This window comes from Methylococcus mesophilus (assembly GCF_026247885.1).
Lineage (GTDB): Bacteria > Pseudomonadota > Gammaproteobacteria > Methylococcales > Methylococcaceae > Methylococcus > Methylococcus mesophilus.
The window spans coordinates 3,107,501-3,165,171 of sequence record NZ_CP110921.1; the positions used below are offsets into that span (position 1 = coordinate 3,107,501).

At 62.6% G+C, this 57,671-nt stretch carries 47 protein-coding genes, 1 tRNA gene, 2 rRNA genes and 1 riboswitch (2 of these 51 running past the window's edge); of the genes, 28 read left to right on the forward strand and 22 right to left on the reverse strand.

What is annotated here, in order from left to right; translation table 11 throughout:
• The 3 genes from OOT43_RS14785 to rrf all read left to right on the forward strand — a co-directional run.
• A tRNA-Ala gene (locus OOT43_RS14785) sits at positions 1-11 on the forward strand (it extends 65 nt beyond the left edge of the window).
• 228 nt (positions 12-239) lie between these two features.
• A 23S ribosomal RNA gene (locus OOT43_RS14790) occupies positions 240-3,132 on the forward strand.
• A gap of 103 nt (positions 3,133-3,235) precedes the next feature.
• Positions 3,236-3,348, forward strand: a 5S ribosomal RNA gene (rrf, locus tag OOT43_RS14795).
• Between the two features lie 99 nt (positions 3,349-3,447).
• On the opposite strand, the gene OOT43_RS14800 is transcribed toward rrf, so the two are convergent.
• The 5 genes from OOT43_RS14800 to OOT43_RS14820 form a co-directional block, all read right to left on the reverse strand.
• Positions 3,448-3,750, reverse strand: coding sequence for a DUF3240 family protein (locus OOT43_RS14800; protein WP_266021331.1), 303 nt, complete (start codon positions 3,748-3,750; stop codon positions 3,448-3,450).
• Positions 3,751-3,753: 3 nt separating this feature from the next.
• Positions 3,754-6,804, reverse strand: a complete 3,051-nt coding sequence (locus tag OOT43_RS14805; RefSeq protein ID WP_266021332.1) for an efflux RND transporter permease subunit — start codon at positions 6,802-6,804, stop codon at positions 3,754-3,756.
• On the reverse strand, positions 6,801-7,898 hold the full coding sequence (locus OOT43_RS14810; protein WP_266021333.1) for an efflux RND transporter periplasmic adaptor subunit: 1,098 nt from the start codon (positions 7,896-7,898) through the stop codon (positions 6,801-6,803). Before OOT43_RS14810 ends, OOT43_RS14805 begins: the two co-directional genes overlap by 4 nt.
• Positions 7,895-9,157: a TolC family protein gene (locus OOT43_RS14815; protein ID WP_266021334.1), complete on the reverse strand. Its 1,263-nt coding sequence runs from the start codon at positions 9,155-9,157 to the stop codon at positions 7,895-7,897. Before OOT43_RS14815 ends, OOT43_RS14810 begins: the two co-directional genes overlap by 4 nt.
• Positions 9,158-9,246: 89 nt before the next feature.
• Entirely contained in the window at positions 9,247-9,648 is a 402-nt protein-coding gene (locus OOT43_RS14820; protein ID WP_266021335.1) for a hypothetical protein, read from the reverse strand.
• A gap of 199 nt (positions 9,649-9,847) precedes the next feature.
• On the opposite strand from OOT43_RS14820, the gene OOT43_RS14825 reads away from it, so the two are divergent.
• From OOT43_RS14825 to OOT43_RS14835, 3 genes are read left to right on the forward strand one after another with little or no spacing between them, the layout of a single operon-like run.
• A complete protein-coding gene (locus OOT43_RS14825) occupies positions 9,848-12,622 on the forward strand; it encodes a UPF0182 family protein (RefSeq protein ID WP_266021336.1) in 2,775 nt (924 codons plus the stop codon).
• A gap of 46 nt (positions 12,623-12,668) precedes the next feature.
• Positions 12,669-13,757, forward strand: coding sequence for a glycine oxidase ThiO (gene thiO, locus OOT43_RS14830; RefSeq protein WP_266021337.1), 1,089 nt, complete (start codon positions 12,669-12,671; stop codon positions 13,755-13,757).
• A gap of 40 nt (positions 13,758-13,797) precedes the next feature.
• Positions 13,798-14,673, forward strand: coding sequence for a Kdo hydroxylase family protein (locus tag OOT43_RS14835; protein WP_266021338.1), 876 nt, complete (start codon positions 13,798-13,800; stop codon positions 14,671-14,673).
• Here OOT43_RS14835 and OOT43_RS14840 read toward each other — a convergent pair.
• The 8 genes from OOT43_RS14840 to OOT43_RS14875 all read right to left on the reverse strand — a co-directional run bounded on the left by OOT43_RS14840 (position 14,633) and on the right by OOT43_RS14875 (position 24,773).
• Positions 14,633-15,727 (reverse strand): glycosyltransferase family 9 protein, encoded by a 1,095-nt coding sequence (locus OOT43_RS14840; RefSeq protein WP_266021339.1) that lies wholly within the window; start codon positions 15,725-15,727, stop codon positions 14,633-14,635. The two genes, OOT43_RS14835 and OOT43_RS14840, sit on opposite strands and share 41 nt — an antisense overlap.
• Complete coding sequence (locus tag OOT43_RS14845) at positions 15,724-16,392, reverse strand: sulfotransferase family 2 domain-containing protein (protein WP_266021340.1); 669 nt, start codon at positions 16,390-16,392, stop codon at positions 15,724-15,726. Before OOT43_RS14845 ends, OOT43_RS14840 begins: the two co-directional genes overlap by 4 nt.
• A 1-nt stretch (position 16,393) precedes the next feature.
• The gene (locus tag OOT43_RS14850; protein WP_266021341.1) at positions 16,394-18,007 is read right to left on the reverse strand and encodes a cytochrome P450; all 1,614 of its coding nucleotides are present in this window, start codon (positions 18,005-18,007) and stop codon (positions 16,394-16,396) included.
• An 8-nt stretch (positions 18,008-18,015) separates the two neighbouring features.
• Positions 18,016-19,890 (reverse strand): phosphomethylpyrimidine synthase ThiC, encoded by a 1,875-nt coding sequence (gene thiC / locus OOT43_RS14855; protein WP_317134001.1) that lies wholly within the window; start codon positions 19,888-19,890, stop codon positions 18,016-18,018.
• A 64-nt stretch (positions 19,891-19,954) separates the two neighbouring features.
• Positions 19,955-20,052, reverse strand: a riboswitch (TPP riboswitch).
• 64 nt (positions 20,053-20,116) lie between these two features.
• Positions 20,117-21,205, reverse strand: a complete 1,089-nt coding sequence (locus OOT43_RS14860) for an AI-2E family transporter (protein ID WP_266021342.1) — start codon at positions 21,203-21,205, stop codon at positions 20,117-20,119.
• 175 nt (positions 21,206-21,380) lie between these two features.
• A complete protein-coding gene (locus tag OOT43_RS14865; protein ID WP_266021343.1) occupies positions 21,381-22,208 on the reverse strand; it encodes a F0F1 ATP synthase subunit gamma in 828 nt (275 codons plus the stop codon).
• On the reverse strand, positions 22,205-23,716 hold the full coding sequence (locus OOT43_RS14870) for a F0F1 ATP synthase subunit alpha (protein WP_266021344.1): 1,512 nt from the start codon (positions 23,714-23,716) through the stop codon (positions 22,205-22,207). Before OOT43_RS14870 ends, OOT43_RS14865 begins: the two co-directional genes overlap by 4 nt.
• Positions 23,676-24,773, reverse strand: coding sequence for a helix-turn-helix domain-containing protein (locus OOT43_RS14875; protein ID WP_317134002.1), 1,098 nt, complete (start codon positions 24,771-24,773; stop codon positions 23,676-23,678). The genes OOT43_RS14870 and OOT43_RS14875 overlap by 41 nt, the downstream gene beginning before the upstream one ends.
• A 525-nt stretch (positions 24,774-25,298) precedes the next feature.
• On the opposite strand from OOT43_RS14875, the gene OOT43_RS20470 reads away from it, so the two are divergent.
• The 5 genes from OOT43_RS20470 (at position 25,299) to OOT43_RS14900 (ending at position 33,768) form a co-directional block, all read left to right on the forward strand.
• Positions 25,299-26,120 carry a pentapeptide repeat-containing protein gene (locus tag OOT43_RS20470; protein ID WP_317134003.1) on the forward strand — a complete coding sequence of 274 codons (822 nt, stop codon included), beginning with the start codon at positions 25,299-25,301 and terminating at the stop codon, positions 26,118-26,120.
• 38 nt (positions 26,121-26,158) lie between these two features.
• Positions 26,159-27,481: a TolB family protein gene (locus OOT43_RS14885; protein WP_266021345.1), complete on the forward strand. Its 1,323-nt coding sequence runs from the start codon at positions 26,159-26,161 to the stop codon at positions 27,479-27,481.
• A gap of 102 nt (positions 27,482-27,583) precedes the next feature.
• A complete protein-coding gene (locus OOT43_RS14890; RefSeq protein ID WP_266024940.1) occupies positions 27,584-29,440 on the forward strand; it encodes an InlB B-repeat-containing protein in 1,857 nt (618 codons plus the stop codon).
• Positions 29,441-29,548: 108 nt separating this feature from the next.
• Positions 29,549-31,813 carry an alpha/beta hydrolase family protein gene (locus tag OOT43_RS14895; RefSeq protein ID WP_266021346.1) on the forward strand — a complete coding sequence of 755 codons (2,265 nt, stop codon included), beginning with the start codon at positions 29,549-29,551 and terminating at the stop codon, positions 31,811-31,813.
• 200 nt (positions 31,814-32,013) lie between these two features.
• A complete protein-coding gene (locus OOT43_RS14900) occupies positions 32,014-33,768 on the forward strand; it encodes a S8 family peptidase (protein ID WP_266021347.1) in 1,755 nt (584 codons plus the stop codon).
• A gap of 18 nt (positions 33,769-33,786) precedes the next feature.
• Here OOT43_RS14900 and OOT43_RS14905 read toward each other — a convergent pair whose 3' ends face one another.
• The 7 genes from OOT43_RS14905 to OOT43_RS20640 form a co-directional block, all read right to left on the reverse strand.
• Positions 33,787-34,548: a F0F1 ATP synthase subunit delta gene (locus OOT43_RS14905; protein WP_266021348.1), complete on the reverse strand. Its 762-nt coding sequence runs from the start codon at positions 34,546-34,548 to the stop codon at positions 33,787-33,789.
• Between the two features lie 2 nt (positions 34,549-34,550).
• Positions 34,551-34,817 (reverse strand): ATP synthase F0 subunit C, encoded by a 267-nt coding sequence (gene atpE / locus OOT43_RS14910; protein ID WP_266021349.1) that lies wholly within the window; start codon positions 34,815-34,817, stop codon positions 34,551-34,553.
• On the reverse strand, positions 34,814-35,500 hold the full coding sequence (locus tag OOT43_RS14915) for a F0F1 ATP synthase subunit A (protein ID WP_266021350.1): 687 nt from the start codon (positions 35,498-35,500) through the stop codon (positions 34,814-34,816). The genes atpE and OOT43_RS14915 overlap by 4 nt, the downstream gene beginning before the upstream one ends.
• Before the next feature lie 6 nt (positions 35,501-35,506).
• Complete coding sequence (locus OOT43_RS14920) at positions 35,507-35,800, reverse strand: AtpZ/AtpI family protein (RefSeq protein WP_266021351.1); 294 nt, start codon at positions 35,798-35,800, stop codon at positions 35,507-35,509.
• Between the two features lie 156 nt (positions 35,801-35,956).
• Positions 35,957-36,352 carry a nucleotidyltransferase family protein gene (locus OOT43_RS14925; protein ID WP_266021352.1) on the reverse strand — a complete coding sequence of 132 codons (396 nt, stop codon included), beginning with the start codon at positions 36,350-36,352 and terminating at the stop codon, positions 35,957-35,959.
• 146 nt (positions 36,353-36,498) lie between these two features.
• The gene (locus OOT43_RS14930) at positions 36,499-36,846 is read right to left on the reverse strand and encodes a tyrosine-type recombinase/integrase (RefSeq protein ID WP_266021353.1); all 348 of its coding nucleotides are present in this window, start codon (positions 36,844-36,846) and stop codon (positions 36,499-36,501) included.
• 133 nt (positions 36,847-36,979) lie between these two features.
• Positions 36,980-37,051, reverse strand: coding sequence for a hypothetical protein (locus tag OOT43_RS20640; RefSeq protein ID WP_394358063.1), 72 nt, complete (start codon positions 37,049-37,051; stop codon positions 36,980-36,982).
• Between the two features lie 300 nt (positions 37,052-37,351).
• Between OOT43_RS20640 and OOT43_RS14935 the strand changes: the two genes are divergently transcribed.
• From OOT43_RS14935 to OOT43_RS14955, 5 genes are all read left to right on the forward strand, one after another.
• Entirely contained in the window at positions 37,352-37,786 is a 435-nt protein-coding gene (locus OOT43_RS14935; RefSeq protein ID WP_266021354.1) for a GNAT family N-acetyltransferase, read from the forward strand.
• Between the two features lie 111 nt (positions 37,787-37,897).
• Complete coding sequence (locus OOT43_RS14940; RefSeq protein WP_266021355.1) at positions 37,898-38,362, forward strand: VOC family protein; 465 nt, start codon at positions 37,898-37,900, stop codon at positions 38,360-38,362.
• A gap of 98 nt (positions 38,363-38,460) precedes the next feature.
• A complete protein-coding gene (locus OOT43_RS14945) occupies positions 38,461-38,889 on the forward strand; it encodes a DUF1801 domain-containing protein (RefSeq protein WP_266021356.1) in 429 nt (142 codons plus the stop codon).
• Between the two features lie 108 nt (positions 38,890-38,997).
• Complete coding sequence (locus OOT43_RS14950) at positions 38,998-39,534, forward strand: AAA family ATPase (RefSeq protein WP_266021357.1); 537 nt, start codon at positions 38,998-39,000, stop codon at positions 39,532-39,534.
• Positions 39,535-39,703: 169 nt separating this feature from the next.
• Entirely contained in the window at positions 39,704-40,705 is a 1,002-nt protein-coding gene (locus OOT43_RS14955) for an alpha/beta fold hydrolase (RefSeq protein ID WP_266021358.1), read from the forward strand.
• Positions 40,706-41,068: 363 nt separating this feature from the next.
• Here OOT43_RS14955 and OOT43_RS14960 read toward each other — a convergent pair whose 3' ends face one another.
• Positions 41,069-42,652, reverse strand: coding sequence for a TolC family protein (locus OOT43_RS14960; protein ID WP_266021359.1), 1,584 nt, complete (start codon positions 42,650-42,652; stop codon positions 41,069-41,071).
• Between the two features lie 359 nt (positions 42,653-43,011).
• The gene (locus tag OOT43_RS14965; protein ID WP_266021360.1) at positions 43,012-43,572 is read right to left on the reverse strand and encodes a CDP-alcohol phosphatidyltransferase family protein; all 561 of its coding nucleotides are present in this window, start codon (positions 43,570-43,572) and stop codon (positions 43,012-43,014) included.
• A gap of 183 nt (positions 43,573-43,755) precedes the next feature.
• On the opposite strand from OOT43_RS14965, the gene purM reads away from it, so the two are divergent.
• From purM to OOT43_RS15025, 12 genes are all read left to right on the forward strand, one after another.
• Positions 43,756-44,793, forward strand: a complete 1,038-nt coding sequence (purM, locus tag OOT43_RS14970; RefSeq protein ID WP_266021361.1) for a phosphoribosylformylglycinamidine cyclo-ligase — start codon at positions 43,756-43,758, stop codon at positions 44,791-44,793.
• 28 nt (positions 44,794-44,821) lie between these two features.
• The gene (locus tag OOT43_RS14975) at positions 44,822-45,553 is read left to right on the forward strand and encodes a glycosyltransferase family 2 protein (RefSeq protein WP_449406840.1); all 732 of its coding nucleotides are present in this window, start codon (positions 44,822-44,824) and stop codon (positions 45,551-45,553) included.
• Between the two features lie 14 nt (positions 45,554-45,567).
• Positions 45,568-45,939, forward strand: coding sequence for a cupin domain-containing protein (locus OOT43_RS14980; protein ID WP_266021363.1), 372 nt, complete (start codon positions 45,568-45,570; stop codon positions 45,937-45,939).
• 75 nt (positions 45,940-46,014) lie between these two features.
• Positions 46,015-47,112, forward strand: coding sequence for a quinolinate synthase NadA (gene nadA, locus OOT43_RS14985; RefSeq protein ID WP_266021364.1), 1,098 nt, complete (start codon positions 46,015-46,017; stop codon positions 47,110-47,112).
• A gap of 9 nt (positions 47,113-47,121) precedes the next feature.
• Positions 47,122-47,589 carry a 23S rRNA (pseudouridine(1915)-N(3))-methyltransferase RlmH gene (gene rlmH, locus OOT43_RS14990; protein ID WP_266021365.1) on the forward strand — a complete coding sequence of 156 codons (468 nt, stop codon included), beginning with the start codon at positions 47,122-47,124 and terminating at the stop codon, positions 47,587-47,589.
• A 4-nt stretch (positions 47,590-47,593) separates the two neighbouring features.
• A complete protein-coding gene (locus OOT43_RS14995; RefSeq protein WP_266021366.1) occupies positions 47,594-48,202 on the forward strand; it encodes a Maf family protein in 609 nt (202 codons plus the stop codon).
• The gene (rng, locus tag OOT43_RS15000; RefSeq protein ID WP_266021367.1) at positions 48,199-49,653 is read left to right on the forward strand and encodes a ribonuclease G; all 1,455 of its coding nucleotides are present in this window, start codon (positions 48,199-48,201) and stop codon (positions 49,651-49,653) included. The genes OOT43_RS14995 and rng overlap by 4 nt, the downstream gene beginning before the upstream one ends.
• Before the next feature lie 115 nt (positions 49,654-49,768).
• A complete protein-coding gene (locus OOT43_RS15005; protein WP_266021368.1) occupies positions 49,769-53,569 on the forward strand; it encodes a YhdP family protein in 3,801 nt (1,266 codons plus the stop codon).
• Between the two features lie 322 nt (positions 53,570-53,891).
• A complete protein-coding gene (locus OOT43_RS15010) occupies positions 53,892-54,713 on the forward strand; it encodes a carbon-nitrogen hydrolase family protein (RefSeq protein ID WP_266021369.1) in 822 nt (273 codons plus the stop codon).
• A 27-nt stretch (positions 54,714-54,740) separates the two neighbouring features.
• Entirely contained in the window at positions 54,741-56,186 is a 1,446-nt protein-coding gene (gene tldD, locus OOT43_RS15015) for a metalloprotease TldD (protein ID WP_266021370.1), read from the forward strand.
• Complete coding sequence (gene pmbA / locus OOT43_RS15020; protein WP_266021371.1) at positions 56,179-57,531, forward strand: metalloprotease PmbA; 1,353 nt, start codon at positions 56,179-56,181, stop codon at positions 57,529-57,531. The genes tldD and pmbA overlap by 8 nt, the downstream gene beginning before the upstream one ends.
• Before the next feature lie 116 nt (positions 57,532-57,647).
• Positions 57,648-57,671, forward strand: partial view of a macrolide family glycosyltransferase gene (locus OOT43_RS15025; protein WP_266021372.1) — the 5' portion only. The gene runs 1,197 nt beyond the window's last position; 24 of the gene's 1,221 nt are visible here — the first part of the coding sequence; it begins with the start codon at positions 57,648-57,650; its stop codon lies off the right edge, out of view.

Below are 57,671 nucleotides of genomic sequence, written 5' to 3' on the forward strand. Positions count from 1 at the left end.
TGGCTCCACCATTTTCTGGCGAGAAGGAATGATTCGCGAATCCACGGTAAGCCGTGGATTGACGAATCATGGCCTTAGGCGATGATTAGCGGCTCTTTAACAATTTGGAAAACGTACACTGTAAATAAGCAGTGCGAGGAAACGAAGCTAACGCGAGTTAGCATACGATTCTCGCAAGCGCTGTTCAAGGTGTGTCAGCATAGATCATGAGATCCAAGCCAGACGGTTTGGGGTTATATGGTCAAGTGAATAAGCGCATACGGTGGATGCCTAGGCGGTAAGAGGCGAAGAAGGACGTGGCAGCCTGCGAAAAGCTTCGGGGAGGTGGCAAACAACCTGTGATCCGGAGATGTCCGAATGGGGCAACCCAGCCGGTTTTAACCGGCTATCGCCGACTGAATACATAGGTCGGCGAGGCGAACCCAGGGAACTGAAACATCTAAGTACCTGGAGGAAAAGAAATCAACCGAGATTCCCTTAGTAGTGGCGAGCGAACGGGGAGCAGCCCTTAAGCATCATTGTTTTTAGTAGAAGCGTCTGGAAAGTCGCACCATAGAGGGTGATAGTCCCGTATACGAAAGGAACGTTGGTGTGAAGACGAGTAGGGCGAGGCACGTGAAACCTTGTCTGAACATGGGGGGACCATCCTCCAAGGCTAAATACTCCTTACCGACCGATAGTGAACCAGTACCGTGAGGGAAAGGCGAAAAGAACCGCGGTGAGCGGAGTGAAATAGAACCTGAAACCGTATGCGTACAAGCAGTGGGAGCCTCGAAAGGGGTGACTGCGTACCTTTTGTATAATGGGTCAGCGAGTTATTCTCAGTGGCAAGCTTAACCGAATAGGGGAGGCGTAGCGAAAGCGAGTCTGAATAGGGCGATTGAGTCGCTGGGAATAGACCCGAAACCGGGCGAGCTATCCATGGCCAGGCTGAAGGTGAGGTAAAACTTACTGGAGGGCCGAACCGGGATCTGTTGAAAAAGATTCGGATGAGCTGTGGATAGGAGTGAAAGGCTAAACAAGCTCGGAGATAGCTGGTTCTCCTCGAAAGCTATTTAGGTAGCGCCTCGTGTCTCACTCTCGGGGGTAGAGCACTGTTTCGGCTAGGGGGTCGTCTAGATTTACCAAACCGATGCAAACTCCGAATACCGAGAAGTGCAATCACGGGAGACACACGGCGGGTGATAAGGTCCGTCGTGAAAAGGGAAAGAGCCCAGACCGCCAGCTAAGGTCCCCAAATCATGGCTCAGTGGAAAACGATGTGGGAAGGCAGAGACAGCCAGGAGGTTGGCTTAGAAGCAGCCATCCTTTAAAGAAAGCGTAATAGCTCACTGGTCGAGTCGGCCTGCGCGGAAGATTCAACGGGGCTAAGCCATGTACCGAAGCTGCGGATTCACCTTTTAGGTGAGTGGTAGAGGAGCGTTCCGTAGGCCTGTGAAGGTCAATTGAGAAGTTGGCTGGAGGTATCGGAAGTGCGAATGCTGACATAAGTAACGACAAAACGGGTGAAAAACCCGTTCGCCGAAAGCCCAAGGTTTCCTGCGCAACGCTAATCGGCGCAGGGTTAGTCGGCACCTAAGGCGAGGCCGAAAGGCGTAGTCGATGGAAAACAGGTTAATATTCCTGTACCGGTTGCAACTGCGATGGGGTGACGGAGAAGGCTAGGTCAGCCGGGTGTTGGACGTCCCGGTTTAAGCGTGTAGGAAGGTCTCTTAGGCAAATCCGGGGGATCAATTCTGAGGCGTGATGACGGTGCTGAAGGCGACTTCAGCCGAAGTGATTGATGCCAAGCTTCCAAGAAAAACCTCTAAGCTTCAGGTTGCAAGCGGCCGTACCAAAACCGACACAGGTGGGCAGGATGAAAATTCTCAGGCGCTTGAGAGAACTCGGGTGAAGGAACTAGGCAAAATGGTACCGTAACTTCGGGAGAAGGTACGCCCCTGGTAGGTGAAGTGACTTGCTCATGGAGCCGAAGGGGTTGCAGTGAAACGGTGGCTGCGACTGTTTATTAAAAACACAGCACTCTGCAAAGACGAAAGTCGACGTATAGGGTGTGACGCCTGCCCGGTGCCGGAAGGTTAATTGATGGGGTCAGCGCAAGCGAAGCTCTTGATCGAAGCCCCGGTAAACGGCGGCCGTAACTATAACGGTCCTAAGGTAGCGAAATTCCTTGTCGGGTAAGTTCCGACCTGCACGAATGGCGTAACGATGGCCACACTGTCTCCACCCGAGACTCAGTGAAATTGAACTTGCTGTGAAGATGCAGTGTACCCGCGGCTAGACGGAAAGACCCCGTGAACCTTTACTATAGCTTTGCACTGGACTTTGAATTGACTTGTGTAGGATAGGTGGGAGGCTGAGAAACTCGGACGCCAGTTCGGGTGGAGCCAACCTTGAAATACCACCCTGGTGAATTTGGAGTTCTAACCCAGGTCCGTAATCCGGATCGGGGACCGTGCATGGTGGGTAGTTTGACTGGGGCGGTCTCCTCCCAAAGAGTAACGGAGGAGCACGAAGGTGCGCTCAGCGTGGTCGGAAATCACGCATAGAGTGTAAGGGCAAAAGCGCGCTTGACTGCGAGACGAACAAGTCGAGCAGGTACGAAAGTAGGTCCTAGTGATCCGGTGGTTCTGTATGGAAGGGCCATCGCTCAACGGATAAAAGGTACTCCGGGGATAACAGGCTGATACCGCCCAAGAGTTCATATCGACGGCGGTGTTTGGCACCTCGATGTCGGCTCATCACATCCTGGGGCTGTAGCCGGTCCCAAGGGTATGGCTGTTCGCCATTTAAAGTGGTACGCGAGCTGGGTTTAGAACGTCGTGAGACAGTTCGGTCCCTATCTGCCGTGGGCGTTGGAGATTTGAGGGAAGTTGCTCCTAGTACGAGAGGACCGGAGTGAACGAACCGCTGGTGTTCCGGTTGTCATGCCAATGGCATTGCCGGGTAGCTATGTTCGGACAGGATAACCGCTGAAAGCATCTAAGCGGGAAGCCCCTCCCAAGATGAGATCTCCCTGGGACCTCGAGTCCCCTGAAGGGCCCTGGAAGACCACCAGGTTGATAGGTTGGGTGTGGAAGTGCAGTAATGCATGAAGCTAACCAATACTAATTGCCCGTGAGGCTTGACCATATAACACCCAAGACGTTTGGCGGGTGTAGATCGTGCGACAGACCGCGAACACAGTGTACGTTGACCAAATTCCTCAAGAGCTCAAGCTCGACAACCAGTTTTGCCTGGCGGCCAGAGCGAGCGGGAACCACCCGATCCCATCCCGACCTCGGAAGTGAAACCGCTTAGCGCCGATGATAGTGCAGATACCTGTGCGAAAGTAGGGAACTGCCAGGCTCCTAATCACGCAACATCAATCAACCCCGATCCCTCCGCTGAGGAATCGGGGTTTTTTGTGTTCTGAGATAATTCTGTCCTGTCGAGGCCGGATAATCTTTACAGGCTGCCGGCATCCAGCACTGGCATCACCCAGTAATGGACGCCGCTGCCCTGAAAATCCGCGCGTAAGGCGTTCAGGGTCTCTTCCAGCCCGTCTCCTGCAAGTTGAGCGTCGAAACGGACGCGCCGGGTACGCCCGGCGACCTGCTCGTTAAGGCTCATTTCTTCCGTCCGGCTCGAATGGCCGGATGCAGCCTGGCTGCTGAATCCCCGTATGGCCGGTGCGCTAAGCAGCCAGTCAACCAGAGTGTCCTCAAGCTGCGGGGGTACCAGGAGAGTCAGCAGCACCAGATCGGACATGCATCATTTTCCCTCGCCGTAACGGCGGTAGAGGATGGGTAGGAGTATGAGCGTAAGAAGGGTCGACGTGACCAGCCCGCCCACCCCCACGATGGCCAGCGGTCGCTGGATTTCCGATCCAGGACCGGTGGCGAACAAGAGAGGAATGAGTCCGAATGCGGCGATGCTTGCGGTCATGAGAACCGGCCGCAGCCGCCGCGAAGCCCCCAAACGGACGACTTCATCCAAGGGCAGGCCGATAGCCCGCAGCTGATTGAAATATGTCACCATCACGACGCCGTTCAGCACGGCGATACCCAGCAGGGAAATGAAACCTACGGAGGCGGAGACGGACAGGTATTCGCCGGAAAGCCAGAGGCTGGTGACTCCGCCGACCAGTGAAAATGGGACGTTCGTAAGCACCAGTATCGCCTGCCGCACCGATCCAAAGGTGGTGAACAGCAACAGAAAGATCAAGCCGATCGATATCGGGATGACAATGGACAGGCGTTGCGCCGCGCGCTGCTGGTTTTCGAACTGTCCTCCCCATGTCAGGTAATAGCCGCTGGGGAGCGTGACGCGGTCGCCGACCGCCTTGCGCGCTTCCTCCACGAAACCGACCAGATCTCGACCCTGGACGTTGGTTCGGACGACCGAAAACCGCTGGCCGCGCTCCCGGCTGATGGCGACCAGGCCTTCGGTGCGTTCGACGTGGGCGACGGCGGAGAGTGGTACGCGGCGTCCGTCGGGCAAGGTCACCTGCAGCAGAGCGAGCTGTTCGGGGTCGGAGGCCGCCCGGAGCAGCAGAGGTGTCCGCTTGACGCCCTCCTGCACGATGCCCAGCTTGAGGCCCTCGATCTGTGCGCGCAGCATTCGTTCCAGGGTGTCGCCGTCGAGTCCCAGGCGTCCCGTCGCGAGCCGGTCGATTCGGATCTGGAGGTACTGCATGCCGGCGTTCCTCATCGTGAAAACGTCGGAAGCGCCGCTCACCGAGCGGATCACCTCGGCGATGGCTTCCGCCTTTTCATTGAGTACCGCGATATCTTGACCATAGAGCTTGACGGCTACGTCGCCGCGTACCCCTGTGAGCATCTCCGTGACCCGCATCTGGATTGGCTGGGTGAAGCCGAAGGCGATGCCCGGCATGGTCTCCAGGACTTTACGGATGTCTTCCACCAGTTCTTCGCGGGTCTTGCCATTCCACTGATCGGCTGGTTTCAGGACTACGAAGTTGTCCGTTTCATTCAGTCCCATGGGGTCGAGCCCGATTTCGTCCGAGCCCACACGCGACACCACCCGTTCTACCTCGGGAACGTGGTCGAGCAGCGCTTTCTGTAGCTGCTCGTCCAGCCGAACCGACTGTTCCAGATTGATCGAAGGCAGTTTTTCCACCTGAACAATGATGCTGCCCTCATCCAGCGTGGGCATGAAGGTCTTGCCGATCTGGGTGTAGATCACCGCCGTCAGGGCGAGCAGGATTCCGGCGGCGGCCACTACCCAGCGGCCGTGATCGAGCGCCCACCGCAGCGCCGGTTCATAGTATTCATGGAGTTTCCGGGCGAGCCATGGCTCCTCATGCTTGACCTTGCGCATCAGCCAGGAGGCCAGGACCGGGATCACCAGCAGCGACATGAACAGAGAGCCGGCCATGGCGAATACGTTGGTGAAAGCGACCGGCCTGAACAGCTTCCCTTCGAGCCCCTGTAGAGACAGGAGCGGCACGAACACGATGGCGATGATGAGGGCACCCGACACCACCGGCGCGGTGACCTCGCGCATGGCCCGGTAAATGAGGTGAAGGCGCGGCAGTTTGCCTCGCATTCGGGGATCGGCCAGATGTGTAGTGATGTTTTCCACGACCACGACAGCCGGATCGACCAGCTTGCCGATGGCAATTGCCAGACCGCCGAGGCTCATGAGGTTGGCCGAAAGTCCGAACTGGTGCATCAACAGGAAGGTAAAAAGCGCTGAAAGCGGCAGGATGCAAGCCACCGTCACCGCGGCGCGCAGGTCGCCCAGGAATAGCAGCAGCAGGATGACGACGAGGACGATGGCTTCCACCAGCGCCCGGACGACAGTATGAGTGGCCCGGTTCACCAAATCGCTGCGGTCGTAGAACACATCGAGCGTGACACCTTCGGGGAGGGCGGGCCGGATTTCCTCGATCTTTCGTTTGACACCATCGACCACTGCCCGCGCATTGGCGCCGCGAAGGCCGAGGACAAGTCCCTCTACAGCCTCCTCCCGGCCGTCCCGGCTGACTGCGCCATAGCGCGTCAGGGCGCCGATGCGTACTTCGGCCACGTCCCCGATCGTGATGGCCACGCCGTTCTGGTTGGTGATGACGATGGCGCGGACATCGTCCAGGTCGCGGATCTGGCCTTCGGCCCGGACGAGCAATGCTTCTTCGCCCTCGGGAAGCCGTCCGGCGCCGTCGTTACGGTTGTTGGACTTGAGTGCTTCGATCAAGGCCTCCATGGTGATGCCACGTGAGGACATCCCCGCGTTGTTCGGGATCACCTCGAAGCTTCGCACCGTACCGCCCAAGGTGTTGACGTCGGCCACGCCGGGTACCGTGCGAAGCGCCGGACGAATGACCCAGTCCAGCAGGTTTCGCCGCTCCATGAGGGTGAGGTCGCCGCCTTCTATGGTGAACATGAACATTTCGCCCAGGGGCGTCGTCATCGGCGCCATCCCGCCTTCAATCCCGTCCGGCAGGTTACCCCAAACGCCGTTCAGCCTTTCGGCAATCTGCTGCCGTGCCCAGTAGATGTCGGTGCCTTCCTCGAAATCGATGGTGATGTCGGTCAGCGCGTATTTGGCGATGGAGCGCAGCATGGTCTGCTTCGGGATGCCGAGCAGTTCCAGTTCGATCGGCGCGGTGATGCGGGTTTCGACTTCCTCCGGGGTCATGCCGGGGGCTTTGACGATGACCTTGACCTGGGTGGGGGAAACGTCGGGAAAGGCGTCAATGGGAATCTGCATGGTGGCGACATAACCGGCGCCCGCCAGCAACGCAGTGAGGAGAACAACCAGCAGGCGCTGAGTCAGTGCGAACTGGATCAGCCGGCTCATTCGCTGCGCCCGCCGAGGCCGGTCCAGGCGGACTTCAGGGCGGCGACGCCCTGGACGGCGACCCGATCGTCGGCGGTCAAGCCTTCATGAATGATGGCCTTGCGTCCGTCCGCGGCGGCGATCTTCACCGGTCGTACGGCGAAACCGTCGGGTGTCCGCACGAAGACATAGTGTTGCCCTTCCTCGCTGAAGACTGCGGCGAGCGGCACCCGGCAGATGAAGTCGGTGCTGGCGTGCATGACCTGGACGTTGATGTTCTGGCCGGCGCGGACGCTGTCGTCGTGCTCGTCGATGACAGCGCGCACCAGTGCGGTCTGGCTGTCCGGCCGCACATTCTGGCTGACTTCGATGATCGTCGCCCTAATCCGCGGGGAATCCAGTTCGACCCGGTCTTTCAGCCGGATTTCGCTGAGGCGCTCCTGCGGCATGTCGATTTCCAGCCACAGCTGGTCGACATTGCCGATGCGGAACAGCGGCGCCAGCATGCTGACCCGCTGGCCCACGGTGGCCAAGCGGTCCAGCAGTACACCCCGGATCGGCGTGCGCAAGGAGAGGGTGTTGCTTATGCTGCGGGACCGCTTGAGTTCCCCGATGTCTTTCGCGGACATGCCGCTGGCCTCGAGCACCTGTTCCGCCTGGCGAAGGTTGGCCTGGGCCTTGTCGAAGGTGCTGCGGGTCTCCTGCCAGCGCAGCCTGGAGATGACGCCTTCGTCCAGCAGCTTTTGATCGCGATTCAGCTTGGAGCCGGCGAGTTCGTATTCGGTGGAGGCATTGAGGAGGTCTCTCTGCAGGGTGAGCAGGTCGGGGCTTTGCATTTCCGCGACGACCTGGCCCGGTGTCACCGACGATCCCAGCGCCACGTCGATCCGAATGATTACGCCGGCCTGCGGCGCGCTGACGATGAACTCCCGGTCTGGTGGAATGACGACGCGCGCGGGTGCCCAGGCCAGGGGCAAGGCATCGACAATTTCGGGTTTGGCAACGCGGACGTCGAGATGCTCGATCTGCTGCGCGTCCATCTTCACGAGGGTGTCGGCCGCGAGCGCGGGAGCCGTTAGAAGGCAGACCAGAGCGGGAAAAAGATGGAGCTTCATGGCGTCACCCCTACGACCTGGTTGTAAGCGGCGATGTCCCGTTTCAGCTGGATTTCCTTCTGCATGGCATCCCAGATGGCCGCCTGTGCGGTGGTCTGCACCTTCAGAAAATCGATCAGCTGGATTTCGCCGGTTTCAAGCGCGATCCGGTTCATCCGGATCAGGGTCTCGGCCATTTCGCGCCGGCTCCTGGCGATGTCTAGGGCCTTGCGGTCTGCATCCAGGGTTTGCTGGGCCTGCTTGAGCGCACGCTGGAGCAGGCGGATGAGATTGTCGCGCTCTGTGATCTTCTGGGTCAGTGCCAGATTCGCCTGGGCGACGAAAGGTTCGTTATAGGCGTCGCCACCGATCGGTACCTGGAGGACTACGTTGGTGTCGTTCTGCACATTCTTGTCGTTGAAGGCACGATGCTGGGCGCCGACCAGGACCGTGGGCTGGGTGCCCTGCTTCCACTGCCGGACGAACTCCACGTCGGCCTGAGCCCGCTCGATCATGGCGTTCAGGGCGGCCAACTGGGGGTGTTCCTCGCTGATGGCTGTCAGCTTGGAAAGGTCTTCATCGAACTTTTCCGGTGCCGCCTGCATTCGGCTCAGGTTCGCGAAAGCTTGATGCGCATGCTGCAGGTCGACGGAGGCCTGGGTGAGGGCGGTTTTCTTTTCCAGTGAGTCGCTCTGCGCCAGAAGCAGGTCGGCCTGGGCGAGATCGCCGAGCTCGACGCGCCTGTTGACCGTTTCGACCAGCCTCAGCGACACCTCATACACTGTCCTGGCGAACTCATGACGGTTCTGCGTCATTTTGAGGTTCCACAAGCTCTCCCGGACCAGACCGGCGACCTCGTGTCTGAGGCCCCGGCCGAATTGTTCGGTGCTTTCGGCCGCCCGGTCGGTGACCGCCCGGCTCGCATCCCGCTGCCCCCAGCGCCAGATGGGGAACTGGTAGCCCCACTGTGTCATGCCTTCGCCGTCGCCCGCGACATTCTGGTTGTTCTGGACGTAGACCATGGGGTAGCCGGGAATCCAGCTGTCGCTGCGTTGCTGCAGGGCGCTGGTTTCCTGGCGCATGGCGTCGACCATCGCCGTTTGCGGATAGTTTTCGAACGTGGTCTGCACCACACTATGGAGGCTGACCCGCGCGTCGAACGGCAGCAGGCCGGAAGGTTCGGCCATGGCGTCCTCCTCGCCCCGGGCCGAAGCGGAGGCGATCGCGAAAAGGATTCCGAGGAGCCCATTGAGGAAAATCATCGGCAGTACCGGATTCATGGTGTCAGCATACCAAGCGCCGTCTCGGTCTCGGGCGAGTACGGGGCGCCTTTGTGCGCGCGGAATTGTCGCCGCGCAAGGATGGGAAGTCAGCGGGGTGGCCCGCGTGCCGAGAACGGTTTGGCTGCCAGGGAGGCGTAGGGGGGGAGAGTGAACGGAGTTGGGGGGCGCGCCTTCGCCAGTTCCGTCAACGGCGCTTCGGTCTCGATTCGGCCGGGAACTGCATCTGGCGCGGGTTTGTCCTCTCGGCAAGGCCATGATATGCGCGAGGGCTCCAGGATGCCGCATTGCATGGCGACGACGATGGTCGACTCAGGTCCCGCATCCGGCGCATGCCATCCTTCCTCTGGCAGGCGTTCGAGAAATTCGAGTCCGGGTACATGGAACTCGCCTCGGGGTTCGCCGGTGGCCGTATGCGCATGGACCAGTGGCGCCCACATCTGGGTCAGCACCAAGAGACACAGCGCGAGGAGTTGTGCGTATCGACTCAAAACGGGTGAACCATATTCCGCAGGCGTTTACTAGCCAAAGGGCGCATCCTAAAAGCTTGTGATCGCATTCGTCGGCTAGTGTATCCGAATCATCCGGCCGGTGCATGCCTCCTGGGCGGCCAGCCAGCACTGATCCGGCGTTGCCTACCGGATTGAAGGGCAGTCGGGTATCATCTAGAGGCTTGGCGCGCCAGCGCGAATGAAGCCGATCACGCCGGAGCATGCGCCTGCCGCCCGCGTTCCATCCCCCTGCAAGCCCATCCATACGAGTAATACGACGCCGAACGAGGACGATATGGGAAACTGGAAACGACTGCTGATTTCCGCAGCCGTGGTCATAGCGGTTCTGGCTGGCCTGTTGCTCGCGCTCATACTCGCGGCGACGCATTTCCTGGTCGACTGGTGGTGGTTCAGGTCGCTGGACCTTGGGGCCTATTTCTGGCTGCGCTTCCTTTACCGGTACATTCTGTCCGGCGGTGTGACCCTGTTCTTCTTCCTGATCTTCTTCCTGAATTTCTGGGCCGCCTCTCAGCATCTGGGAGTCGACCAGGCGATTTACGCCGCCGGATCAGAGGAGTCGCGTTACCGGCGCTGGCTGCGGATGTTCCAGACCGGCGCATTGCCGGTCTATCTGCCCTTGTCGGTGTTCCTGGCGGTGCTGGTCGCGTTGCCGTTCTACCATGAGTGGGAAGCCGGCCTCCTGTTCTTTTTCGCGCCCGACGCCGGCGTCACCGAGCCCGTGTTCGGGGAGGACGCCGGCTTCCATATGTTCCGGATTCCGATTCTGGTCCTGATCCAGTCGGAATTGCTGGTGTGTGTCGGCATTCTGGCGGTCATGGTGGCGGCGCTCTACTGGGTGGAGCACGAGTTTTCGCCGGCCCACCGGCGGCCATGGCCCCGGGGCGCCCGCATCCATTTGAACCTGCTGGTGGTGCTGGTCGCCGTCGTCGCAGCCTGGGGATATCTGCTGCAGCGGGACGAACTGCTTTATGTGGACGTCCACGAGCCCGTATTTTTCGGTCCGGGCCTGATCGAACTCCGTTACCATCTGCCGCTGATCTGGGTCGAGATCGTCTCTCTGATCGTCGGCGTCGTTGCCGCGCTGTCGTTCGTGCAGCGTCACCGGGGTCTCAAACTGGCGCTCGCCTGCGCGCTGGTCTGGATTTCCGCCGCGGGGCTGCGCAAGATCGATATGGTCCCGCAACTGATCGACCGCTTCGTGGTCAAGCCGAATCCGGTGAAAACCGAGCGCGAGTACATCAAGTACAACATCGAGGCGACGCTGGCAGCCTTCGATCTCGACGAAATCCGGACCATCGATATCACCGCGGTACCCGAGGGTTCCGAAACCATCGATCCGCACGTGCGCGAGCACTTGCACAACATCCCTGTGTGGGATCCGGAATATCTGGATGACGTGTACCAGCAGCTTCAGGGTATCCGGCCCTACTACAGCTTCACCGAGGTCGACACGGCGCGCTATCTGGTCAACGGCCAGATCGAGCAGGTCAACCTGGCGGCCCGTGAAATCAATCTCGCCAAGCTGCCGGAGGAGGCCCGGAACTGGGAGAACATCCATCTGCGCTATACCCACGGCTACGGTGCAGTGATCACCCCGGCAGCGCAGTCGGGCGACCAGCCGATGCAATGGTGGCTGAGGGATCTGAACATGCATTCGGACGTCGGTTTGACCACAGATAAGCCTGACGTCTATTTCGGCCTGGAAAATCTGGATTACGCGATCGTGCCCAATCGGCTCAACATCGTCGACATTGCCAGCTTTGACCAGGGGTCCAGCCAGAACTATTCGGGCAGCGGCGGCGTTCCGATCTCCTCGCTGCTGCGGCGGCTGCTTCTATCCATCTATTTCCGCGACGAGCGGCTGTTTTTTTCGCTCAACATCACCGAAAGCAGCCAGGCGCTGTTCCGCCGCAACATCATCGAACGGATCAACACGGTCACGCCGTTCCTGGCGTTGGACCGCGATCCGTATATCGTGGTGACTCCGCAGCGGATTTTCTGGGTCGTCGACGCCTACACGACGCTGGATTCCTACCCGGTGTCCAAGCGCACGCGTTACAAGTTCCGCGGCGACACCGAGGAGCGCGAGTTCAATTACATTCGCAACTCGGTCAAGATCGTGGTCGACGCCTTCGACGGCTCGCTGGATTACTACGTGGTGGACCACGATGACCCCGTCCTCAAGGGATACATCAAGGCCTATCCCGGGCTGTTCCAGGATGCCAGCGCCATGTCTCCGCTGATTCGGGAGCAATTGCGTTTTCCGCATGACTTCTTCGAGATTCAGATGCGGATGTACGCGAAATACCACCAGACTCAGCCGGAGCTGTTCTACCAGCAGGCGGAAACCTGGGATTTCGCCAAGGTCGGCGTGAGGCTCCGCGATGGCCGGACGGTGATGCGAACCGTGGCGCCCTATTACTTTACGACCCAGCTCGACGGCTGCGAAAACATGCAGAACTTCGTGCTGATCAACCCGATGACGCCGATCGGGCGCAACAACATGAGCGTGCTGGCGATCGGCGGCGCATTGCGGCCCGAAGCCTGCGGCGTGCCTTACTCCAAGTCGATCGTGCTCTACAAGTACAGCAAGGATGTCCAGGTCGACGGCCCGGCGCAGGTGAGCGCGATGATCGACCAGGACGCGGAAATCGCCAAGGAGTTCGCTCTCTGGGACCAGAAAGGCTCCCATCTCACCCGCGGCCGCATCATCATCGTTCCGATCGGGCGCTCGCTGTTGTACGTGCAGCCGGTCTACATCGAGTCCACCAGCAGCGTCAAGATTCCGGAGCTCGCCCGCGTCATTCTGTCGATGGGCGACATCGTGGTGATGGAGACCTCGCTGGAGGCCGCGCTGAACAAGCTGGAGCAGCGGCTCATTGCCCTGCAGAAGGCGCGTGGAATCGCACCGGTGCCGTCCAGGCGGGAGGAGCCGGGCATGCATCCCATGTGAGCGGGATCGCTTCGTCATTGGTTTCTCGATGGAGAGGGCGGCGAACGTGACCGATGTGATCGTCGTCGGAGGCGGAATCAGCGGCCTGCTGGCGGCGCGCGAACTGGCCGGGGCCGGCTTGTCGGTCACGATTCTGGACAAAGGGCCTGCCGGGCGCGAGTCCTCGTGGGCGGGGGGCGGCATTCTGTCGCCGCTGTACCCCTGGCGCATGCCGGAAGCGGTCACCGCACTGTGTGCCTGGAGCCAGCAGCGTTATCCCGCCCTGGCCGCGGAGTTGCTGGAGGCGACCGGCCTGGATCCCGAATGGCGGCAAAGCGGGCTGTTGATGCTGGATCCGGAAGATGCCGTCCTTGCCGATGCGTGGTGCGAGGCGCACGGCGTGCGTGGCGAGTGGATCGAGCCCGGCGCCTTGCGATCGCTGGAGCCTCGGCTGGCGCCGGTTTCCGCGCCGGCGATTCGCCTGCCCGAGGTCGCCCAAGTGCGCAACCCCCGCCTGTTGCACGCAGTACTGGCGGATGTTCGCCGGATCGGCATTGCCGTGGAGGAGGACGCCGCGGTGACCGCGCTGGAAACGCGGAACGGAAAGGTCGTGCGGGCGCTGACCGGGCGGGGGGCATTCGAGGCGGAAACCTACCTCGTCACCGCCGGCGCCTGGTCCGCTGAAGTGTTGCGGAAACTGATTCCGGATCTGCCGGTCGCTCCGGTCAAGGGACAGATGCTGGCGCTCCGGGCGCCCGCCGGACTGGTCGGTCACATCGTGCTGGCGGAAGATCGTTACCTCATCCCGCGCCAGGATGGCGTCTTGCTCTGCGGCAGCACCGTGGAGCATCGCCAGTTCGACAAGGTTCCGGATGCCGAAGGGCGGCGGATCCTGCTGGAGTTCGCCCGCCGCCAAGTGCCGGCGCTGGTGGATGCGGATGTCATCGGCCATTGGGCCGGTCTGCGGCCGGGATCGCCGGAAGGCATACCCTTTATCGGGGCGGTTCCCTCGGCCGCGAATCTGTATGTGAGCTGCGGCCATTTCCGCAACGGCCTGACCATGGCTCCCGCCTCGGCCCGGCTCGTGGCCGACCTGATTCTCGGGCGTCCGCCGATCGTTCCCGCTGAACCGTACGGCGTCTCGCGCCGCGGGTGAAGTCGCATAACAATAAGGCATCAGGAGAGAGGTACAGCGTATGAGCAGAATATTCGAGTTCGGCACCGCCGACTGGGATGCGTCTTTTTCAGCGGAGAAGCGTGGCGACGCGCTGAACGAAATCGAGCAGGGCAAGGTCCTGTACTTCCCGAAACTCGGGTTCGGAATCGAGGAGAACGAAAAGGCCTTTCTGTCGCCGCAGGCGGTGGCCAAGAGCAAGAACGTCAGCTTCGATGCGGCCAGCGGCGACCTGCACGGGACCGGCCCGGCGGTGGCCGACGTGGAAGCGCTGCGGGGCATGATGGCGAGGTTCGCAGGCCGGGCCGCGGGCCTGGTGGCGAGGCTGCTGCCGGAATACGGTGCCGCACTGGTGCAGGGCCGCACCAGCTTCCGGCCGGTGGAAGCCGCCGGACGCGCGAGTTCCTGGCGCAAGGACGACACCCGGCTGCATGTAGACGCCTTTCCGTCGTCCCCCGTGCAGGGGAGAAGGCTCCTGCGCGTATTCAGCAACGTGAACCCGGAAGGCCGTCCCCGCTGCTGGCGGCTGGGCGAGGCGTTCGAACCCATGGCCAAGCGTTTCCTGCCTTCCATCCCGGCGCCGTTTCCGGGCAGCGGCCCATTGCTGCAGTTCTTCGGCCTAACCAAGAGCCGGCGCAGCGCCTACGATCACTACATGCTGCAGTTGCACGACAAGATGAAGGCCGACATGGCTTATCAGGCCGAAGTGGATCAGGTGCCTTTCGACTTCCCGCCATCCACCACCTGGATGGTATTCACCGATCAGGCCTCGCACGCGGTGATGTCCGGCCAGTACCTGCTGGAACAGACCTTCTACTTGCCGGTCGAGGCCATGCGGGATCCCGACCAATCGCCGCTCAGGATACTCGAGCGGCTGACGGGACGGGTGCTGGTTTGACCAGCCAGTTCCGTTTCAGGAGGGCATCGACGGCAGTCAAGGTCTTCTCGACCGTGAGCTGCGCCATGCAGGTGAAGGCGCCGGCGCAGGTGGGGCGGCGCTCGCAGGGTGAGCAGGGCAGGGCCTCATACAGCACCATTGCGTCCTCCCGTCCGGTTTCCAGATAGGGGGCGGTGGAGCCGAACAGGGCGAGGGTCGGGCGTCCGAGGGCGATGCTCATGTGGGTCAGGCCGGTATCCACGCCGATGCCGAGGGCCGAGCGCCGGATCAATGCGCCGCTGATGGCCAAGCCGGTTTTCCCGGCGAGGTTCTTCAGGCCCGAGCCGCAGCGGCGCTGAATTCCAGCGGCCCGTTCGGTGTCGTCTGGCCCGCCCAGCATGACGACGGGCCAGCCGTAACGGGTGCTGATCTCGTCGGCCATAGCCGACCAGTTCCCATCGATCCAATGCTTCTGCGGGCGGGTGGTGAAGGGGAAGATCGCAACGTAAGGTCCCTCGATGCCGAGCGCTTCCAGGATCGTTCCGGCTTCCGTCTCGGCCTCGGCCCCCGGCACGAAATCCATGGCGAAAGCCTCGGTATCGAGTCCGAGTTCGACGGCCAGCTTGAGGTAGTCGTTGCCGATCGCGTTCGACTCGGTGCGGCGGTCGATGCGCTTCGTCATCAGGAATTGGCTGCCTTCGCGCGAGCCGAGGCCGATGCGGGTTTTGCCTCCGGCCAGCGCCGCCCATATGCCACTCTTCATGAGCCCTTGCAGGTCCAGGACCCAGTCGAAGCGTTCTTCCCGCAGGCTCCGTACCAGTACACGGAACTCCTTCAGCAGGACGCCGTAATGCCCTTCTTTGCGTAACTTGGCCCAGCGTGCGCGCGGCCAGGTCGCAACCCGGTCCAGCCGCGGGTTGTGGATCAGCAGGTCCTTGTAGGCCTCATCGGCCAGCCAGACCAGCCGTGCGTCGGGAAAGGCCTGCCGCAACACCGGGATCAGCGCGGAGGCGAACACGATGTCGCCTATCGCGCCCAGCCGGACGATCAGGATGGATGCAGGGCGCTCCGTCACAGAAACGGCTCGTCGAAGCAGTAGCCGAAGCGTTCGACGTCCGGACGGTAGTGCGCTTCGATCAGTTCGGCGGTGGCGTCGCTGTAATAGCGCCGGTAGTCCTTGCTGCGGTCCTGGGCCTTGCGGCTGTGCAGCAGCTTGGGGCAGGCGATGCCGATGCGCCGGCAGGCTTCTTCGAAATCCTCGGCGAGGCGCTCGTAGCGGCCGACGAAGTCGACGATGAGGTTGCCGCGCAGGTCGATCAGGTAGTCGCTCTGCAGCTCGATCGACATGTCCGCGTGGTACTGCGGCAGACGCTCGGGGTCGAGCTTCCAGCGCAGGAATTCCTCGAAGCCGTCGATGCCTTCGAGCAGGTCGGGGCGCTCGCGCCGGATGTGGTGAAAGGAGCTGACCTGCAAATCCCAGGGGTTGCGCACGAAGGCGAACTTGAACAGCTTCTGGTACAGCTCGCGCGGCAGCATCTCCATGGCGGCGATGGCTTTGGCGTGGCGCGGAAACTTGGCGCCGATCTCGTGGCCGGTGAGCCCGCTGAGCTTGCTGCACAGGAATTGCGGAATCCGCGCCGGATCGGTCCATTTGTAGCGCCACAGCGAGTCGCGCACGCTGGTGCCGCCGGTTTTGGCGATATGGACGAAGAGGAAGTTGTAGCGGAGCGAGAGCAACATCTTAACTGTCTAGGGGCAGGATCTTGATCGCCCGGGTCGGGCAGAATTTTTCCGCGGCCTGGGCTTTCTCGGCCAGGGCGGGATCGGGCGTTTCGCTGAGCAGGGTCAGCCGTCCGTCTTCGTCGACCCGGAAAATTTCCGGCGCCTCGGCCATGCAATTGCCGTGGCCCTTGCACAGATCCCAGTCGACGGCCACCTGGAAAGCGCCGCGGATGATTTCGGCAGGCGCCTCGCCGGCACTCGCCTTCGTATCCACGGCAGCCGGCGCATTGCGCCTGCGGTAGCGGATCATGCAGGGCGAGGCCGGCTCGACCACCATCTTCTTGTAGTCGTCCTGGTAGGTTTCGGGCGCCGCCGCCAGCTCGAATTCGTAGTTGCGCAGCAGGACGCAGACGATGGCTTTGATCTGGAACATCGCGAAGGCGTTGCCCGAACACTTGTGGCGGCCGCCGCCGAAGGCCTGCCAGCCGTACAGGTCCTTGTCCTCGGCCCGTTCCGGGGTGTAGCGGTCGGGATCGAACAGTTCGGGATTGGGGAACAGCTCGGGAATCCGGTGGGTGACCGAAGGCGCGGCGCAGACGAACTTGCCGGCCTCGATGAGCTTGCCCTGGACCTCGAAATCCTTCATCACCTTGCGCATCAGCAGGATGAGCGGCGGATGCAGCCGCAGCACTTCCTTGATGACGTTCTCCAGCTGCGGCATCTGCCGGAGCGATTCGAAAGTCACCCGGCCGTAGGTCTCGAACAGGGCGTCGATCTCCGCCCGCACCCGCCGCAGGTATTCCGGACGCCGCAGCAGCTCTATCAGCACCCAGGCGGTGGTGCCCGAACTGGTATGGTGGCCGGCGAAGATGGTGGCGATCAGCATCCCGGTGATTTCGTGGGGCGTCAGCTTGCTGCCGTCGTCGTAGCTGGCGTCGATCAGCATCTGGAACACATTGGTGCTGCGTTCCTGCGACCGGGCGCGCCGCTCCATGATCTGGGTCACCAGTTCCTGCAACCTTATCCGCGCCTGGTCGCGCCGCTTGAAGACAGGCAGCGGCAGGTTGGGAAAGACGTAGGCGATCGGCTGGATGCCCATTTCCAGATCGCGGTAGATCTCGGCGAATTCGGCGTTCAGCTCGTGGCGGAATTCCGAGCCCAGCAGGCAATGGCTGGAGGTGTAGATCGTGAGCTCCTTGGTGAGCTCCAGCAGGTCGATGGTGCCGGCCTCCTGCCAGTCCCGGATCATGGCCTCGACTTCGGCGACGATGATCTCGGAGTAGGTGCGCATCGGCTTGTCGCGCAGCGCCGGCATCAGCATCTGCAACTGCTGGTTCTTACGCTCGATGCGGGCGTCGAACACCACGCCGCGGCCGAAGATCGGCGTCATGATCTTGTAGGCCGGACCCTGGTCGAGGACCTCGTCCGGGGCACGATAAAAGGCTTCGCTGGCCCGGCTGCCGGTCAGCAGCACCATGTGCTGATGGAACATCCGGAACTCGGCGACGTCGCCGAACTCCCGCCGCAAGGCCATCATGAAGGCATGCGGGTTCTTGCCGAATTCCAGGATATGGCCCAGCAGGGGCAGGCCGCCCGGTTTGACCGGCGGTTTGTTCGACTGAGGGGAGTTCATGTTGGCCATCAGGTGCGGTGGTAGACCTCGGCCCCGGTCTTGACGAACTCGTCCGATTTTTCTTCCATTCCCTTGGCCAGAGCTTCGGCGTCTTCGAGTCCGTGCTCGCGGGCATAGTCGCGCACGTCCTGGGTGATCTTCATCGAGCAGAAATGCGGCCCGCACATGGAACAGAAATGCGCCTGCTTGGCGCCCTCCTGCGGCAGTGTCTCGTCGTGGAATTCCAGGGCTTTCTCCGGGTCCAGCGACAGGTTGAACTGGTCCTGCCAGCGGAATTCGAACCGCGCCTTGGACAGGGCGTTGTCGCGCGCCTGGGCGCCGGGGTGGCCTTTGCCCAAGTCGGCGGCGTGGGCGGCGATCTTGTAGGCGATGATGCCGTCGCGCACGTCCTGCTTGTTGGGCAGCCCCAAGTGTTCCTTGGGCGTCACGTAGCACAGCATGGCCGTGCCGTACCAGCCGATCATGGCGGCGCCGATGGCCGAGGTGATGTGGTCGTAGCCGGGGGCGATGTCGGTGGTCAGCGGTCCCAGGGTATAGAAAGGCGCCTCGTGGCAGTGTTTGAGCTGCTCGTCCATGTTGGCCTTGATCATGTGCATGGGCACGTGGCCGGGGCCTTCGATCATCACCTGCACGTCGTGCTTCCAGGCGATCTGCGTCAGCTCGCCCAGGGTGCGCAGCTCCGCGAACTGGGCCTCGTCGTTGGCGTCGGCGATGGAGCCGGGGCGCAGTCCGTCGCCCAGCGAGAAGGCCACGTCATAGGCCTTCATGATTTCGCAGATGTCCTCGAAATGGGTGTACAGGAAACTTTCCCTGTGGTGGGCCAGGCACCATTTCGCCATGATCGAGCCGCCGCGCGAGACGATGCCGGTGGTGCGCTTGGCGGTCAGTGGGATGAAGGGCAGGCGGATGCCGGCGTGGATGGTGAAGTAATCCACCCCCTGCTCGGCCTGCTCGATCAGCGTGTCGCGGAAGATTTCCCAGGTCAGTTCCTCGGCCCTGCCGTCGACTTTTTCCAGCGCCTGGTAGATCGGCACGGTGCCGATGGGCACCGGCGAGTTGCGGATGATCCACTCGCGGGTCTCGTGGATGTTCTTGCCGGTGGACAGGTCCATCACCGTGTCGCCGCCCCAGCGGATCGCCCACAGCATCTTTTCCACTTCCTCTTCTATCGAAGAGCTAACGGCGGAATTGCCGAGGTTGCAGTTGATCTTCACCAGGAAATTGCGGCCGATGATCATCGGCTCCGATTCCGGGTGGTTGATGTTGTTGGGGATGATGGCCCGGCCGCGGGCGATTTCGTCGCGGACGAATTCGGGGGTGATGACCTGGGGGATGGCCGCGCCGAAGGCTTCGCCCGGATGCTGGAACTTGTACATCTCCGCCAGCGCTTCCAGTTTCTGGTTCTCGCGGATGGCGACGAACTCCATCTCCGGCGTGATGATGCCCTGCCTGGCGTAGTGCATCTGGGTGACGTTGGCGCCGCCCTTCGCTCGGCGGGGCGCGCGGATATGCTCGAAGCGTAGGGACGCCAGAGCCGGATCGCGCTGGCGCTGAAGGCCGTAGGACGACGAGGGGCCCTTCAGCAGTTCGGTGTCCCCGCGTTCCTCGATCCAGGGCTCGCGCAGGGGCGGCAGGCCCAGTCTCAGGTCGACCGATACGGCGGGGTCGGTGTAGGGTCCCGAAGTGTCGTAGACGTAGACCGGCGGGTTCCTTTCCCGGCCCGAACTGGTGGGCGTGTCCGACTGGCTGATCTTGCGCAGGGGGACGCGCAGGTCCGGGCGGCTGCCCTGGACGTACACTTTTTCCGAGGCCGCGAACGGCTGGATCGAAGCCTTCTTGGCGGTGACGGCCTCGTGCAGGAATTCTTGGGGGATCGCGCTCATCGCTTGCTCCTGGTTGGACACGGATAAGGCGCGCGGGGGAGGATGTCGATCGGGTTCTTCGAACAGCTCGAAAGCTCAGCTTCCCTACGCCGGTATCAGCCGGATCAGGTTCGAAGGGTGTCTCTCAGCCCGGCCATTCGCCAGGCACCCCCAGCCTTACGAACCGCTCACGGTAATGCATCGAAGGGGTGATTTCAAGCATTCCGTCCGGATGGCAATTCCGAAGCTAGCGGCGCTCCCCCGGCCCGGTACCGCTCCCGTCTTCGCGCCGCATTCCCGCCTCCCGCACCTGCTGCAGCCATTCCCGCCACACCGCCAGGGCCATCGCCAGGATCACCGGCCCCAGGACCAGGCCGATGAAGCCGAAGCTGGCGAGCCCTCCCAGCACGCCGAACATCACCAGCACGAACGGTATGTGCGTGGCGCTGCTGATCACCAGGGGACGGATGATGTTGTCGATCCAACTGATTACCAGCGTGCCCCAAAGGGCCAGGGAGATGCCGGCCCAGGTTTCGCCCTGCAATAAGAGCCAGATGCTGACGGAGCCCCAGGCGAATGGCGTCCCGAACGGGATCATTGCGATCAAGGTCGTCGCGATCCCGAGCACGATCGGCGCTTTCACGCCGACTATCCAGTAGCCCAGGCCGGCGAGGAAGCCCTGCGCGAGGGCGGTCAGGACGATGCCGTAGAGGACGGCCTTGACCGTAGCTTCGATGGTGGCGAAATACCCTTTCAGCCGTTCACCGAGCACTCGGGTAAAAACCTGCCGGACCTCTGTAGCCAATTGCAAGCCGTCGCGGAACAGGAAAAACAGGGTGAACAGCGTCATGAACAACACGGTGGCGTTCTGCACCAGGGTGGTCATGATTCCGAGCACCGGGGAGCCGAGGCGTCGGACCCACTCGGGCGCATGCCGTTTCAGCAGGCCGTGGAGGTCTTCGAACTGGTCGACCACGGCCTGGAGTTCGTTTCCGAAATAGGGAATATGCGAGACGAAATCGGGCAGCCTGGGCTTTTGTTCCAGCCAGTCCGGGAGCGAGCGGATCAGTTCCGAGACCTCGCCTTGCAGTAATACGGCGAGCCAGATCAAGGGCGCCAATACCACGGACCCCAGCAGCGCCGCCGTCACCAGGGCCGAAAGGGTCTCCCGGCCCTCGAACCGCCGCTGGCTCCAGGCATGGAGCGGCCAGGCGATGTAGGAAACGAAAACCGCCCAGCCGATCGAAACCAGGAAAGGCCGCACCACCGCATAGGTCAGGCCGGCCAGAGCGGCGAGCAATAGGGCGATCGTGATCAGGCGGAGGCTTCGGTTCATACTTCGGACGGTTTTCTCAAGCCGGTTCGTGCCCGATTTCGCGGTCGGCTTCGGGTCGGCGTTTGCGGTGCGTCTTCCGGCGGTTTGGCCATGGCGCACCCTCAAGAGGCGGACATATCTAGGGTGGCAAGAAACCGGAACGGCTTGGCCAGTTTGCGCAACAGGCCGGTGCGTTTCAAGCCGGATCCAGGGCTTCCGCGCCCAGGAGGATGACCTGCAGTTCCTCGGTGACCTCCTCCTGCCGAAGGCGGTTGTTGCCGGAACGCAAGGCTTCCTGAGTGTCTTGGATGCGGCGGGTGGCGCCGTCGAGGTGACGGATCCGGTATTGGTGCTCGCTCAACAGGGAGCGGTCCAGCAGCCAGTGCAGCACGGCGAACAGATAATGTTCGACGAGGTGGCGGAAGACCGCATCTGGCTTCTGATACAGCAACGGCGGAAACGGGCGTTCCGATCTTGCGGACGGCTTGCCGAATGGCGGGACGATCCGCGTCTCCAGCACCGTTTCCGCATCGTCTGCATGGTGCAGCGCGATGATCTGCAGGGGGCCATGGTTCTCGAGGAGCTGGTTGACGGCATCGATCAGTGCGGGAAGCCGTTCGGCGGTTTCTTCCGCGGTGAGTGGGCCGGGCAGTTGCCGGCAGAGGGGAACGTCGAGGGCGAATTCGGAGCCGATCCGGCTGCCCACGACGATCGCCGGCTCCCCCGGAGACCACCGCCGCTCCAGGGCGGCGCGCAGGCGGGTGTTGAAATCGCCGCAGAAGCCGCGTTCGGAACCCACCACCAGCCAGGCGGCCGCAGCAGGCTCGACGGGCAGCAATGCTGGATAGTGGCCCAGCAGTTCCTCCGCGGTGCTCCGCAGCGCCGCCTCCAGATGGCGCTGGCATTCCACGGAACGTGTCAGCCGGTGGCTCTCGATCACGGCCAGCGTGCGCATGGATTCGAGGATGCCGGCGATTTCGCCCAGCGTTTTCATCCGCCGTCGGAGGATGTGGCGCCGGCTCACGGACCGTCCTGTCCCGGCCGCGGCAGATTTTGCCTCAGCCACTTCACCCATTCGCCGCGCGCAGCCTCCAGCGCCGGACAGCCGCTCCGGACTGCCGTGTTCAACGCGTTCAAAGTGTTCTGAACCGCGGCGGGCGGAACGGCGTCCAGCAGCCCTTCGCTGTAGCCGATCATCCAGGCGAGCTGGAACTCAGGCGGCAGCGGCTGCAGGCGCTCCTGCCGGAGGATTTCCCGCAGCAGCCGCCCCCGTCGGATCCGCGCTTCCATCCCGCTTTCCAGCCGCGCCCCGAAACGGGTGAATATCTCCAACTCCAGGAATTGCAGATAGTCCAGCTTCATCCGCCCGGCTTCTTCCTTGATGCGCGGATGCTGGGCCTTGCCGCCGATGCGGGAGACCGAGCGGGTGACGTCGATGGCCGGCTTGAAGCCCGCGGCGAACAGGTCCGGGTCCAGGTAGATCTGGCCGTCGGTGATCGAAATCAGGTTGGTGGGGATGTAGGCCTCGATTTCCCCGAGCCGGGTTTCGACGATCGGCAGCGCCGTCATGCTACCGCCGCCGTTGGCGGGATTCAGCACCGTGGCGCGTTCCAGCAGCCGGGCGTGGAGATAGAAAATGTCGCCCGGATAGGCCTCCCGCCCCGGCGGGCGCCGCAGCAGCAGCGACAGTTCGCGATAGGTCTGGGCGTGGGTGCTCAGGTCGTCGTAGACCACCAGGGTGTCGTGCCCCAGCGCCATCCAGCTTTCGGCGATGGCGCAGCCGGCGAACGGGGCCAGGTATTTGAGGCCCGGCAGCGCGCCGGCTTCGCCCACCACGACCGTGGTATAGACAAGCGCACCGTAGTTGCGCAGCAGGTCGATGGTGCCGACGACCGCGGATCGCTTCTGGCCGATCAGCACGTAGACACAGCGCACATCGCGGCCCTTTTGGTTCAGGACCGCGTCGATCGCCAGGCTGCTGCGCCCGGTTCCTTCGTCGCCGATGATGAGCTGGCGCTGGCCCTTGCCGATCGGCACCAGGGTGTCGACCAGCCGGGTGCCGGTGTAGAGCGGCTGCTGCACGAAGTCGCGCGCGACGATGGGGGGCGAGGGGCTGTCGAGCGGGCGTCGGGTGCGGGATTCCAATGGACGCCCGCCGTCCAGCGGATTGCCGATCGGGTCGATTACCCGCCCGAGCAGCGCCTCGCCGACCGGAACGTCGAGTGTCCTCCCGGCCAGCCGGGCCGAAGTGCCGGCGGTCAGGGTGTCGGTCTGGTGCAGCAGCACGGCGCCGATGCGCTTCCGGGTCAGGGCGAACACCACCGCCCAGCTCCCGTCCTCGAACATCAGCACGTCGTCCATTGCCGCCGACGGCAGGCCTGTGATCCAGGCGATGCCGTCCCCGACGGAGGCCACCGTGCCGTATTCGCCGATGCGCAGTCGGGGCCGGTAGTCGCCGAGGCGGGTGGTTTTCGCGCGCGCGGATGACGGCTCAGAAATCCGGGGCGTTAAGTTCTCTGACCCAGCGTTCATAGCGGCGATCGATGGGTTGGTCATGACCCTTGGCAGTATAGCGGACGGCCTGCAGGCCGATGGACCGTGCTTCGCTCGGACTCATGCCGAAGGCATGACGGAAGCTCCTGCTGAAATGGGCCTCATTGCGGTAGCCCACCCGGTAAGCGATCTGGCTGACACGCCTAGGCCGGGAGGCCGGCTGGGTCAGTTCCAGGAAAGCGCGCCGCAGCCGTTGCTGCTGGATGTAACGGGTGATTCCCCCCAGTGGCTGGAACAGGGAATACAGGTAGGAACGCGACACACGGAAGTACGCCGCCAGGGATTCCGGCGTCAGCCGGGGATCGCCCAGATGATCCGCAATATGGCGGCGTACCGTCTCCAGCAAGGCGGCTCCGGCTTCCGGACGGTCTTCCTCGACCCGGCCTTCGCCGAAATAGGCGCCGATCAGATGGACCAGTCCCTGTGAAATACGGTGGGCCTCCTCGGAACTCAGCGTCGTCGCGACCTCCCACAGCGTGCGAATGTGCTGGCCTAACAGGCGTCCGCGGGCCGAGTCATGGGCCAGCGACTGACCATGCAGTCGCTCGGGCGCGCCAAGATGAGGTGCCAGCAAATCACGCGGCAGCATCAGGGTCAGATTGCGGAAATCGCTGGCGCAGGAATCCAGCGGCTGGGTCAGGTCGAGCAGGAAGACATCGCCCGGCCGTACGGTACTGTGTCTCTTACCCCATTGGCCGCGGGTCGTGCCGTTTTGGTAAACCTGGATGATGCAATGGTCCAGCCCGTCGCGCGCGATCAGCGGCGATTTGCGCTGAAAGGACTGCCCGACGCTGGCCGTGTCCACCAGCAGCATGGAGCCGAGATGACAAGTCGTCAGCGCTGCGGCAAACGGCGCAGAGCCTGTTTCGACCTCCCGCTCCACGTCGAAAACGACGGAAATGCTCTCCTTCCAGATCGAATAGCGGTCCTCTGCTGGAAGACCGCCCAGATCGAAGCGGGCGATCGGGACGGTGTCCGGAAGTTTTTCTGATTCGCCCTTCAAGTCATTGCCCTCTTGGCGCAGGTGCTTTTTCATCGCTGGCGACGGACCGTTGGATCATGCGCATTCGAATTGGCTCCCCCGTGGCTTTGGTACGAAAGCGGGCCGCCAGCCTTGTGGACACTGCGGCAACAAATCGTGGACGTAGAGTAAAAACGAGTGCCTCGATTTTATCTACGATGTCGGCCTGGACGCGATATTGGCGTTCGAACGCGCTGGCACATTGGATTTCACGAAACGCCAAGGTGTCATCGGTAACATCACCGGGTCACTGCCTTTCGGGAAAACAGGATTTGCAATGAACAGGCTGGCGGCGGATTTCATCCAAGCGGCCGTTTCCGGAAGGTTCGCGTTGCGCCACCGACCTCAAGGGATGGTGCGGAGCGGGCGAATCTGGCCGGCGCCCGCCTGACCGGAGCGATTTTCTGCCGGACCCGGATGCCCGATGGTTCGGCGAATAATGCAAATTGTCCGGTTCAGTAGACAGGCGACGTTGCTCGCAAAATATTAAACATTCGAAATAATGCCATAGCGATCCCTCTTTCTGCCCGGATGGGATCGATGGATCATGCCGACGATCTGCGAGTTTTCCAGTTGGCAATCGGAGACTGTCATGAGTTTGTCAGAGGATATGGTAGGAGATATATGCTGAATAACCCGACTATCACGTTACAGCAGCGGTTTCTGGCAGGTATCATTAAACTCGGCATGTGTTTGCTGCTTTCGATTGCCGCCGAGGCTCACGCCGCTTCGGTGACAGTAACAAACTACGGATGGTTTGTTGCCAGTTTCGCACTGAAAGGCTGTGACAAAGAACTTAATGCCGGCGATATCCCAGTTGAACAATATCGCACCTTCGACCTGGATGAATTGGGCTGCTCCAAGGAGCAAACGGCGAGGCTAGAGATATATTATAACTGGTGGGGATGGAAAACCCTTGATTTTCCTCCCGTCGTGGAGTTGCGTTGGGTAGGTGGCGGGGTGTGGCGTGTGATGAATAAGCAGAGCTGGGCGATGGCGACGCAAGGCAATATCTTGATTCGTTTGGACGGCCCTGCGTGGGCCCCCGAAGCGTCCCTTATTGATTTTAAAAAGGATCTGTGGAAGGCCAACTTGCCTGGTGCGGATCTGGCTGGTGTCGACCTGAGTATGGGGAACCTGGAGTCTGCCAATCTGCCCAGGGCGGATTTGAGCGGAGCTATCCTACGCAGGGCCGATCTGTCGCGGGCTAATCTGTCCAGCGCGGACTTATCTAGTGCGAATTTATACGGCGCGGATTTGAATGGAGCCGACCTTTCCGGAGCGAAGGGCGCTAATCTTGCGGCTGCTATCACGACAGGGTCGACGATCTGTCCCAATAAAAAGCACGGACCTTGCCGTTGAGATTGGTATTGAGTACTTGGCCTGTTTGGAGATCCAGTATGATTAATCGCCTTGGCTACAGCGGCCGTGTTGACTCGAATCCTGTCTTGCCGCTCTGCGTGCTGGTGGCGCTGCTGTCGGGAGGGGTTGCCGAGGCCGCCGTGCCGACCCTCAAGGCCGTCAGTCCGCCCGTACGGACCAGCGGCCTGCCTTCGGTCAGCGCGGACGCAAGCCGTGTGGCCTACATCACCAATGTGGTTCGGAAGCGCGGCGAACAGCAGCGCGATCAGATTTTCCGGTGGGAGGATGACGCTGCCCATCGCAGGTTGATCAGCCGGAATGGTGAAGGACAACAGGCCACCGGCAACAGTCTTTTTCCCGCGATCAGCGGCGATGGCTCGGTGGTGGTGTTCGCTTCCGATGCGGCGGATATCGATCCGGCTTGCGCCGTTCCGGGCGTCACGAATATTTTTCGGCAGGATGCCTTGGAACGGGAAACGCGACCCCTCTGCCTCTCCGTCCCTGCTACAGCGGCGGGCGCCGACAGCGACAGCCTGTATCCGGCGGTCAGCGGCGATGGCCGGGTCGTAAGCTGGGCATCGTCGGCGAGCAATCTGGTGAACGGTGACAGCAATGGTCTCCCTGACGTGTTTCTCCGCGGTGCCGGTGGAGTCATCCAGCTTGTCAGCATCGCGAGCAGCGGCGAGCAAGGCGACGGCATAAGCTCCCTCTCCAGCCTGAATGGCGACGGCAGCCGCATCGTCTTCATGTCCGAGGCGACGAATCTGGTTGCCGATGACAGCAACGGGGTCAGCGACATCTTCCTGCGCGACTTGGCCAGCGGTGAGACCACGCGTATCAGCAAGTCTTCGACGGGCGAGCAGGGCAACGCTCCCAGCTATGGCCCTGTCTTCAGCGCCGGAGGCCGCTACGTGGGATTCGTTTCCTCCGCGTCCAACCTGGTTGCGGGCGACAGCAACGGCAAACGAGACATTTTCCTGCGAGACCTCGAAACCGGTATCAGCGAACGGGTCAGTGTCGCCACCGATGGTGGCCAAGCCGACGGCGACAGCGATTATGCCAGCGTCACTGTCGACGGACGCTGCGTCGCCTTCCAGAGCAAGGCCACCAATTTGGTGCCGGACGATGGCAATGGCGATGAGGATGTGTTTGTCCATGACCGGCAGACCCGCAAGACGCTCCGTGTAAGCGTGAGCGGCAAGGGCAAGGAGGCGCGCGGTGCGGGTTTTTTCCCCGTCATCAGCGCCGACGGCAGTGCCGTGGTTTTCACCTCCGACGCCCCGGGCCTGACGCCGAACGCCGACGGTAAAGGCGATCCGGATGTCTATGTCCGGCGGTTGGCATCGGGGTGGTGCCGATAGATTAGGGAGGTGACAGGAGGGATATCTCCCGCCTCCCCATCCACCGCGACGAAGCAAGTTTCACCCTTTGAGCCATCAACATTCGGAGACCGTGCCTTGCCTATGTTCCGTATTGAAAGCGAAGTCCGCTCCACTGGGCGCTCCGCCATTCCGTTTTTGTGCGCCCTGGGCGTCCTGGCAAATCTTGTTTGCTTCCCAGCGCGCGCACTGGCGGAATGGTCGTGGTCGGATCAGATCGTCGATCTCAGCGCCGCGGGCCGGATCGCTCGCAATCCCGCGGTAGCGGTGGATGCGAGCGGCAATGTGACCGTCGTGTGGGGGCTCGACAATTCGAACGAGGCTACGATCCTGCAGGGCAACCACTTCAGCACCGGCGGCTGGAGCGGGGGCGTCGATATCGATCGCACGGGCAGCAATTGGCAGCCCCGTGCCGTGGCGGAGCCGGCTGGCGCCGTGACTGCCGTCTGGGAGTCGAAAACCGGCGAGCAGCGGGCGATCCGGACCGCCCGGTTCAGCAACGGCAGCTGGAGCGGCCCGACCGGCCTCAGCGCCCCTGGCCTGGATGCGCGGTCTCCCGCTGTGGCCGGGGACGCAAGCGGCAACGTCACGGCCGTGTGGCAGCGCGGAAGCACTATCCAAAGCGCGCGGTCGATCGGAGGGAACTGGGAGGGAGTCGTCGACCTGGGAGATGCCGGTGCAGGGTCGGCGTTTCCTCAAGTGGCAGCGGATGCCAAGGGAAACCTGACTGCAGTATGGGAACGCGGGGGTGACGGCGGCGTAACCATCCAAAGTGCCCGGTTCAGCGAGGGACACTGGGCTGCTCCCGTCGAAATCAGCGTCCCGGGAAATGATGCAAGGCGGCCGAACGTGGCAACGGACTCGGACGGCAATGTCACGGTGGTCTGGGAACTGGCCAGCGCTGCGGAACGGACCGTCCAGAGCGCCAGATTCAGTGCCGGCGCCTGGACTGCCCCGATAGATCTGAGCCGGGCAGGCATTCAAGCCGCCAAGGCGCAAGTTGCGGTCGACGGAACCGGCAACGTTACCGCGGTTTGGGGTGCCAAGGTGGGTACCGATTTGGTCATCCAGAGTGCCCGCTTCGGCAATGAAGGCTGGAGCAGCGCCGTGGACATCGGCGTCGCGGGCAAACTCGAGACCTGGGGGGAGCGAGGTTTGCCCTCGGCAAAGGTGGCCTCCGCCAGCGCGGGAACGGTGACGGTCGTTTGGGAGCGCGTCGACGATCACGGCGTGAGCGTCCAAAGTGCCCGTTACGCGTCGGGAAGCTGGGGGGGCGTCACCCAACTCGCCGAGGCGGGAACAGCCAGCGCGTTTCCCCAAGTCGTCGCTGATGATGCTGGCAACGTCACCGCGGTGTGGTTGAACGGCGGCATCGTTCAAAGCAAACGAGGTAGCGACAACCCCCAGCCGCGCACCTACACCATCACCGTAGCCAAGTCGGGCGAAGGGACCATCACCAGCTCACCGGAGGGCATCGATTGCGGGACGGTCTGTAACGCCGCCTTCGAGGAGGGCAGCTATGTCTTTTTGTTCGCCAAGCCGGGTTCCGGCCAAGTGATAAGCGGCTGGTCGGGCGACTGCGGGCAGTGGATAGGGCCTCCGAAAGAATCCTGTACCTTGACCATGAAATCCAACAAGACCGCAAGCGTCTCGTTCCGCCCTGCCAGTGCCAAGACAAAGACGCTGCAATTGATAAAGAAGGGCAAGGGCACCGGAACCATCCACAGCGAACCCGCCGGATTGTCCTGCCGGGAAGATTGCCGGGCCACCTTTGCCAGTTTCGAGAAAGGGGCTCGAGTGGTGTTGACGGCAGCAGCGGGCGAAGGCTCCCGCTTCAAGGGTTGGAGTGGCGCCTGTTTTGGCAAGAAGACAACCTGCGTGGTGAAGATGGGCGAGAGCAAGCGGGTTGGCGCGAAATTCGATACCTATCCAAGGAATTGAGCCCAACGAAATTGAAAATGACTTGCCAGGTATTCCACATAGACAGGGGAATACAGTTTGAAAGGTAATTCCGTACTATCGCCAGCAAAGCTATTGAAGGAAGCTATCATGGCCCGCTATGCAGGACTCATCATTTTTGTCGCTTTCGTTGGTTTCTCATCGATAAGCGCGCTCGGTGCCATGCCTCCCGGCCAGCCTGATGAAAGGCTGATCGTAGGCGTGGACGAGGTGCCGGGCGATTTACTTTCCGCGGAAGAAGTCGAAAAAATCCGAATACTTCAAGCCGCAGCCGCGCCTCGTGTGCTCAGCGGCATCGATCCGGCCGGAAGGGTTGCCTTGGTTTTGCGCCCAAATAATGAAGATGCATTAGGTTTTCTGGATATCGAGACAGGCGGTTTTACCCCGGTGGGCTTCGGAGGAACACAACCACCGGTCCTGGACGGCTCTAAAGCATTACGTTGGGCAAACGGAACGGAGATATTGACCTGGGCGAAGGGAGAGGTCGGGGAGACCCCATGGGTGTTGCTTCGAGTCGACTCTATAACCGGTAAAATTTCCCGGAGTCCGTTATTGCTGAATGCTGGCGATACCCCGGCGAGCCTTTCCCCGGATGGCCGGCTTTTGCTGTTGACGGCCAAACCCGACACGGCGATTTCGGAAGGGAGAGTTTCAGTCCCACGTTCTTCGGCGACGGGTGTCGATCCATTCGACATCAAGGCGCCATTGGGGTTGTACGCATCCGAGGGCGAGGGGGAAGGCAGCCCCCGCTTCATGGTGGCGAGCGAGGGGGTAACCTACTCCATTTTCGATCAGTCGACGGGGAAAAAGCACCCGCTCCTCACTTTGCCGGCAGGTACGGCGTTGTACGATTTCGGTGCCGTGACGCCCTATGCCTGGTCCCAAGACGGCAGCAAGCTGGGATTCGTTCGGACCATCATCCCCATCGAAAGCTCGCGAGGCAGGGAAAGTGTAATTGATGTGCTGACCCAGTCGGCTTTGGGGCAGCTTGATCCGGCGGATAATCCGTTTGTCCAGGAAAATGCGGTAGAAATTTTTGACCTGAAGGAATCGAAGCATTCACAACTCCTTGCCGGACAGAGCGGTGGCGATATCTTCAAAGGCATGTCATGGAGTCCGGACGGCGCCTCGTTCATGGCGCTTGCAGAGCCGCCGGTAAGCCTGCGCGGACGCAAATATCCGATCTTTTATCCGGAAAAAGGCTATACGGTTTACAAATTCTATGATGCGACACTGAATCCGATCGCCAGACTGGATAAGCCGGAGCTCGGCAGCTACCTGCAACAGCCATTTTATCTTTCCTCACAGGATGTCCTGTTTCCGACTGTCGATGGTTTGAGCGTTCAGCTTTATCGGTATGGCACGGGGAGTGGAGTGCTCGAAAAGATCAGCGCCGCGGAAGGGGAGTATGGGACGGTCTGGGCCACAGCCGCTCGGCAGCGGCTGGTGTTCGCTCACAGCTCCTTTGTCGATCCACCGGAGTTATACCGGATGAGTCTGGATGGATCTGCCATGACCGCTTTGACGGCAGATAATGCCCAGGCGAAGGCGCAGAATTCCGTTCAGGTTCATACGATTTCGCTCCCTGTCAAAAGCGGCGCGCAGCGCTCGGCCTATCTCATCCAACCTGCCGGAACGGAATTTCCCCCTCGGAATGTTCCGATGGTATTGTGGCAGCAGGGAGGCCCCGGCGGCGAGATGATCAACAGTTGGAGCGCCGTCGCCGAGTCGCCTTTCAATTTGTTGCCCAACTTCGGCATTTCCGTTCTGATGCTGCCTTTACAGATGCGTCCGGGCTGGGGAGAAAGGCAATGGTTCGATCTGGCAAACGGCCGCAACTTCGGCCGGATAGATATCGATGAGGCCGCCCAGTTCGTGCGTAGGCTGGTGGCCAAAGGCTACACTTCCAAACAGCGGGTCGGAATTTCAGGGTGTTCCTACGGCGGCTATTTTGCAAGCCAGAGCGTGGCGCGGCATCCCGGTCTTTACGCCGCGGCCAATCCGGCTTGCAGCCTCCTCGACATTCCCGCCGAATTTGCCTCCGGCTATGCCGCGTTCATAGCTTTTCTGGAAGGGAAAACCCCCTATCAGAACCTGAGGAAGTACCGCGCGGATTCCCCGGTTTATCAAGCCGCTCGCGTGGTGACCCCCACGCTGGTTTTCCACGGCAGTCAGGATTTTCTGCCCGTCGGCATCGCGGCGAACTTCTACGCGGGCATCTCGGGCCGAGGCACCCCGGCTCGAATGGTGGAATTCAACGGCGAGGGTCATGGCATTCACGAGCCCAAGAACGCGTTGTATCAGGCGCAGGAGCAAATTGCCTGGTTTCGCTATTATTTGGGGCAGGATCGATAGACAGACAGTACGTTTAGCCGGTGCCTCGGGGTACAGCGGCGTTGTGTTGATTAAGTGACGAGCGGCAAGCACCTTTTTTCGAAGTGCTCTTTTGGGCCACTCATATTGCGGTGAAGGAAGCGGGCTCGTGTTGTCGTCTTTCGCGCTTGCGCTAAGGCCTGAAAAGTGAAACCGAATTTTGTATTGTCTGGAGTGCAGGAATGACGAAACCGCGTATTCACCATCCTTCTGTCACTGTTGCGGCCGTGCTGGCAGCTTTGCTGCTGGGAGCCGCGCCTCCCGATGCTTGGGCGGTGGATGCGCCGGCCAAGGCCTTCGTCATGCTGAAGGCGGACGTGGGGACGCAAGCGCCCCGTCCGGCCGATCCGGCTTTGCTGGGCCAGTGGCGGGCGGCCACCGGCGTCGCGCTGACATGGAGCGGCAATACCCGCACCGGTGCGCAGATCCTCGAGTTTCCCTCCGGTATCTCCAGCGCGGATGTTCAGGCGGCGGTGCGGCGCATGGGGGCCGCGGAGGGTGTGCTATGGGCGGAAAGCGAAGGCGGCCAGCCGGTGCGGTCTTCCCGGCAGCAGGCCAAAGCCGCGGAGGTCCGGCCGGCGATTAGGGAATTCATCGTCAAGCTGAAGAGCGGAGACGGCGAGACCGTGGAAGCCGAGATCACGCGACTGGCGGCCATCGCCGGTATCGGGCTGGCGCCCTCGCGGTCCACGACCGGTGCCAGGGTGTACCGGCTGGCCCGTCCGGTCGACGAAAACGAAGCCCGGGAGATCGAACGGAAGCTGGAGGAGGCGGCAGGAGTGGTGTATGCCGATCCGGTCCGGATGAAGTACGCCAGGACCGTCGTGCCCGACGATCCCAAGTTCAAGAAGGAATGGCATCTGCACAGCGGCGACGGGGCTCAGGCCGGATCGGCGAACGTTCAGGCGGCCTGGGAGCTGACGCGCGGTTCGCCGGAGGTCGCGGTGGCGGTGGTGGACTCCGGGATTCTGTTCAAGCCGACGCATCCGGATCTGAAAAGCCGGATGGTGTTCGCGGACGAAGATCGCACCGCCATCGTCGGCTGGGACCTGGTGAGCGATGCCGAACTGGCGCGTGACGGCAACGGACGCGATCCCAAACCCAAGGACGAGGGCGACTGGCGGCGGGCCGGTTACTGCGGGGAAGACTCCGAAGCGCAACCCAGTTCCTGGCACGGCAGCCATGTGGCGGGAACGGTCGGGGCGGCGACCGACAATGGCCGAGGCATCAGCGGGGTCGACTGGTTCGCGAAGATCGTTCCCGTCCGGGTGCTCGCGGCCTGCGGGGGCGACGATGCGGACATCGCGGATGGCATCTATTGGGCGGCGGGGAGGTCGGATGTGCCCGGCACCGAAGCCAATCCACTGCCCGCGCGCGTGATCAACCTGAGCCTGGGCGGGGACGGCCCCTGTTCGGATTCCTACCAGGCGGTCATCGACTATGCGTTGTCGCGCAATGCCGTCGTGGTGGTCTCTTCCGGCAACGAGGGCGAGGACACCGCCAACAAGGCGCCGGCAAATTGCCATGGCGTCATCGCCGTGGCATCGGTCCGCCCCGACGGCAACCTGGCCGACTACAGCAACTTCGGACAACAAGTCGCCCTGGCTGCGCCCGGCGGGGAAACCGCTGACGGCGATTCCAACGGCATCCTGTCGACCGTCAACGCCAGCAAGAAGCGCCCCGCTGCGGACGGGATGAAATACGGCTGGGAGCAGGGAACGAGCATGGCGGCGCCGGTGGTCTCCGGCGTCGTGTCGCTGATGCTGGCGGCGGATACCGGGGGCAGGCTTAATCCCCAGAAGGTCAGGGACACCCTCACGGCGACGGCTCGTCCGTTCCCGGAGGGGACCCGGTGCGCGACCGACCTTCAGGGCGCGTGCGGCGCAGGTATCGTCGACGCCCGTGCGGCCGTCAAGGCCGTGCAAGACCTGCAGTGACTCCGGAGCGGCCGGGGTTCACCCGCCGCCAAGGGAGTTCTCCGCACCGTCCGCAAAAAACTTCAGTTCCTCCCCGACATTGGCTGCGAGCACCAGATGGCCCGCCCGCAGCCGGATGCCGCAGATGAGGGCCGGGTCCTCGCGGAAACGCCAGGCGATGGTACGGCCGGTACGGTTTTCGATCATCCGCGTGAGGCCGGCGCAGGATTCGGGCTTCAGCGGGAACGCGCTGGCGATTTCGGCTTCGGCGCGTTCCGGTTCCTCCAGCGCGCGTGTCAGCGCGAGCCAATGCTCGGGGTCCATGGCGGCGAGGTCCTCGCCGAACATCCGGAGCAGGGCGGCTTCCATCTCCGGCCCGGCCAGCCGCTCGAGAAAGCGGGCAGCGAACTGCCGGCTCAGGCGCAGGGCCTCGCGCTCGAGGTCCGATTCCATGTCGCGGCGCTGGCGCTCGATGAGTACCTGGGCCTTTTCCCGTTCGGCGTCCAGCGCCTTCTCCAGCTCGCCCAAAGCGCGCTGCCGTTCCGCTTCGAGTTCCCGTTTGAAGGTTTCGCGCGCCTGCCGTTTTTCGGTTTCCCAATCGGCCAGCCGCGATTCGTACTGCATCCGCAAGGCTTCCGCCGCCGCCTGGGTGTCGTGGGCCTCGTCCACCGTCCGGGCGATCTGCCGGCGCCGTTCGTCGATGGCCGCGCTCACCGGCTGGTACAGAAAGCGCTTGAGCAGCCACACCAGGATCAGGAAATTGACGACTTCCAGAACGAAGGTGGAAGGGTTCAGGTCCACGGTCAGCGGCCGAGGTATTCGATCAGCGGATTGCGGAACAGCACGATCAGCACGATCACCAGCGCATAGATAGCCAGGGATTCGATCATTGCGAGGCCGATGAACAAGGTGCGCATGATGGACTTTTCCGCTTCCGGCTGCCGGGCCAGGGCTTCCAGCGCGGTGGCGATGGCGCGACCCATGGCCACCGCCGGCACCATCACCGCCACGGCGATGCCGGCCACCGCGGCTACGGTGGAGAGGCTGACGAATCCGGTCATGTCGTTCATGGGGAGCTGTTCTCCTGTTGCGGGCCGGACTGGATGCCGCCGGCGATGTAGACCAGTGCCAGAATGCCGAAAATATACGCCTGCACCAAGCCCTCGACGATGTGCAGAAGCAGGATCGGCACCGGCACGAACAGCCCGCCGATGACCAGCAGCAGCAGCCCGATCAGTTCCATGCTCATCATGTTGCCGAACAGCCGGATGGCCAGGGCCAGGGTGCGGGTGATTTCGCCGATCAGATGGAAAGGCAAAAGGATGGGGTTCGGTGTCAGGTAATGTTTCAGATAGGAACGGATTCCCTGATGTCGGATGCCGAACCAGTGCACCGAGAAGAACACCAGCACGGCCAGTGCCGAAGTCACCGACAAATCCCGCGTGGGCGAATCGAAGCCGGGAATGAGGCTGATCAGGTTGGCGGTCGCCAGGAACAGCCACAGGCTCATGATGAACGGCGTGACCTCGCGGTAAGCGGTCGGGATCACGTCGCGCACCGCGTTCTCGCAGGCCGACACGATGCCTTCCAGGACCACCTGAACGCGGTCCGGCAGCGCCGTCCTGCGCCGGGTCAGGACCGCCGAAACCGCCGCGAGCAAGCCCGTCACCAGCACCGAAGTGAGGAGGCTGTCGCTGATCGCCACCGGCCCGATGTGGCCGAGGACTCTGGCGAAAAAGTCGATCTGCTCCATCCCTGCTCAATCCTCATGCCGTTTGATCAGCTGCCAGGCGTTCCAGGCGCCGACGACCAGCCCGAGGAACAACAGGCTCAGCGTCCAGCGGATCGAATAGCCCGCACTGTGCTGATCCAGCCATCGCCCCAGATACGCCCCCGCCACCAGCGGCAGCACGAACACCAGCCCCAGCGTGCCGAGATAGGCCGTCTGCGCCAGCACCCCGCGGCGCTCGCGCTCGGCCCGGCGCAGGCGCTGGGCCTGGCGGTCGACCGTGGCGCTCAAGCGGGTTCTTGAATTGGCGGGGGGTGGTTTCACGTTCTGCCTGCTTTGCGTTCCAGGGGGTATCGTTCGTGGACATCGTAGGCCGAACGCGACATCCGATCGTCGAGGTAGTCCTGAAGGCTATTGCTGGCCGTGAACTCCATTATTGCCTCAGCGGCTTCTCGCACATCCCATAGATAAGCGCGCGAGTCACGCTCCATACACGACCTCACGGCTTCGGTTTACGCTGGCCCGGATATAGGGGTTGCGTATGGCGGAAGCTTCCGCGAGGTCGACGGAGAGGCCGAGGATCCGGGACACATCGGCTTGCAGCCCGACAAACGCCCTTAAAGAGGCACCGTCGGATGACGGCGAGAACTCGACGAAAAAGTCCGCATCGCCGGTTGCCGGATCGAAGTCGGTTCCACGTGCGGCGGAACCGAAGACCTCCAGACTCCGCACCCGATAGCGTCGGGAAAGCTCTGTGATGGCCTGCCGGTTTTCCTGGATCAATGGATGCATGTGACGTACCTGCTGCAATTGAAGGAACGCTCGTTTTCCGGTTCGATCGGCACGAAAACAGTCTATCAGCTCTTCAGTCCGCATCCCGCCAACATTAGCGGTTCGAGTGGGTCAATCATGATCCGTGAAACGGGGCCGGCCACGACTTGAGGCGATCACTCCTCGCTAGCCCCCAGGGCGCTCGCGCTCGGCCCGGCGCAGGCGCTGCGTCTGGCGGTCGACCGAGGTGCTCAGATGCAGCTTGGTATTCGGAGTGGGTGCCTGCCCCACTCCTTTCCGGCATTGGGGTACTTGCGCTCCAGGGCGTGGGGCAGATAAACGCTGCCGAACCCGGTCCGGAGATCGTTCTCGTGCTGTCGCTTGATTGATTGCAAATGTGATTTCATCGGGTCGATCAGGACTGCGGGCAACATCGTCACTCGGTCTTTGAATTCTTTACCGTCCCGCACCATGATTTCCTTGCGCTCAAACTCGATGTCTTTGATCCGCAGCCGCATAACCTCCATCAGCCGCATTCCCGTCCCGTACAAGAGCCGGCCGATCAGGCTGTGCACCCCTTGCAAACGATCGAGCAACACCTTGACCTCGGCATGAGTTAGAACGACCGGCAGGCGGCGAGATTCCTTTGCGACTTCTACCCCTTACGAGCCAAGGCAGCTCCTGCTGCAGCACTTCCCGATAAAGGAACGACAACGCCGCGTGTGCCTGATTCTACGTCGAGGCAGCAACCCTTCCTTCGACTGCCAAGTGGGTCAGAAAAGCCTCGACCTCGGCCGTCCCCATTTCCGCAGGGTGGCGTTTGCCGTAAAAAAAGATATAACGCCGTGCCTAGTCCACATAGGCTTTTTCGGTACGCAGGCTGTAATGCTTTAACCGAATTTTATTGCGGGGCTGATCGAGGAGCTTTGGCTGTTGCGGCGCGGCTGATGGTGTAATCAACTTCAATCTTGGGGTGTTCATAAATGTGACGTTGCAGTTACAGAGCATGTTGTGTAGAGTCGCTGACAAATTATACCCCTATAAGGCGCAAGAAGTTGCGCCTTATAGGGTGTCCATTTGTAGTTATGCATTCAGTCCATTGCCGTGACTTTCACCTTCCGAAATGCTGAAGAATCAGATAGAGAGGCAATCTACCAATTGTATCGCTTGGTGATGCGGGGCTTTATTTCCGAGATATGGGGTTGGGATGAACAGTGGCAACGCAGTGATTTCTCTGCCCACTTTGATCTCCAAGGAATTACGCTGGTACTGAAAGGGCACGAGCTAGTCGGGTATTCCCACATCGAAAACCAAGATGGTAAAATATTTATAAGGATGATCGTTGTTAACCCGCGCCACCAGCAGAATGGGATTGGGACAAAACTTCTTGCTTCGGTTATTGCTGCGGCCGACAAGAAATCTAAGAACATAGGACTGGAGGTTTTCAAAATCAATGAAGTGGCAAAGGCGTTTTATGAAAAGCATGGGTTCTATGTTGAAGGGGAAACCCCCAGTAGCCTCATCATGGTCCATGCATAACCCCGCGCTCCAAGTGGGACGCTCCGCCGGCAAGCCGGCTCCGCGCCCCTGAGCTACGACGTTGGGCACGCAAAAATGCTGCATCAACCTACTCACACGAGGAGCAACACGATGACCAGTTCCATACGTACCTGTCTCTGGTTCCGTGACGGTCGCGGTCGTGAGGCCGCAGAGTTTTACTGCGCTCTGATTCCGGGAAGCCGGATCGAGGCAACCTTTGATATTGCCGGAGATGGGTCTTCTTGGCTAATCGACTTCATGCTGGGCGGGGTGCCGTATCAGATACTCGATGCAGGACCGATGTTCACCCTAACCGAGGCAGTGTCGATTTCGGTCGAGACGGACGATCAGGCAGAGACCGATAGGCTTTGGGCAGCGCTAACCACGAATGGCGGCGAGGAAAGCCACTGCGGCTGGCTCAAGGATCGCTACGGGGTGTCGTGGCAGGTTTTCCCAAGGCGGCTGACAGAATTGACATTGAGGGCCGACAAGAATGTGTCGACCAAGGCGATCGCGGCGATGATGAAGCAGAAGAAGATCGACATTGCCGAAATCGAAGCGGCGGTTCGTGCCTAGTAGTCCATGGCCTAACAATTAATTCAAGCCGACGCCGCTTCGCGGCGCGGCTTAATTCAAGCGTTGGGCGCTTCACTAATCTCCCCATGACGCGTGCTATGTCACTAGATGATCAGATCGATCGCTATCTCGAATCGATACCAGAGCCCAAGCAAACCGACATGCGGAGGCTCCATGGCACTATTTTGGAGATGAAACCAGATTTCAAACTTTGGTTTCTTGACGGCAAAGACCAAAGCGGCAAGGTTGTCTCCAACCCAAGCATTGGCTATGGCACGCTAAACAAAAATTACGCTGATGGGAAAACCAAAGAGTTTTATCAAACAGGTATTAGCGCGAACTCAACGGGTCTGTCGGTCTACATCATGGGGATAGGCGACAAAAAGTATTTGCAAGAAAAGTACGCGCCCACGATCGGAAAGGCAACCGTCACGGGCTACTGCATTAGGTTCAAGGCCCTCAAGGATATTGACTTGGAAAGTCTAAAGAAGGCAATCCAAGATGGTATTGAACAAACGCGCGCCTAACCGCTCGATCAACACGGACCGCCGAGAAGCTGCGCTTCTCGGCGCCCTACGCGGCTCCGCCGCTCCGGCGGCCGGTTACCTCATGCGTTAGGTATCAGAATTTGCATCATGAGCAGCCAACAATTTCATGTGATCACTGGAGCCTCGGGAGCCGGCAAGTCAACGCTCATAGCCGCGCTGAATGATCTTGGTTATTCCACTTTTCCGGAAGCTGCCCTTGCAATCATGCGCGAACAATTGAAATGCAACGGCACGACTCTTCCTTCTGGTGATCGCACAGTTTTTATGGAAGCGGTTCTCGCACGCAGCATCGAAGACTATGAAAAAGCCCAAATGCTCAAGGCGCCTGTGTTCTTTGACCGCGGCATCCCCGAATGGTCAAGGTTTCTAGGCTCTGGCAAGGGGCATTATCATGTGGCAGCTACTCAGTATCGCTATGCCAATACAGTTTTTGTGGCCGAGCCTTGGCTGGAGATTTATGTGTGCGATCACGAGCGCATACATACCTTCGAGCGGGCAGCCAAATCCTATGCGCCAACAATTTCCGCGTATGTCGAAGCGGGTTATGAAATATGTGTTATTCCCAAGGCGTCGGCTCAAGAGCGCGCGACATTCATTCTTGCGCAAGTGGGCGCTGGTGCCTAACATCACGCTCAACCCCGCTCCCTTCGGTCGCTGGACGCTGCGCGATAAAGCCGTGCAGCGCCGGTTAGCTTAAATGTTGGGCCATATCAATTCTTGCATTCATTAGGGGGAATTGGCGGTAGATATGCGTAATCTATTTCGTGTCCTAGGCCGATGGACATTACGCGGCATGAAAGCTGCGCTTGCATTATCAATCGTGCTGGCGCTGGTAGGTGCTATCTATCAGTATTTCGCAACAAAAGCCGACTTTGAAAAATACCATCCACCGGGTCGAATAGTCACCGTCGAAGGCCTTCAATTTCATATCTATTGCACGGGTGAAGGGCGGTTGACCATCCTGCTTGAAGGAGGTGCGGGTGCCTCATCGCTGGCTTGGGCGTGGATACAACCGGAACTGGCAAAAAGCTCACGCGTCTGTTCTTATGATCGGGCTGGGTACGCCTGGAGTTCTCCAACTGATCTACCCATGGATGCCATCAATACCAGCCAGCAACTCTACAAGTTATTGAAGAACGCAAATATTCCCGGGCCATACCTACTCGTCGGTCACTCGATCGGCGGCGCTTATGCCCGGATGTTTGCCGCGAATTATCCTCAAGAGGTGGCGGGATTGATTCTGGTCGATGCCACCAGCCCATCAGTCTTGGAAACCTATGCAGAAATTGATTTACCCAAGGTCGAAGACTGGACACCACCTACTGCAAGAGTGTTCCCTTATCTGGCTTCTGTCGGAGTAATGCGTGCTGTTGTTGGTTTAGGCCTTTTCAATATTGCGACGGGACTTCCTCCAGAGGAAGAAGCGATTGCTAAGGCTTGGATTTCTCGCCCCGACTATCTGGACACTGTTGTCCGGGAATATAGCTATTTACCTGATACGCTGAAACAAATCTACCCATTAAAATCGCTAAACGATCTTCCACTTAAAGTCATAGTGGCTGGACAGTTTGTCGGACTAGATGCAGAAACCGCATCGAAATTTGCCGAATGGCATTTGAGGCAGCAGCGCACCTGGCTGGAATTGTCGCGGAATAGCTCATTTCAGGTTATGACGGAAGCCAACCATATATCTCTTATGACCAATAAACTCCATGCTCATAAAGTTGCGGATTCCATTATAGAAATGGTCGAGGTCATCGGGAATCGTAAAGATGATCGGTTATCGGATCAGTGAAATGCCAAGCCGAACATTGAGCTCAAGCGGGACGATCGCTATCGCGCCTGCTCCTTCGCTCCGGAACGGCTTACCGCCGGCGTTAGCCATCATTTGATCACCGGGAGAGAAGTATGGACAAGCTGACACCGTCTCTCTCATCTTAGACAGACGCACTGAGGGAGACATACGCCGAGCTCAAATTGAGGTGCGCATATTCGATGACACGCGGCAGGCTCTCGAATGGGCTGGGGGCGAAGCCTCAGATGCAAACTGTACCGCCTCGGCTTTTCCGGAGACTCAGGCTTTTGATCGCCCGCGTAGATAGCCCGCGTTTGCGAAACTTGTCGTCCGCGATAAATGCGCTGTCCTGCGGCTTTGCCATTATCGGAGCACCTGCTTTCCGATGGCCGCGTTGAGGGCATAGAGCGAATGCCAGTAATTGGAGCGGCTGGCGATATGGAGTTTATAGGTGTCGCGGAAAGTGCGCTGGGAGTCGAGCACATCGATAAGCGGTCTTTCGTCGAATTCGAAGGCAAGACGGATTTTGTCGCGCACATGGCTCGCTGCCGTGGTCTGGCCGGGATCGTCCAGGATCAATGCGTCGTGAGCGGCCCGAAAGTTCTCCGCCGCTTGGACGATTTCTGCGCTCATGTTGACGAGTTGCATAGTCAGATTGTGCTCGGCTTGCGTTTTTTGAGAGCGGGCTTTGGCGATGTTGCCTTGGTTCCTGTCGAACAAGGGCAGGTTCATTTGCAGGATCACGTTCCACGATTCCGCGTTGGGCTGGTCCATCTCGTTCTGAAACTGCTTCGTATAGCCGAAGGCGGGCCTGACCATCGGATACGCGCGCCGCTCCTCCAGCTCGACGTTTGCCGCCGCCATGGCGATCTGGTGCTGCAGTGCGATGAGGTCCGGGCGGTTTTCTTCGGCGAGGGAAAAGGCGGTTTCGGCAGTCAATGGCGCGGCCGGTTTTGCGACGTCCAGGCTGCCTTGGAGTTTTAGCGGGATTCTTTTGGCATAGCCCAGGAACGAGCGCAGCTTGGCCTGGGTGGAAGCCAGTGCGGCTTGCTGAGCGCGCAGTTCCCGCGTGGCGGCGAAGACGTTCAGGCGGACGCGATCCAGTTCCATGGTCGGGATGTCGCCGTAGGCCACCCGCTTGGAGATGACATGTTCCAACTGGGTCAGATTTTTCAGGTCGATCTGCGCCAGTTCGAGCAGCGCCTCGGCCTCGAGGACGTTGTAATACGCCGCGATGGTTCCGCTGATGCGCTGGCGCAGCAGGTCGGAGAACCGGGCCGTGGAGACGTCCAGCCCCTTTTGGGCGGTGACGACCGCCGCAGCCCGTTTGCCGAAAATGAACCAGTCGATCGGAAAGGCGACGATGGCGTCGGTTTGGGTCGGGCCGCCCTGCTTCGTGGCGCGGAACGGCTGGCCCCACGGCATCATCAGCAGATCCGAGGTCAATTCCGGATTCGGCAGCAGGCCTGCGGTCACCAGATCCGCTTCCACCTGGCGGAGGTTTTCGTAACCGGCTTTGATTTCCGGATCGGCTTCGAGCGCCCGGGAGATTGCGCTGTCCAGGCTGAGTTCCAGGGTTTCTGTGTTCTTCTCGCCGCCGCCTGCCGTTGCAGGAGTCGGCGGCGTTGACGGCGCCCCTTCGGGGCCTGGAAAGTTGATTGCGGCGCCGGGCTCGCGCATGAATATGGGCAACGGGGCCGGTTTATAGTTCTGCTCCGTGCAGCCGAGCAGGGCTGCGCAGGCAAGAGACAGACACGCAAGAGCTGGGCTGCTCTTGACAGAGGTAATCGGTTTATCCATGGTTTGAATTGAAAATGAAGCGGTCGGTCTACTGTTGGGCGATTGCTCGGATGCGGCGGCGGGCCGGACTATACCGCACGTGTAGACCCGATTAGGGCAGCGTAATCGGACGAATTTTTGCCACCGATTTGCGGGGGCGATGCGCAATGTTTCGGCATGCTAGCTGCCTTGTTCGTCTACGCCGACAAAGGCAATGTCCCGGCCTATCTTGAATTCGGCGTCGTCTTGATGAGATCAAGGTTGCGGAATCAGAAGACGCATATTGAAACATCAGAGCCCGTCCTGCGGGGCTGTCTCAATCCTTGCCCGTGGTGATCGGCTGATCTGCTCGGTCTGATTCTCGGGCGCTGCCGCAGATCCGTGCTTAGGGAATGGGCTTTTCAAGCACACGCAGGACGATGGCCTTTCCGGCTAGTGCCTGGAAGGTGGGTTCCTGTCCGAGGAAGCCCGCGCGAAGCACCCGCCTTGCACATCCGGAAAACCGCCTTCTGCAAGGCCGGAAAACCTCATTCTCGCCCCTGCGCCGTCTCCAGCCGATAGTTCCGCCCCCAGACGTAGACGTAGATCGCTCCACTCGCGATCGTCGTGGCGAGGGTAGCGGCGAGGAGGGAGTCGAGCAGGAACGGGGGCAGTTCGGAGACGCCGCGGTTGAAGAGGATGGCGACGATGAACGCCAGTTGCAGCAGGGTGTTCAGCTTGCTGGCGAGGATGGGCTGGCCGTCGAAGGGGTGCAGCAGCAGGTAGTAGGCGATGGCGCCGGTGACGATCACGGCGTCGCGGAGGAGCACGGCGGCGGCCATCCAGACGGGGAGGAGGCCGAGCCAGGCGCCGGCGACGAAGCAGCAGACCAGGAGCAGTTTGTCCGCCAGCGGGTCCAGGTAGGAGCCGAGCCGGGTTTGCCAGCCGTAGTGCTTGGCGAGGAAGCCGTCGATCGCATCGGATAGGCCGGCAACCACGAACAGCGCCAGGGCGCCGGTGTAGCGCTCCGCCAGCATCAGGTGGACGACCGGGTAGACCAGGAATATCCGGAGGGTGCTGATGATGTTTGGGATGTGTTCTGGCCGCATGGTCGCACTCCTTACGGGACGTCGATAATCTCCGGATGGGGGGTGGCCGTCAAGCCTTGGGCGGCGGTAACGACGACGGGGCGATGGTGGTAAACTAACCTGTCAACTTTTCCAGAACGCGCGCCGTCTTGGCCAGGGGACGGCCGGCGGGCCGCGCGGCCCCATCTTCATGCAGGAGTTTCCTTGAACACCGAAAATCCTCCCTCTTTCGACTACAAGAGCGCCGGTGTCGACATCGCGGCCGGCAATGCCCTGGTGGAGCGCATCAAGCCGGCGGCGCGGAAGACGGTCCGGCCCGGCGTGCTGGCGGGGCTGGGGGGATTCGGTTCACTGTTCGAGCTGCCGGTGGATCGCTACCGTAGGCCGGTGCTGGTGGCGGGAACCGATGGGGTCGGCACCAAGCTCCGGCTGGCGATCGAGTCGGGCCGCCACGGCGGCGTCGGCATCGACCTGGTGGCGATGTGCGCCAACGACATCGTGGTGCAGGGCGCCGAGCCGCTGTTCTTCCTCGACTACTATGCGACCGGCAAGCTGGATGTGGACGTTGCGGCCTCCGTGATCGCCGGCATCGCCCAGGGCTGCGAGCGGGCCGGCTGTGCCCTGGTCGGCGGCGAAACGGCGGAGATGCCGGGCATGTACGCCGGCGGCGACTACGACCTGGCCGGCTTCTGCGTCGGCGTGGTGGAGAAGGATGCGATCATCGACGGCAGCCGGGTCAAGCCCGGCGACCGGCTGATCGGCCTGGCCTCATCGGGGCCGCATTCCAATGGCTATTCGCTCATCCGCAAGATCGTCGATCATTCCGGCCTGGGGCTGGATGCGCCGGTCGCCGGCCGCGCCCTGGGCGACTGGCTGCTCGAGCCGACCCGGATCTACGTCAAGCCGCTGCTCGAACTCCTGAAGTGCGTGGAGGTCCATGCCCTGGCTCACATCACCGGCGGCGGCATCACCGAGAACCTGCCGCGCGTGCTGCCCGCCGGAACCGCGGCCCGGATCGACACCGCCGCCTGGGCGATGCCTGAGGTTTTCCGATGGCTGCAGCAGCAGGGCGGAGTGGAGACTTCCGAGATGCTCAGGACGTTCAACTGCGGCGTCGGCATGATCGTTTGCGTGGCGGCGGAGGACGAAGCTCGCACCCTGGAGACCTTGCGCGGCCAGGGCGAGAGCGCGTTTCCCCTGGGCGAAATCGTCCCCGGCGAGCCCGCCGTCCATTACGTCTGAGCCCTTTTAAGCGTTCCTATTCCAAGGTATATCCATGCGCCTTTCGGTCGTCGTTCCCGTCCATAACGAAATAGACAATCTCGAATCCCTCATCGGCGAAATCACCCAGGCGCTGACTCCGCTGGGCGATTACGAAATCGTCTACGTCGACGACGGCAGCACCGATGGGACGCTGGAGAAGCTGCGCGCGCTGAAAGCCTCGGTGGCCGCGCTGCGCGTGCTCCGGCATGTCCGCTGCTGCGGGCAGAGCACGGCGCTGCGCACCGGCATCCTGGCGGCCCGGGGGGCGTGGATCGCCACCCTGGACGGCGACGGCCAGAACGACCCCGCGGACATCCCCCGCCTGCTCGATGCCCTGGACCAGCTCGGCGGGGAAACCGGCCGCGGGATGGTGGCCGGGTACCGGCGGAAGCGCAAGGACACCGGCTGGCGCCGGTTTTCCTCCCGCATCGCCAACGCCGTGCGCGGCGGCCTGCTGCGCGACAACACGCCGGACACCGGCTGCGGCCTCAAGGTGTTTTCCCGCGCTCTGTTCCTGGAGCTTCCCTATTTCGACCACATGCATCGCTTCCTGCCGGCGCTGACCCAGCGGGCCGGCGCGCCGGTCGTCTCGGTCGAGGTCAATCACCGGCCGCGCCTCTCCGGGGTGTCGAAATACGGCACCTGGCATCGCCTGTGGGTGGGCATCGTCGACTTGTTCGGGGTGATGTGGCTGCAGCGGCGCGCGCGCGTTCCGCAGGTCGAAGAGCAGGGCGCCTGATGCAGGAGGAGCGCATGAAATCACGCATTCGCGTGCTGCTTCCGTTGCTGGCTGCCGCCGGCCTGGGCGGCCAGGCCATTGCCGCGGAGCCGTCCTTCTCCCGCCAGGAGCTGCTCGAGAAAGGCTTCGAGCCGGGAACGCCGCGTATCGACGTACGGGTGGCTCGGGTGTCTCTGCCCGTGGGCTACAAGACGCCGTTGCACACCCACGAAGGGCCGGGGCCGCGCTACGTGGTCCGGGGGCGGGTGCGGGTCGAGGAAGGCGGCCAATTCAATACCTACGAACCGGGCCAAGTCTTCTGGGAGTCCGGGCAATGGATGAGCATCGAGAACGTCGGCGAGAACGAGGCGGAGATCATCCTCGTCGAGCTGGCGAAGCCGAAATAAGCCGCGCCGGCCCGCTTTGTCATAACATACCAGTCCACTTGGTTATTCCTTCCGCCAGACCGGCTGACGAAGTCCATGAGTGAAACCGCTTTATCCATACACGATTACGCGATGCTCGACGATGCCGAGTGCGAAACCCGCATCCGCGCGGCGCGGGCGGCGCTGGGCAAGCGCTGCGTGATCCTCGGCCATCATTACCAGCGCGACGAGGTGTTCCGGCACGCCGATTTCACCGGCGATTCGCTCAAGCTGTCCCGCCTGGCCTCGCAGTCGGACGCGGAATACATCGTCTTCTGCGGCGTGCATTTCATGGCGGAGGTGGCGGATATCCTGTCGCGGCCTGATCAGATCGCCATCCTGCCCGACCTGGCCGCCGGCTGCTCGATGGCGGACATGGCGAACCTGGTCGCCGTGGAGCGCTGCTGGCGCGAGCTGGCGACGGTGCTCGATCCCGAAAGCGAGGTGACACCGGTCACCTACATCAATTCGGCGGCCGACCTCAAGGCGTTCTGCGGGCGCCACGGCGGCATCGTCTGCACATCCAGCAATGCGCAGAAGATCCTGGAGTGGAGCTTCGCCCGGCGCGGGAAGATCCTGTTCTTCCCCGACCAGCACCTGGGCCGCAATACCGGCTACCGCATGGGGATCCCGCTGGAGGAGATGGTCACCTGGGATTTCGGCAAGCCCATGGGCGGCCTGACGGAGGACGAGATCCGGCGGGCGCGGATGATCCTCTGGGCCGGTTTCTGCTCGGTGCACCAGATGTTCCGCCCCGAGCACATCGACCGTTTCCTGGAGCAATATCCCGACACCCGGGTGATCGTGCACCCCGAGTGCAGCTTCGAGGTCTGCCAGAAGGCGCAGTACATCGGCTCCACCGAATACATCCTCAATACCGTCCGGGCGGCCGAGCCGAACACGCGCTGGCTGGTGGGCACGGAGCTTAACCTGGTCAACCGCTTGGCCCACGAGGTCCAGCCGCAGGGCAAATCGGTGCATTTCCTCTCGCCCACGGTGTGCATGTGCTCGACCATGTTCCGGACCGACCCGCAGCATCTGCTCTGGGTGCTGGAGAATCTGGTCGAAGGTCACGTGGTCAACCGGATCGAGGTCCCCGGCGCCATCGCCGCCGAGGCCCGCGAGGCATTGGAAAACATGCTGCAGGTGGCCTGACCCCGCCCGATGCAACTCAACCTGGTCTGCGTGGGCGAGCGCATGCCGTCCTGGGTCAACGAGGGGTACGAGGAATATGCCCGTCGCCTGCCGCGCGAATGCGCTCTGGTGCTGCGCGAGATCGCGCCGGGCCGGCGCACCCGCAATTGCGACACCCAGCGCATCGTTGCCGACGAAGGCCAGCGGATGCTGGCCGCGGTGGGCAGCAACGCCCATGTCGTCGCGCTGGACATGGGCGGCAAGGCATGGAGTACGCGCGAGCTGGCCGACGCCTTGGCGCGCTGGCTGCGCGGGGGGCGGGATATCGCCCTCCTGGTCGGCGGACCGGACGGCCTGTCGGAGGCCTGCCGGCAGCGCGCCGCGGAAAGCTGGAGCCTGTCCCGGCTGACCTTTCCGCATCCGCTGGTGCGGGTCATCGTGGCCGAGCAGCTGTACCGGGCCTGGAGCCTCCTCAACAACCATCCCTATCATCGCTGACCCTATGCAGGCCAAAGACCTCAAGCTGATCCTCGCTTCGACCTCGCCCAGGCGCCGCGAACTGCTGGGCCGCTTCGGCCTGCCGTTCGAAGTGCTCGCCGTCGAGGTCGAAGAACTGCCCCGGTCCGGGGAGGCCGCGGAGGACTACGTGCGCCGGGCGGCGTCCGACAAGTCCGCGCAAGGCCGGACGATGGCGCCGGACGATGCGGCGGTGCTGGCGGCGGACACCGAGGTGGTGCTCGACGGCCACATCTTCGGCAAGCCGCAGGGGCCGGAGCATGCCCGCGAGATGCTGGGCCGGCTGTCGGGCCGAACCCATGAGGTGCTCAGCGCGGTTTCCCTGCGCCGGGGCGACCGCCACTGGGAGGCGCTGAGCGTCAGCCGGGTGCGGTTCCGCGACATCGCCCTGGAGGAGATCGACGCCTACTGGGCCAGCGGCGAACCGGCGGACAAGGCGGGCGCCTATGCCATCCAGGGCCGCGGCGAACTGTTCGTGGCCGAGCTTCGCGGCAGCTTTTCGGGCGTCATGGGCCTGCCGCTGCTGGAAACGGCCCGCCTACTGGAACATCTGGGGCTGGGGACCGGGCGCCTGCTGGCCGGAGCCCCGCCATGAGCGACGAGATACTGATCAACATCACCCCGCCGGAAACCCGCGTCGCCCTCGTCGAAAACGGGGTGGTTCAGGAAGTGCTGATCGAGCGGACCCGCCGCCGTGGCCTGGTCGGCAACATCTACAAGGGCAAGATCTGCCGGGTGCTGCCCGGCATGCAGGCGGTGTTCGTCGACATCGGCCTGGAACGGGCGGCCTTTTTGCACATCTCCGACCTGAGCGCGGTGGAGCGCGAAAAAGCCGGCACCGACAAGATTGAGGCCATCTTCAAGGACGGCCAGGAGATCGCCGTGCAGGTCGTCAAGGACCCCCTCGGCACCAAGGGCGCGCGCCTCAGCACCGAGATTTCGGTGCCGTCGGTCTACGAAGTCTACATGCCGTTCGCCAAGACTTCGGGCGTGTCGCAGCGGATCGAGTGCGAGGCCGAAAGAATACGCCTCCGCGCCTGCGTGGAAGCCTTCCAGCGCGAGCACGGCACCGGCGGCTTCATCGCCCGGACTTCGGCGGAGGGCGTGGACGAGGCCATGCTGCGGGCGGACATGCTGTTCCTGCTCAAGCTCTGGAACTCCATCGCCCAGCGGATCAAGACCGCACGGGTCAAGATGCTGCTGCACGAGGACCTGCCCCTGAGCATGCGCGTGCTGCGCGACCTGCGCCGCACCCGGGTGGACAAGATCCGGGTGGATTCGCGGGAAACCCATGCGCGGCTGACGAAGTTCGCCCGTGAGTTCGTACCCGAGATTGCTCCGATGATCGAGCATTACGCCGGCGAGCGGCCGCTGTTCGACCTCTATGGCGTAGAGGAGGAAATCCAGAAGGCGCTGGAGCGGCGGGTGACGCTCAAGTCCGGCGGCTACCTGATCTTCGACCAGACCGAGGCGATGACCACGGTCGACGTCAACACCGGCGCCTTCGTCGGCGGGCGCAATCTCGAGGAAACCATCTTCAAGACCAACCTCGAAGCGGCCCAGGCCATCGCCCGCCAACTCCGGCTGAGGAACCTGGGCGGCATCATCATCATCGACTTCATCGACATGCGGGACGAGGAGCACAAGATCCAGGTCCTGCAGGCCCTGACCCGGCACCTCGAGCGCGATCCCGCCAAGAACACCATCAGCGAGGTGTCGCCGCTGGGGCTGGTGGAGATGACCCGCAAACGCACCCGCGAAAGCCTGGAGCACGTGCTGTGCGAGCCTTGCCCCGCCTGCGGCGGGCGCGGCGTGCTGAAGACGGCGGAAACGACCTGCCTGGACATTTTTCGCGAGATCATCCGCGAGGTGCGCCAGTACCAGGTCCAGGAACTGCTTGTGCTGGCGTCCAACGAGGTGGTGGAGCGGCTGCTGGACGAGGAGGCGGACACGTTGTCCGAACTCGAATCCTTCATCGGCGTCCCGATCAAGTTCCGCGCCGAGTCGCAGTACAACCAGGAACAGTACGATGTCGTGATTCTCTAGATAAGCGCTTCCCGCGATCCGCCGGCGTTTTGCGGGCAACCGGCCGGCGTGGGAGAATCCGCCGACGCCTTCGGGCGAGGTTCCCTGTCGATATTTCCATGCGGCTACCGGTCTTTTGAAAAGAATCCTTCGCGTTTCCGCCCGCGCGGTCCGTTACGGAGCGCTCGCCGCGCTGCTCGGGCTCGCTGCCGGGTCCGCGGCGTTCCGGCTGTGGCTGATACCCGGAATCGACGAGTTCAAGGGGCAGTTGGAACGGCGGATAGGCCAGCTCGGAGGCGAAAACATCCGGATCGGCCATATTTCGGCCACGATGTGGACCGGGACGCTGGAACTGGTGTTGCGGGAGGTCTCCGTCCTCGACGACGCGGGCGCCGAAGCCCTCCGTTTCGCCGAGATACGGTTCGGTATAGCGGCCATGGCCTCGCTGATGGCGCGCGACCTGCGGGTGGCCTGGCTGGAACTGCGCGGCACCCCGCTTTCCCTGCGTCGCCTCGCCGACGGCAGCTTCGGGATCGTCGGCCTGCATGCGATCGAGACGATTCCGGCCTGGCTTCGCGCCCTGGGTTCTTTCCGGATCAGCGACTGCCGGATCGATTGGCAGGATATCCAGCAAGGCGGCGCCAGGCTCGAACTGGGCGACGTCGATCTGCTGCTGGTCAGCCGCGGCGACCGCCACCGCCTGAGCGTGAGCCTGGACCCGCCGGCGGCGCTGGCGGATACCGTGCGGGTCGGTTTCGATCTGCGCGGGGACTTGTTCGAATCCAGCACACTCTCGGGCCGGCTCTATGCCGATGCCGAGGATCTGGCTCGGACCGCCCTGGACGACGAATTGCCGGCGGGTTTCCGTCTGGGGTCCGGCCTGGCCGACGTGCGGGTCTGGGCAGAGCTGTCCGCAGGCCGCATCGAGTCGCTTGCGGTGCGCTTCGGCGGCCGCAATGTTCGCATCGAGCATTTGCCGGGCGAGAACGGGAACGCGCCGGGACTCGCGCTGGCCGCCATTGCGGGTGACGTATTCTGGCACCGCGAAGCGAATGGCTGGCGGATGAACGCACAGCGGCTGAAAGTGGTGTCTGCGGGGCACGAATGGCCGCTGTCCCGGCTGGCCCTCGCGGTGAGCCGTGGCTCGGGCGGCGCCGTCGAATCGGCGTTTGCTGCCGCCGACACTGTGGCCCTCGACGACCTCAAGCCGATGTGGCCCATGCTCGGCTTGCCCGGTTCCGCGCCGTCGGGCACGGTCGATGCGCTGCGTTTCGGCTACGAGAACGCAGGCCACCAGCGCTTCGGCCTCTGTGCGCGCTTCGGCGGCGTCTCGTTCCCGGCCCGCGATGGTCTGCCCGGCGCAGCCGGCCTCGGCGGCCGCATCTGCGGCAGCGACGAGCGGGGCGCGGCGGTGATCGGGATGCAGGATGGCGTGCTGGACCTGGCCGGGATGCTGGCCGAGCCTCTTCTGGTGAAGCGGGCAGGCATGCATCTGGGCTGGCAGCGAACCGGCGGAGGCTGGGCGGTACGCACCGACCGGGCAAGCCTGGAAACCGGCGACTGGTCCCTGTCCGCGTCGTTCGGCGTCAGCCGGGATGCGGGCCAGGGGCTTCGGCTCGATCTGCGGGCGGAGACCGGGGCGGCGGAAGTGTCCCGGTTCCAGCGCTATTTCCCGGCCAAGGCCTTTCCTCTGCTGGGCCACTGGCTCGGCGAGAGTCTGGAGCATGGCCGGCTGGACGGCGCCCGCCTCCGTTTCGAGGGGCCGCTGGCGGCGTTTCCGTTTCGCAAGGGCGAGGGGATATTTCAGGCCGACATCGGGTTTTCCGGCGTGCGCCTGCGCTACGATCCGGAGTGGCCCCCCTTGGAGGATGCCGCCGGGACGGTCCGTTTCTCCGGGCCGGGAATGGAGATCGAGGCGGCCGCTGCCCGCCTGGCCGGCGGCGAGATACGCGGCGCCAAGGCCGGGATCGCCGATTTGGCGAAGGGCGCGGTCATCGGTATCGAAGGTCGGGTGTCGGCGACTTTGGCGCAGTGCCTCGAGTTTTTCCGGACGACCCCGCTTCGGTCCGTGGCCGGTAAGGTGGATGCGGTGATGACGGCCGAGGGGGATGCCTTGCTCGATCTGGCCATGAAAGTGCCGCTGGAGAGCAGGGCGCCGCCGTTCAGGCTGAACGGCACCGCTCGGCTGAGCCGGACCCGTATCGAGATCGCCGGGCTCGATGAGCGGGTCGAGGATGCCAAAGGCGAACTGGGATTCTCCGAGGATGGGCTGGCATCGGGCCGGCTGCAGGGAACCTGGCTGCGCCAGGCCGTGTCCGCACGGGCCCGGCGCAATGGCGATACGCTGGACGTCGATGTCAGCGGCCAGTTTCCGGTGGCAGCGCTCAAGGACAGGTTTCCGAACCCCGCCTGGCGCTATCTGGCGGGGGCAGTTCCTCTGACCGTGAATGTCAAACTGCCCACCGGCACTGAGCAAACCGAGGGCGTGCCGCTGACCCTGAGTTCGGACCTCGTCGGCACGAAGGTGGTCTTGCCGGCGCCCTTGGGCAAGGCCCAGGGCGAGCGGCGGACGGTCCGCCTCGACACCCGTCTGGGGGGCGCTGCCATGCGCGCCGACCTGAGCTATGGCGCGGACGCAGCGGCGCGTTTCGACCTCGCGGGCGTCGATTACCGCCTGAAAGGCGTGCAGCTCGCGGTCGGAACCGGGCTGCCGAAGAGCGCAGAGGGTTCCGGATTGCGCGTTCTGGTCCGGTCGCCGAGCCTGGATCTGGCACCCTGGGCCGACGTCTTCGCCGTTGCCGCCGGCGGCGGACGCGAAGGTATCGGAATGGACGTCAAAGCGCTGGACGTGCAGGTGGGACAGGTACTGTGGGAAGGCAAGGCGAAAGGCCCCGTGGCGGTGCAGGCGGTCTCGCGCACGGGCGGCTTCCGGGGCGTGATCGATTCGGACTACGTGAAGGGTGGATTCGACGCGGACATGGCCGGCGGGCGGTTATCCAACGTCAAGGCCGACCTCGATTTCGTCAAACTGTCCCGGCTGGACGAGAAAGCGGTCGCTTCGACCGATTCCTGGCTGGACACCCTGCATCCGGGCAGCGTACCGTCGCTGAGCCTGGTCGGCCGCCATGTGCTCTGGCACGGGTTCGACGTCGGTCGGCTGCAGGTCGAGGTGGACAGCCAGGCGCGCGGCATTACCCTGCGTTCGGCCAGCTTGCGTTCCGACAATCACGAACTTGCCGTCGAGCGGGGCGAATGGACGCGCCAGGGCGGCACCGACAGGACCCGCATCAGCGGCAGGCTCAAGGTGAAGAATTCGGGCATGCTGGCGGCGGTGCTGGGCTACCCGGAAGTCGTCCGGGATACGCCGGCGGACGTGAACTACGCGCTGAACTGGGCGGAGACGCCGTTCGGGGTCTCGTCCGCCAATCTCGCGGGCACGGTCGACCTGAAGCTGGGTAAGGGGGCGTTGCTGAAGGTGGATGTCGGGATCGGCCGGTTCCTCGGCCTGTTCAACGTCGATGCCTTGTGGCGGCGCCTCAGTCTGGACTTCTCCGACCTGTTCGGCGCCGGCATGGCCTACGACGGCATCGCCGGCAAGCTGGACATCGCCGACGGGCGGGCCGAGACCAAGGGTTTCGTGGTCGACGGCGTGGCGGCGAAGATCGTCATCAACGGCGGCGTGAAGCTGGCGACTCGTGAGGTCGACCAGGTCGTGACGGTGATACCCAACACCAGCCTTGCCCTGCCCGTGGCCGGTGTGCTCATGGGCGGTCCGCTCGGGCCGGCGGTGGGGGCTGCGGTGGGGGCCGGCGTGTTCGTCGCCGATAAGATGATGGACGGACAAGTGGAGCGGCTGACCCAGACGCGCTATCTGGTCAAGGGCAGCCTGGACAATCCGGTCATCACGAAGGCGTCGGGCGATACGCCGCAGGAATGACGCCGGGACGGCAAAGAATCGATTGAATTATTATCCTCGGAAAACCGCAGGGCTGAGCCGGGAGCTCTCGAACTTTGACAACTCCCGGCGTGGGGTTTTGTCCCATTTTGGTTGGCCGTCATGCCGGCACGGCTTGCCGGACCCATCCGCCGGGAGCGGATTTGCATATACCCGACGGGCGGCAGGCAGGATGGCCTGCCATGAGGCCGTGCCGGGGCGATGGCCTGGCGTTTGCTTGGCGGCAGTCAGGCCCGTTTGAGGGGCCAGCCGTCGAAAGCCACCTGCGTTGCTGGTGGATCGTTACTGGTAGAGAGATTAAGGAATGAAGAAAATGATTTGTGCAGCGGTTCAAATGGCTTCCGGACCGGCGGTCGGGGCGAATCTGCTGGAGGCCGGCCGTCTGGTCAAGCAGGCCGCGGCCGCCGGCGCCAAGCTGGTGGTCCTGCCGGAAAATTTCGCGATCATGGGCATGACGGAAACCGACAAGCTCGGCGTGGCGGAAACCGATGGCAGCGGGCCGATCCAGGAATTTCTCGCGGGTGCGGCCGAGCGCCACAAGGTTTGGCTGGTCGGCGGGACGATGCCGATGAGTGCGGGGGACGGCCGGGTGCGGGCATCGTGTCTGGTCTATGACGACCACGGGCGCCGGGTCGGCCGCTACGACAAGATCCATCTGTTCGATGTCGTGGTGCCGGGCACCGAGGAGACCTACCGCGAATCCCTGACCATCGAACCCGGCACCGAGCCGTTGGTGCTGGATTCGCCGTTCGGCGCGCTGGGTGTCGCCATCTGCTACGATTTGCGGTTTCCCGAGCTGTTCCGCCGCATGGCGCAGAAGGGGCTGGACCTGCTCGCTGTGCCGGCGGCGTTCACCGCGCGCACCGGTGCGGCGCACTGGGAGATCCTGGTCCGGGCGAGGGCGGTGGAGAATCTCTGCTATACCGTGGCGTCCAACCAGGGCGGCTTCCATCTGAACGGGCGCGAGACCTTCGGTCACAGCATGGTGGTCGATCCTTGGGGCAAGGTGCTGGCGTCGCTGCCCACGGGCGCCGGCATCGTCTGCGCCGAAATCGACCGCGAGCGGTTGGCCCAGGTGCGCGCCTCCTTCCCGGTGCTCGAACACCGGCGCTTGCATTGCGCCTGAGCGCCCATAGCAACGATTTGAGTAATCATGGCAAATGAAATCGTAGCGATCGCCGAACGAGCGATCCTGGAACCCTGCGGCCTGATCCCGCAGGATATCGAAAAGGTCCTCGCCCGGATGGCGGGCGAGGCGGTGGACGATGCCGACGTCTATCTCCAGTCCAGCCATTACGAGTCCTGGTCGCTGGAAGACGGCATCGTCAAGGAGGGTTCCTACGGCATCGAACAGGGCGCCGGACTGCGCGCGGTGTCGGGCGAGAAGACCGGCTTCGCCTACAGCGACGAACTGGCGCTGCCGGTGCTGCTGGAGGCGGCGCACAATGCAGGCAGCATCGCCCGCGGCGGCCATGCCGCCCGCATCGCCGTTCCCGGCGGCCAGGACGCGCCACGGCTGTATGCCCCGGTCGATCCGCTGGGCTCCCTGTCCGCCGAAGCCAAGATCGACCTGCTGCGCAGCCTCGACGCCGAAGCCCGCCGCGCCGATCCCCGCGTCGAGCAAGTGTTCGTCAGCCTCTCCGGCGGCTATTCCTCGGTGCTGATCTTCGGCTTGGACGGTACGATGCACGGCGACGTGCGGCCGATGGTGCGGCTCAACGTCAGCGTCATCGTCGAAAGCGACGGCCGGCGCGAACAGGGCAGCGCCGGTGGCGGCGGACGTACCGACTACGGTTTCTTCTTCGAACAGGACCGGGCGCTGGGCTATGCGCGCGAAGCGGTGCGCCAGGCCTTGGTCAACCTGGAGGCCGGCGACGCCCCGGCCGGCACCATGACCGTGGTGTTGGGCCCCGGCTGGCCCGGCATCCTGCTGCACGAGGCGATCGGCCACGGCCTGGAAGGCGATTTCAACCGCAAGGGCACGTCCGCCTTCAGCGGCCGGGTCGGCGAGCGGGTGGCCTCGCCCCTGTGCACGGTGGTGGACGACGGCACCCTGGCGAACCGCCGCGGCTCATTGAACATCGACGACGAAGGCACCCCCACCCGCCAGACCGTGCTGATCGAAAACGGCATCCTCAAGGGCTACATGCAGGACAAGCTCAACGCCCGCCTGATGGGCGTGGCGCCCACCGGCAACGGCCGCCGCGAATCCTACCAGTGCCTGCCCATGCCGCGCATGACCAACACCTACATGCTGCCGGGCGAGCACGCGCCGGAGGAAATCATCGCCTCCGTGTCCAAGGGCCTGTATGCCCGCAATTTCGGCGGCGGCCAGGTCGACATCACCTCCGGCAAGTTCGTGTTCTCCGCCAGCGAGGCCTATCTGATCGAGGACGGCCGCATCACCCGCCCGGTGCGCGGCGCCACTCTGATCGGCAACGGGCCGGACGTACTGACGCGGGTCAGCATGGTCGGCAACGACCTGGAACTCGACCCGGGCGTGGGAACCTGCGGCAAGGACGGGCAGAGCGTGCCCGTGGGGGTCGGCCAGCCGACCCTGAAGATCGACGGATTGACGGTGGGAGGCACCAGTGTCTGAGACGAATACCAACAGCGGGCAGCGCGCGAAACTCGAATCGCTCGAGGGCCTGACCCGGTTCTGCCTGGACCAGGCGGTGAAACAGGGCGCGAGTGCGGCTGAAGTCGGCTGCAGCGCCGACCAGGGCCTCTCGCTCACCGTCCGGCTGGGCGAAGTGGAAACCATCGAGCACCATCGCAGCCAGGGCCTCGGGATCACGGTCTATTACGGACTGCGCAAGGGCTCGGCCAGCACCACGGACCTCAGCGAGCATGCCCTGGCCGAAACCGTAGGCGCGGCCTGCCGCATCGCCCGCTACGGCGCGGAAGACCCCTGTGCCGGCCTGCCCGAAGCGGAGCTGCTGGCCAAGGACATTCCGGAACTCGACCTCTACCATCCGTGGGCGCTGGACGCGGACCAAGGCATCGAACTGGCCCTGGCCTGCGAAACCGCGGCGCGCGGCTATTCCGATGCCATCACCAATTCGGAAGGGGCCAGCCTCAACGCCTTCGAAGGCGTGCGGGTACTGGGCAACAGCTTGGGCTTCCTGCACGGCTACGCCAGCAGCCGCCACAGCCTGTCGTGTTCCGTGATCGGCGAGAGCGAGGGCGGCATGCAGCGCGACGACTGGTGGACCGTGGCGCGCAATCCGGCCGAACTGGAAGCCGCCGAGGCGGTAGGGCGCAAGGCCGCCGAGCGCACCGTGCGCCGCCTCGGCGCGCAGGGCCTGTCGACCCGGCAATGCCCGGTACTGTTCGCCGCCGACGTGGCTTCCAGCCTGCTCGGCCATCTGATCGCGGCGATCCGCGGCGGCAATCTCTACCGCAAGTCCTCGTTCCTGCTCGATGCTCTGGGCCAGCGCATCTTCCCCGAGTTCGTCCACATCCACGAACTGCCGCACCTGCCTCGCGGGCTCGGCAGTGCGCCGTACGATGCCGAAGGCGTGGCGACGCGGGCGCGGGACCTGGTCCGGAACGGCGTGCTCGAATCCTATGTGCTGAGCACCTATTCCGCCCGCAAGTTGGGGATGCAAACGACCGGCAATGCCGGCGGCGTCCACAACCTGATCCTCGACCCGGGCAATGAGGATTTCGATGCCCTGGTGCGGCGGATGGGCACCGGGCTGATCGTCACCGAACTGCTGGGACAGGGCGTCAACATCGTCACCGGCGACTACTCGCGTGGCGCGGCGGGCTACTGGGTCGAGAACGGCGAAATCCGGTTCCCGGTCGAGGAAATCACGATCGCCGGCAATCTCAGAGACATATTCGGCCACGTCGCCGCCATCGGCAACGACGTCGACCTGCGGGGCAACGTCCGCACCGGATCGATACTGATCGAATCCATGACGGTAGCGGGGAATTGACAGGCCGCACGCCGGGTTTGCGAGTCATGCGTCTCATCGCCGGCGGACCTTCGCCCAGCGCATCGTCATGACGAAATCCGGGTGCAACGGGTCTTCGGCCTGCTAAGGATATTCGAGTGTCAAAGTTACTCTATTTCAAT

Excerpts from the sequence above, each read along its gene's own strand:
- OOT43_RS14925 (WP_266021352.1), bottom strand. The coding sequence starts at position 36,352 with ATGCGGACTGAAGAGCTGATAGACTGTTTTCGTGCCGATCGAACCGGA.
- OOT43_RS14845 (WP_266021340.1), bottom strand. The coding sequence starts at position 16,392 with ATGTTGCTCTCGCTCCGCTACAACTTCCTCTTCGTCCATATCGCCAAA.
- OOT43_RS14885 (WP_266021345.1), top strand. The coding sequence starts at position 26,159 with ATGATTAATCGCCTTGGCTACAGCGGCCGTGTTGACTCGAATCCTGTC.
- OOT43_RS14860 (WP_266021342.1), bottom strand. The coding sequence starts at position 21,205 with ATGAACCGAAGCCTCCGCCTGATCACGATCGCCCTATTGCTCGCCGCT.
- OOT43_RS14950 (WP_266021357.1), top strand. The coding sequence starts at position 38,998 with ATGAGCAGCCAACAATTTCATGTGATCACTGGAGCCTCGGGAGCCGGC.
- OOT43_RS14825 (WP_266021336.1), top strand. The coding sequence starts at position 9,848 with ATGAAGCCGATCACGCCGGAGCATGCGCCTGCCGCCCGCGTTCCATCC.
- nadA (WP_266021364.1), top strand. The coding sequence starts at position 46,015 with ATGAGTGAAACCGCTTTATCCATACACGATTACGCGATGCTCGACGAT.
- atpE (WP_266021349.1), bottom strand. The coding sequence starts at position 34,817 with ATGAACGACATGACCGGATTCGTCAGCCTCTCCACCGTAGCCGCGGTG.
- OOT43_RS14875 (WP_317134002.1), bottom strand. The coding sequence starts at position 24,773 with ATGAAAAAGCACCTGCGCCAAGAGGGCAATGACTTGAAGGGCGAATCA.
- OOT43_RS14890 (WP_266024940.1), top strand. The coding sequence starts at position 27,584 with ATGTTCCGTATTGAAAGCGAAGTCCGCTCCACTGGGCGCTCCGCCATT.
- OOT43_RS14815 (WP_266021334.1), bottom strand. The coding sequence starts at position 9,157 with ATGAATCCGGTACTGCCGATGATTTTCCTCAATGGGCTCCTCGGAATC.
- OOT43_RS14965 (WP_266021360.1), bottom strand. The coding sequence starts at position 43,572 with ATGCGGCCAGAACACATCCCAAACATCATCAGCACCCTCCGGATATTC.
- OOT43_RS14850 (WP_266021341.1), bottom strand. The coding sequence starts at position 18,007 with ATGAACTCCCCTCAGTCGAACAAACCGCCGGTCAAACCGGGCGGCCTG.
- rng (WP_266021367.1), top strand. The coding sequence starts at position 48,199 with ATGAGCGACGAGATACTGATCAACATCACCCCGCCGGAAACCCGCGTC.
- OOT43_RS14980 (WP_266021363.1), top strand. The coding sequence starts at position 45,568 with ATGAAATCACGCATTCGCGTGCTGCTTCCGTTGCTGGCTGCCGCCGGC.
- OOT43_RS15010 (WP_266021369.1), top strand. The coding sequence starts at position 53,892 with ATGAAGAAAATGATTTGTGCAGCGGTTCAAATGGCTTCCGGACCGGCG.
- OOT43_RS14895 (WP_266021346.1), top strand. The coding sequence starts at position 29,549 with ATGGCCCGCTATGCAGGACTCATCATTTTTGTCGCTTTCGTTGGTTTC.
- tldD (WP_266021370.1), top strand. The coding sequence starts at position 54,741 with ATGGCAAATGAAATCGTAGCGATCGCCGAACGAGCGATCCTGGAACCC.
- thiC (WP_317134001.1), bottom strand. The coding sequence starts at position 19,890 with ATGAGCGCGATCCCCCAAGAATTCCTGCACGAGGCCGTCACCGCCAAG.
- OOT43_RS14940 (WP_266021355.1), top strand. The coding sequence starts at position 37,898 with ATGACCAGTTCCATACGTACCTGTCTCTGGTTCCGTGACGGTCGCGGT.
- OOT43_RS14995 (WP_266021366.1), top strand. The coding sequence starts at position 47,594 with ATGCAGGCCAAAGACCTCAAGCTGATCCTCGCTTCGACCTCGCCCAGG.
- OOT43_RS14900 (WP_266021347.1), top strand. The coding sequence starts at position 32,014 with ATGACGAAACCGCGTATTCACCATCCTTCTGTCACTGTTGCGGCCGTG.
- OOT43_RS14835 (WP_266021338.1), top strand. The coding sequence starts at position 13,798 with ATGAGCAGAATATTCGAGTTCGGCACCGCCGACTGGGATGCGTCTTTT.
- OOT43_RS14870 (WP_266021344.1), bottom strand. The coding sequence starts at position 23,716 with ATGAACGCTGGGTCAGAGAACTTAACGCCCCGGATTTCTGAGCCGTCA.
- OOT43_RS14810 (WP_266021333.1), bottom strand. The coding sequence starts at position 7,898 with ATGAAGCTCCATCTTTTTCCCGCTCTGGTCTGCCTTCTAACGGCTCCC.
- OOT43_RS14945 (WP_266021356.1), top strand. The coding sequence starts at position 38,461 with ATGTCACTAGATGATCAGATCGATCGCTATCTCGAATCGATACCAGAG.
- OOT43_RS14955 (WP_266021358.1), top strand. The coding sequence starts at position 39,704 with ATGAAAGCTGCGCTTGCATTATCAATCGTGCTGGCGCTGGTAGGTGCT.
- OOT43_RS20470 (WP_317134003.1), top strand. The coding sequence starts at position 25,299 with ATGGATCATGCCGACGATCTGCGAGTTTTCCAGTTGGCAATCGGAGAC.
- OOT43_RS14915 (WP_266021350.1), bottom strand. The coding sequence starts at position 35,500 with ATGGAGCAGATCGACTTTTTCGCCAGAGTCCTCGGCCACATCGGGCCG.
- OOT43_RS14800 (WP_266021331.1), bottom strand. The coding sequence starts at position 3,750 with ATGTCCGATCTGGTGCTGCTGACTCTCCTGGTACCCCCGCAGCTTGAG.
- OOT43_RS14805 (WP_266021332.1), bottom strand. The coding sequence starts at position 6,804 with ATGAGCCGGCTGATCCAGTTCGCACTGACTCAGCGCCTGCTGGTTGTT.
- rlmH (WP_266021365.1), top strand. The coding sequence starts at position 47,122 with ATGCAACTCAACCTGGTCTGCGTGGGCGAGCGCATGCCGTCCTGGGTC.